Here is a 51434-nt window from a genome sequence, read left to right as displayed (position 1 = left end):
AAGACTCGTTAAGGGTAAATATTCGGAGCGGTTTGGTTCTTTATCATTAGTAGTTTGCATACTAGAATAAAGAGCCGGCCGCTCTGTTTTGTTCCTACTACTATATTTTCAGAATAAGCTTTATTGCTAAAGTCTTTATTCTTTTTGTCTTGATACAAATAACCACCCCGCCTGTGGCATCCTATCTTGAAACAGAATTCCAGGGAATCGTTAGCAAATCCAGCTATCTTTAGCAATCAACAAATACCTACCAGCAATCAAATTCTTCTAATGAATAACGCCTTCCAGAGCGTCTTTAACCAAGGAACAGGTGAGGGATAAACGGGATAAGCTGCCTTGATAATGAATTGGCAATGTAGTGGAGGAGAATTGTTCTCAAATACATCTGGTACTTTAGCTACCTAGATCTGCCTAGGGTGAACCTTAGGTGCGGCAATTATGTAGGAAAGAAGTATAATCTGAACTCAATGCTAATGCCAATAACAATTATAATCTAGGAGTGATTTTTAGTCAATTTCAGCTAATAGTTTGTTGAGCAGTTCTTTTACGCCTTCCTCCGTTTTGATGCAACCGCAATCCAGCAGAAAACCTTTTTTATAAATGTTGAAAAAGGGCATGTCTTTCCCGCCAACTTCTGCTCTGGCTACCGGGTTCTCGCTGGCATCGACCCTTAAAAATGTAATTTTACTGTACTTTCCGTCACGGGAAAATTTTTCGAACGGGGGTGCCAGTAACTTGCAGTATTCGCAGGCTTCGTTCAGGTATTTTACAATTACATAGTTGTGCTCAAAAATCAATTGTCGCAGATCTTCATCGGTGGCATCGTATAAATTCTGTTCTTTTTGCATTGCCAAATTAAGTAAAATCAAAAGGAGGTAGCCTCCGGTGTTTTTAGCATTAAGTGTCCTGTTATTACATCAGGTGTATAAATCCACTTTTACGGGGATTTTAGATTACCTGTTAAAGGCGGCGCTAAAGAATATTAAGAAGACTTACCTTCTTTAACGTGGGAAAAACTCTACCGACCTGGCATTCTGGATTGCAAACCGCACCCGCCCTGTTAGCATATTGGTGTATTTGGCTGGTATGGCAATTCTGTAATCTGGCAGCAGGAGTTCAAAGGTGGCAGCCAACTTTAGCGACCGCTTATCGGGTGTAAACACCACAGGTGCTGTAAGATTAACCGGTATGTTATGAATAAATAAGCCAATGCCTTTCTCTACTCTTTCGGTGTAGAGGTTGCCTGCATTTATTTTTTCTTCAGGAGCCTCAATCTCAATGAGTAACTCTGGGTAGTTAGCTACAAAAAATATATCTTGTGGTATAACAGCAGGGCTATAATTATTGAGGGGCAGAAGTGAGGCTACATTAATAACACATTCTATTTTTTGTGTATTTTGATTGTAGCGTACCAGCATATCGCGAGAGGAGTATTCATAGAGGCTGGTATCTCCTTCTATTGTAATAAATATGCTGTTATCGTTTGTATACGTTACGTTGCGCTGAGCGTTTGTAATAGTAGCTACAAAAAGTAATAAAAGTGTTATAAGTAAATGTCTGAACATATCGGTTATAAGTTTGTTGTACTTGACCTAACGCAAAATCTTACTTTACGGCTGTGAAGCGCCTCTGTAATTCAAGATTTAAAACACAACAAACGATAGGAGGGAAGGTTTTAAATCTAAATGGAAAAACCTGACAATTAGGTGAGTAGCCGACCAGTGTGAAGCAACAGATTTAATGAGTTAGTTGAAAGGGAATTTTTAAGAAGCGCGATAAGGAAGGTCTTACTAATTTAAAACTACAACTTACCGGTCGGAAATACGGCAAGGCAGATTAGAGCAAAATTATTAAAACTGAAGCCAAACTGCCTGATTATTAAGTAAAAAGATATTGAGTATTTTATATTTTTGTTTTATTTAGAGTTGGATTTAAGCTGAAACGGAAACTTTTAAAAGTCCTGATATTTAATGCTTATATATACAACTATCGATAGGCAGAACAGGTATAAAGTAGCAAACGGATAGTAGATTAGTGCATCTTTGGCGGCTTGTTAAAACAAATCATTTCCCGTGTAATCGTAATGGATCAGGATAAAAAAAATAAGGTACACTCGAGACAGCGATCGGCTTTCGGCAAAATCGAGAAAATGCATCCCATCCGGATGCTGCTGTATTTGAGTATGATAGGTATTGGGGTGTTGTTCTTTGTGTTGGTCGTGGCCTTTATCCGAACCGGTGGATTCAGTTTACAGGGCTTTCAGATGCCAAAGTTTTTTACAGTAAGCACCTTGCTCTTACTCTTCAGTAGTTACACCATTAGTAAAGTTTCTCGGTATTATAAGAAAGACAAGCTTCGCAAAATGACCCGCTACCTGGGGCTGACGCTAGCTTTAGGTGTGGCATTTATCGCAACGCAGTTTTTGGGCTGGAGAGAAATGTCGGCTTCTGGTGTTTATTTTACCGGAAAAGCCTCTGGCACCTATCTCTATCTAATTTCTGCGCTTCATATTTTGCACTTGGCTGGAGGTATAATTTTTCTCTCGTATCTTTTCTTTAAAACAGCGCATGTCATTACAGACGATATCAGAAGCCTTATTTTTATTCGCGATCCATACCGTAACCTGCAACTCAGCATGCTTACCACTTATTGGCAGTTCATGGATTTTCTGTGGTTAGGACTTTACCTGGTGTTCCTGTTCCTGATGTAGCTATTTCTTACCGAACTAGTGTTACCGATCCTTTAAATTTGTTTGTTCTGTAATCTATAACATAATAATAAACTCCGGCATTTACATGACTGCCATCCCAGCGGAAATTTTGCTCTGTGCTGGAAAAAACCTCCTTGCCCCACCTGTTAAAAATAGTAATGTTCTGAAAACTGCCCGTGCAGACATTAGTGGGTAAGGTAGGCATTCCAAAATAATCATTTTTGCCATCGCCATTTGGTGTGAAAATATTCGCCGGCAAAAATTCTGTCAGGTCGGGGACTTTTACCTTGAACTCCATTTTAATGGTTTGCAAAGGCGTTGAAACACAAGCGTTTTCGCGAAGGTTAAAGTTTATGATTACACTTCCTTTCTCAAACATTTCGCAGTTTGCCACCATGTTAAATTTGGCTGAGGCATTGCCATTGCCGTTCAAAGCGGAAAAGGTCATGCCATAATCTGCCAGGTTAAAGCCATCGCCTACTGCCTCTAATACAAGCGCATGCAAGTCGATATCTTCTCCCAGAAAATTAGCTTCAAAAGGTTGATTTAGCTCCATTTCAAAAATGCGAGCAACCTGGTCGCTACTCAAAATGGGTGGAGTGTTTGGGTACTTGGTGCGTACTTCCACCAACTCTTTGGTGGTTACAGTTTTACCGCAAGACTGAGAAGTTACTATAAACTCCAACTGGTAACTGCTTTGCTGAAGGGCCTTGCAATCTATTATCCAGTTAAAGGTAGTAGTAAGAGGGCCAACACCGTTTTTGGGGTTAAAGGTAACATTTTGAGCATTAAGGTCGAACCCAACCCCCACTACACTCATGGCAATTACATCCTGATCCGGATCATTGCCTGTTACGTCGAATGAGATTACATCGCCTTCTTCTACTTCAAAAATCCTGTCTGGTGTAGAGAGTGCTACCGTAGGAGGGGAGTTAGGCAATGGGTCTACCCTGAATTTTAACCGAAGTGTGTCCAGTTTAGGCAGACTGCAGCCGTCGTCCTTCACTATAAAATCAAGTTCGTACACTTTACCTCCGGTGTCGTAGCAGAGAGGGAAGCAAAGGGTGGCGGTAAGGGTATCTTCACCACCTCCGGAGTTTACCACGCCGGTTGTTTTGCCTTCTACTGTAAACGAATTGTCAGTAAAGTTTACAGGCCTGGTAAAGAACTGAATTGCCGCTTCGGGGTCCGGATCTGTAAAATAAATATCAATACATCGCTGTCCTGTGGGGCTTATCTCCAGCACCTCGCCGTTGTTGTAGTATTTTTTAGTGCCTCTTTCTGTTGCCATGATTTTGGGAGGTTCGTTGCGGCTACAGTTGAGTACGAGCAGCTGAAAATCGCGCCTGATTTCTCCTATCCGCACGCCATTACGGTACTCCTGGCAACGTATACCAAAAACAAACAGACCTGTGCGGTTGGGCCTTACCACCAGCCTACCGGTTTGCGCATCTATGTTCATGGCAGGAGTTCCGAGAATCTGGTTGGCTGTGTTGTAGCCTGCTTGCCAACTAATGGTGCTATACGGTGCCCGGGAGGGAGCAGGCATGGGGTTGAACGGAGAGCTGTAGCCATTCAGAGGGGTTACCATATCGTATACCAGCGAATCGCCGTCAGGATCTGTGCCCCCAAAGTCGAAGTAGAAAAGATCGTCTTTACAGGCATAGTCGCTCAGAGGCGGAAACAGCACTGGTGACGAATTACGGAAAATGGCTCTGTCGCGCACTACAGGAGGAAACTCCATATAAAACGTCTGGGCAGCCGATTCGGGACCTATAATATTGTTGATGGTTGAGTTTCGGCAGCACCGTTCCCACACCACATAGTAGCCTCCAGGGTGGGTAAACAAGCTGGGGTCCAGTATTATATCTTCGTGGTATACAATCTTTCTGGTAACTAACTCGCCTACTGTACACTCAATGCTGGTATACGGCACCAGCGACTGCCCTTTAATGGTCATTGGCCGAGTCATCATTTGCCTGTTAGTTGCCTTTTCAAAAATACCGACTGTAATGATAGGATCGAGTGCGTTTGGGTTACCGTTTACCTGATCGAAGTAGAGGTTAAGGGTAAGCCTGTAACTGTGTGCAGAAAGGTGCCGCAACTCAAATTCACCACCAACAATATGGGTAGCTGAGGCACCTAAAGCAGTTAAGAGCAGATAAAAAATTATAAGGAAACGCTTTTTCATGGTGACACAGAAAATAGGAAGGGTCGCTATTTTTCGACTCAATATAGCCTAAAATAGTGGAATTTAAAAGGCAGATATTACAACTAAATAGCAACTGCAGGAAAGAATTTACTTACAGTTAAAAATTTATCTGAAGAGGATTTAATGGCTGGCTAAGAAAGCAATTATTAAAGTGGAGGGTTTATAAGGCCTATTCTAAAATTGGTAATTATTGGTTAATATTCAGCCTTTCAATCAAACTAATAGATGTAATTTCCGTTTAATGGCTCTTGAACATCAGGTTTAATTGCAAACATTCTCTGGTTATGTCTGTTTAAATGCCAGTGCAAAGGCATGAGCAGGCTTATAGCAGCTGCCATTTACTATGTAGATGTTGCCCCTGAATTTCTGGTGCCTGTTTATGCCGGAAAGCAATACTTAGTTGAGGGAAAATTGTTTGCTAGACCTATTCGTGCTGTTACTTCTGTGGAATCTTGTTCTGAGGTGCCACATGTATTAATTATAAAGTTTTGCCTTACACCAGGAAACATGCTTACACAAGAACTAGAATTAAAGAAAAGGCTCTTGCAGGAGAGTTCCAAGATTCTTACACTGCAAATTCAGGCCGCAAAAGAGGCCATGGACGATGCCCAGGAAAGCGCTAACGAGCACCAGGGAGCCATGGAAGATCGATTTGAATCATTTAGGGAGGCTTGCCAGATTCAGCGCGATATGTATGCGCGGCAGCTTGATGAACTGATAACCACTATGGGAATGCTTAAACGCGTGAATGCTACAAAGCAAAACAGCGAAATTACCTTAGGTGCTGTCGTGATGACGGAGCTGCAGAATTACTTTATAGGAGTGAGCCTCGGCGAGATAAAAATCGACGGCGAATCCTTTTTCGCAATATCCGGTATGTCGCCTATATATAAGGCAATGGCAGGTAAGACCTCCGGCGATACCTTCAGCTTCCGTGGCAAGGAGTATAAAATCTCGCAGGTTTTTTAAGCAGAAAATAAATTTATTTTTTCAAAAAAAGCTCTTAAAACTATAACCTTTTCATTTTAAAACAGTTAATAAAAAAGTAAAGGGTTGAAAATGGAAAAGGTTAGCAGCATTGCTAACCTTTTCCTGTTATAGTAGGTCTATGTATGGCAGTATTGCTTTATTTAATTCTGGTCCATTTCTGTGACCTGCCAATAAGCGAAACGCCAATATATCCTTTCACTTCCATTTTGTCTTTACTTTCCATTTTCATGTAGCAGCTATACGTTTTTCCGCTTTCAGGATCGTATATCGTGCCATTGTCCCACTTGTTGTTGCCGGTGTGCTCAAATCCTTTCAGAAATTCTAAACCCAGTAAAGGGCGGTTCCGGAGGTTCTTATCTGGGTTATTATCGTCTTGCTTTGGTTTTCCGTTTCGGTTTGGCTCTTTGAGCGTCACAATTTTGCCACATAATTTATCGCCGCACTGGTAAATTTCGAATCGGGCCTTGCCTTCTTCATTTGTCCAGACGCCAATTGGCGAAAGGGATTGCGCCCAAGCATAGCCCGACATAAAGAAGAGAAGTGTTAGCAAAAATAAATTCTTTCTCATGGTACAAATTGTAGTTAAGTTTTTTTATCGTTTTTGCATTATAAGTAAATATAGAGAATGAAGACATATTATTTGCTAATGCTGCTATAATTATGCCGGAAAAAATATTATATAAACTTACAAGTCTTTGTTAGTAAAAGCGACATATGCTTAAACCTGAAGGTTCTTTAGCTTCTGTTGCATACAAACAAAGCAAAGGCAGTAAGCCCTTATAGCCAAGCAGGTGAAATTGCCTCCGGAAGTCCCTTTTTATTAGCATAATTTAGCGGCTAATCATTCACAGCTTTGATAGAAAAGCTTACCTGATCAGATTAATAAGTAGATAAGAGTTTAGATTAATAAAGGAATGATAATACCTAAATTCCTGCTCTTGCACCCACGACCATGCCTCAGTTTAATAACTTTAAGGTTCTTATTCTAAACAAGTTCATGTTTTTAGCCCTTGAGCTTTGTTGCTTCTTTTGGCCTAAGGGAGGCCATTTTTATTAGAATAATTGCGCTTACTGGAAATAGAATATTCCTATAATTATTATGGTGTTGATTTATAGAATCTTAGGAATATTGTGCAATAGCGTTTTTTGTTTTCAAAAGAATGCAGGTAAAAGGGTAAAAATATTTATAAAAAACTTTTGTAACAGTTGTGAACTTATCTGTAATATTTTACCTTTAGTACAATGAAGGTAGCGAGTGCTACAGCTCTGATACGAATGCCTAAAATTTTATAAACGGCAAATCGATCTGAGTTTATGTCGGACTAAAGAGAAAGGAGGTGCTATGTCTAATCCCACACAAGTCTTAGTAAGCCTAGGTAATAGTATTCACTCTAACGGTGATGTGGCTTAATAAGCAGTGTCTGCTGCTTATGCAGTAACTGTTGCCTTTAGTCTTCGGATAGTTCTTTTGTATAACAGAAGAACTGCTTGTTAAGATTAAGTAGGATTCACAAAAGCCTGATGTACTCAAGGGTACATCAGGCTTTTCTTTTTTACCACCGGACATCAACTCTCAATGCACAGAGCTACTACTGTTGGTTATAAAATGTAACCACAGCCATTGTGCTTTAGAGGTCGTCTTTGTAAATAGTTCTGTCTTTTTTTCGTCGCTCGCTCAGGAAGGTACCCGTATAAAAGGCTGCAGCTACAAAGCAGCTTATGCCCATCAGGAGGTACAGCAGGTCGTTTATTCTCCAGGCCTTGCTATCAAAATCAATAAATAAAAGAAAAATAAAGCCAGCAATAAGAGTAAGTGCTGTAACAGTATTGCTCACAAACTGGTTGTGCTTGCGCAGGTTGCGTGTACAGGCCAGCAAAGCTATGCCAAAAGCCGGAGCCAGCAAGGCTGCAGGTGCAGGCGATTGAGTAACAAAATAGGCGGTAATGCCTGCTATCAACAGCACAATAGCATTAATGGTGTTCACTACATAAGGGTGTACCATGGTCGTATGGGTTAGTTGTAACTAAAGCTCTTCCCTGATCCTGAAATCGGGTATACGTAGCAATGCATCCTTGCTTCAACAAAGGATGAATTGTAATTCAACAGCCTCATGTGGTGGCAGTAATATGCATTTACATGGGGCTGCTGCCTGGTTTTATGTACGTGAAATAACTGAATAGTTTTAAAAAGAAGCTACTGAAGTGGGCAAAGGCTACATGACACGCCGAACATCTAAAAAGCGCTCTTCATATGCTGTGCCTTCTACCTGGCTGATTTTTACGCCTCCGTTAGAAGATGAGTGAACAAACGAAACGGTATCGCCTGGAGAAGAAATGACAATCCCTACATGCCCGGGCGTACGATCTGTTTTATCGGTGCCAGTGAAAATTAACAAATCTCCGGGGCGAGCCTCTGTTAGGTTAACGGGGTGACCTTCATCTGCCTGTAAAGAGGAAGAACGGCCGATTTCAAGCCCGGACTGCTCAAATACGTAGGTTGTAAAGCCAGAGCAATCGAAACCGTTTTCCGACATGCCTGCATAAACATAGGGGCTCCCAATCAGGCTGAGCGCGTAATTTACCAGTTCCTGTTTGTCTTTGTCTGATGTATTTGTGGCCTTTTTATTTGTAACGGAAGTCTTTTTCCTGTTAGGTTTAGCTGCGTCTGTTTCTGGAGTTTCCTCAGTGTAAGTGGTTGCGGCCATATGTTCTCCTTCCCATTCACTGTGAGTGGTGCGGGGTTCTGCTACAGCCAGGAAGAAAAAAAGAATCAGAACAGGCGATAATACGACGAGCATCAATTTTTTCATAGGTTCAGGGTTTGGTGGAACGTACAGGCTTTTGCCTGAAAATAGAACACTGCCCGATTTTAGAAAAATCCTCTTTTCGGTACAGGATATGTCTATAACATAAATTGCACCAAAAATGGTTTAATCTACTGCTTAGGGAGGCCTGATGTATTCATTTTGTTGAAATTAATCTATTGATAATCAATGTATTGGTCTTGTTATTTGCGGCGGCTATTTTAGATGTGAACGTAGCTGAAATCCTTATCATGCAACCTTGTTCCGGTAAGGCCGGTTTTGTTAAAAAGGATTTTTTATTGTAAAATGCCTGCTTTCACACACCTTTAACTATTTTAAACACATCTAACTTTACCTCTTTACACATGCTTGCACCTAAGCGCTTTTGGCTCACCTGCTTCCTTTTTTTCTTTATTAGCTTTAGCCAGGCTGTTGCTGCCCTGGCAGCTGACCTCCAGTACACTCTGTCTATGGATCAACCCCACACGCATTATTTCGAAGTAGAGCTGGTTCTTACGGGAACGAGCCGTAAAAACCACATCGATTACAAAATGCCTGTCTGGGCACCAGGTTCCTACCTGATTAGAGAATTCCCTAAACATGTAGAGGGCTTTGTAGCCACCGATAAAACTGGCAAAACATTACGCTCCGAAAAAACAAACAAGAACACCTGGCGGGTTTATTCTCAAAAAGCAGCTGAAGTGCGCGTTAAGTACAAAGTGTATGCCTATGAGCTAACAGTACGAACCAGTTACCTGGATGCCTCGCATGGCTATGTAAACGGCACCAGCGTATTTATGTATCCCGAAGGGTACCAGCAGCAGGAGGGCAAGCTGGTGGTGAAACCCTTTAAAGGCTGGAGCCGCGTTTCTACCGGACTCACGAGCACCGGCACTTTTACCTACAGCTTTCCCAACTACGATATTTTAGCCGACTCTCCACTGGAGATAGGAAACCACGAAGTGCTGACTTTTACAGCTGCAGGTGTGCCGCACGAAGTGGCCATGTACGGCCCAGGTAATTTTGTGCCTGATAAGCTGCTGGCAGATATGAAAAAGATAGTAGAGACTTCTGTGGCGATATTCGGCGAACTGCCTGTTAGCAGGTACGTGTTTATTGTGCATAACCTGGAGCGGGGCGGAGGTGGCCTGGAGCATCTGAACTCCACCACCCTGCAACCAGTGCGTACCAGCTATGGCACCGAAAGCGGATATGCTGGTTTCTTAAATTTAGTGGCACACGAATACTTTCACCTCTGGAACGTGAAGCGCCTTCGCCCAGAGCCGCTAGGGCCGTTTGACTACAGCCAGGAGAATTATACCACTTTGTTATGGGTGGCGGAAGGCTTTACCAGTTATTACAGCAATGTAATCTGTTTAAGGGCTGGTGCCTACACTCCTCAAAAATTTTTAGATGCTATTTCTGGCAGTATACATGCCGTGGAGAATACGCCTGGCAATAAAGTGCAGACGCTAAGCGAAGCCAGCTTCGATGCCTGGATAAAAAGCTACAGGCCAAATGAGAACTCAAGAAACGCAGAAGTGTCTTACTACACAAAAGGCAGCGTAATAGGGCAGCTGCTGAACATGGAGATCATTAAAGCAACTAACGGCGAGAAGAGCCTGGACGATGTGATGCGCTACATGTACAACCGCTATTATAAACAGCTGAACCGCGGCTATACCGAGCAGGAAGTAAAAGAGGCACTGGAGCTGGTAGCAGGCAAAAAGCTGGACGACTTTTTCAGAAATTACATAAACGGCACCAAAACTCCTGACTACAACAGCTATTTTGATGTGGCAGGCTTGCAGCTTGTGAACCTGAACGAAGGAGTAATGCAACTAAACTGGGGAGCTTCTGTTGCACCTGCCGGAGGTAAGTTAATGGTAAACAGTGTTTCCCGTGGCAGCAGCGCCTGGGACGGTGGCCTAAACGTGCACGACGAAATACTTGCTATTGCAGGAACCAGAGTGGCTACAGCAGATGAAGTTTTGACTGCATTGGCTGGCCAATCTATTGGGGAGCGGGTGGAGGTACTTATCAGCAGAAGCGGAAAGCTGCAGACACTAGACGTACTGCTGTTAAAAGACGAAAGTGTGCGTTACCGTTTTGAGCGTGTACCAAACCCAAGCGCGCAACAGCAGAAAATATTTGAGCAATGGTTACATCTTAATTAATTTTCAGGTTCTGCTGGTAAGCAGGTGTGCAGTCGCTCTGAAGAAGCTCCTGTACACCTGCTTTTTTTTATTTGCCATTTCAGAGAAGGAGCCTTACTACTTTTAACCCTTGATTCGTAAACTGGAAAAAAGCTCTGGAAGGCTCAATTCATTTGAATAATTGCTGCTTCTTTTAGAATCCGGTTTAAATAAAAAGGTGTTAGTGCTTATAATGCGTATGATTTTTAGCGGAAGGGGAGGGCGAATGCTTAAAGAGCAACTGCTTTGCTTTGCCTTTATTTAAATGTAGATTATCAATCATAAAAAAAGCCCTGGATATGATCTTGTCACATCCAGGGCTTTTGAATTTGTAAACAGTGTAATAACAAATCAAGGGAAAATTCCGAGCGCCTCGTAGCTTACCCCGATTTTCTCTATTGCAGTTAAGAAAGCAGCAGTACGCAAGCTCTGAATCTTTTGCTGTGCCATCACATCCCTGATTTCGTGGTAGGCATTGATCATGGTGTCTTCCAGACCGGAGCGAACCAGGCTAATCTCATCAGAACCCTGGATAAGCAAGGCTCTTTCCTGCGGCGATAAGCTTTTGCCGGAAGATGACTCTATGGCGTTTACCAGGCGACGATGGCTTGCTTCTTCAGCTCTTTTGCCCATACGCCCGAAACGCACGTTCGACAGGTTTTTAAGCCACTCAAAGTAAGATACCGTTACACCACCCGCATTCAGGTAAAGATCCGGAATAATAACGATGCCGCGCTGCAGTAAGATCTCCTCTGCATTTCGGGTAACAGGACCATTTGCACCTTCTGCTATTATTTTAGCCTTTATGTTGGCCGCATTGTCTTTGTGGATCTGGTTCTCCAAAGCCGCAGGAATCAAAATATCGCAATCCATTTCGAGTAGCTCCAGGGAGTTCTCGAAGTTTTTGGCGTTTTTAAAGTTCAGAATAGAACCCGACTCTGTTCTATGCTGAAACACTTCTTTAATATCGATGCCATTCGGGTCATAAATACCGCCTTCTCTTTCGGCTATACCTGTAATAATGGCACCGTCTTGCTGGCAGAACAAGGCAGCATGGTAACCCACATTACCTAAACCCTGCACAATAATGCGTTTGCCTTCCATAGCTGAACCATCCAGCCCTTTGCCTTTAAGCAGTTCTGTGTCTAGCAGTGTCTCGCGGATGCCGAAATATACACCCAATCCGGTTGCCTCAGATCGGCCTCTGATACCACCTTGCCCAACTGGCTTACCCGTAACGCAGCCAAGCGCGTTCGCGTCGCCGTACTTAAAGGTTTGGTACGTATCGGCAATCCAGGCCATTTCGCGGCTGCCCGTACCATAGTCTGGTGCAGGTACGTCTATCCCTGGCCCGATCAGGTTCTTTTTGATAAGCTCGGTGGCAAACCGGCGGGTAACTTTTTCAAGGGTTTTAGTAGAACTGGTGCGAGGGTTAATTTTAACGCCGCCCTTTGCTCCACCGAAAGGCACATCCACCACGGCGCATTTAAATGTCATGAGGGTGGCAAGTGCTTTAACTTCGTCTTCGTCTACCTGTATGCTGTAGCGAATACCACCTTTTGAGGGCAGTTTATGATGACTGTGCTGTACCCGAATCCCTTCTACTACTTCCACTTTTCCATCAATCTCAACCGGAAAAGAAACTTTGTACACGCTGTTACAGGCTTTTATTTGTGCTAAAATACCTGGATCTAATCTTGAGTAGCTGGCCGCTGAATCAAAAAACTGGTGTACACTGTCTAAGAATCTTTTTCCCTCGTTATGATTGTTTCCCATAAATGTAGTTTTAAGTTAATGTATATTTTAGAACGGTAGAGATGTGTATTTGTTTAATTTTCAGTGAGTGCGTTTATGGTAAGGGTGCCGGCGCCGAGCCAGGAGCCTGACTTTTAAATTATTGTAATGGTTTTGCCCCTCCAGAGGCTTTTCTATTATTTCAACCTTAGGGCATTATTGCCTTGCCTGCAGGGAGTTTTCCGGAACCTCCGTAGCTCTATGGCTATCAGGCAGGCATATTATACTTCTATATAAACGGCAGCAAAGATTTTATATTTCAGAAGAAACGTCTTTAATAAATAAAAGGAGACGTTTCATACGCCTCCTTTTGTCTTTTGCTATTATGTGCTGTTAATTAACGGCTATGAGTTCTACGTCGAAAATAAGGGTGGTGTGCGCGCCTATCACATCGCCTGCTCCCTGTGCACCGTAAGCCAGTTCAGACGGTACATACAAACGCCACTTAGCGCCTTCCTGCATCAGTTGCAGCGCCTCTGTCCAGCCAGCGATTACGCCGTTTACTGGGAAAGTGGCTGGCTGGCCACGCTCGTAAGACGAGTCGAACACTGTTCCGTCTATCAGGGTACCATGGTAATGTGTGGTCACACGGTCAGAAGAAGACGGCGATTTGCCATTACCTTCCTGAAGCACCTGATATTGCAAGCCGCTAGGCAGTGTTTTTACGCCTTCTTTGTTCTTATTTTCTGCCAGAAAAGCTTCCCCGGCTGCTTTGTTTTCGCCACCTTGAGCACCTTGTTTCTGGGCCATTTCCTGTTGCAACGCCATCATAGCCTGTTGCACTTCCGACTGCGAAAGAGTAGATGGTTTACCGGCAAGCACTTCTTTCAGACCTGCTACAAAAGCTTCCGCTTCAATCTCAATTCCTTGTTTAGTAAGGTTGGTTGCCATGTCGCGGCCAATAATGTAGCTGATTTTGTCTTTGATGTTTTTCAATTCCATAATAAATGATTAGTGCACCAACGGGTGCAATTAAACTAATATATGTTAGTTCTGCAACGATATTCTGCAAAGCTACGCATTTTGTTTTGAACGAAAACAGGATGCTTAGGTTTATAGCCTGGAACTGGCTGACTGACTTAGATATACAATTAAATTAATATTTGAGCGCCACTTTGATGCTAAGTTGCATGCAAAAAAGGAAAGGCGGAAGAGAAACTGCGCAAAGAAGCAGAACTTACTATTGGCCAAAATGTTCCACTGCAAGTATTTCTTCTGATAGAACGGCACAAAGAGCTAAAGTAGAAGGCATGGCAAAGCCAGCCACAGCCCGAACTGTAAGTTAGCTTTTAATGTTAACAGAAGCTTTAAATTATTCCGTTGGATTTACCGGCTGGGTATTGATGTAGATAGACCAAGGACGGCTTTTCTTGGTGCTTCGGCTGGTCTTAAACAAATAGAAGAGCGGGACCATACAGAGCTTAGACAGTAGCATGAAAATACCAATGCTTGCCAGGTCGCCGTAAGTGCTAATGTACCAGGGCAGGAACGTCCAGTTCAGGTGAAGCAGCATGAACCCCACCATGCTTGCAATGGCAAGAAAACATTTCTCTTTACTGAAATGCCTGAACCTGGCTTTTAATTGTTTTTCCCATATTAGTAAGCCCAACACTACCAGCATCAGTAGTATGATCAGAAGGCAATAAATGATAATCAGCTTTTCCATCGCGAATGCCAAAAAGGTTCCTTTAAATACAGGAAATATAAAGAGTAATCAAAGCAGGCGTTATAAAGTTCCTTACATTTTAAATAAACTTGCTGTGTTTGTTATTGTTTAAAAATACAAACTAATATTTATTAAATCATAGCTATATATCGGAATTATTTTCAGTTTTTCAGACTTAAATCCTGAAATTTTATTAGTGGAAATCTAAAGGTAATAAATAGCTTACCTATTGATTTAGAAATCAGAGCATCGGCTGCATCAGACAAATTACCACGTTCTTTGGTGAAAAAATAAGGCAAAGCCCTTAGGCAGCAAAAGGCAAAATTACCTCCGGAAGAGGCTTTTCATTTGCAAAATTTAAGGTTTATGAAAGTGGTAACGACATTACCAGTTATTGATAGGAGGTTATAAGGTAGCAACAGAAGGAGTAAAGGGTCTGTGTTTAAGTGAGGCAGAAACAGGCGTACTATTTTCCAGCCACATATATTTTCCATTCAGAAGCGTTTTTCTTCTCCTTCACAGGTATCAGGTTTTTGATCAGGTAAATGGCCGGCACAAGACAGAGCAATACCAATATAGCTATTATAGCCACCGTAGCTATGTCTCCTTTCGATTCTCTAATAAATGGTATTAGTAGCAGGTTCATTTGCAGAATGATAAAACCCATGATGGTGGCACACGCCAGCAACAGGTTGTCCTTTACCGAAACGGAGGGAGCCGCTTCTTCTCTTTTGTTCCAGAGCAGCAGTCCTAACATGGTGAAGATAATGAGGAACAGTAAAATACAATAAGTAATTATCAGATTTTCCATAGCCCAAAGATGAGTATTTAACATTACCTAGGCATAAAGGGCAGGTTAAGCTTAAGTAAACTTAGGTTTAAAGGTTGTACCTGCTGGCAAGCCAATCTGTAAGGTGGAGTTGGTAATAATTATTTAATTTGGATTGTATGTGTCTTAACTGCTTGATAATAAGAGAATAAACTTCTGGTAATAGCTCCCGGATATATTTGTAAAAATATATATAACCCTCAACTCATTTTGCTATTATGAGAAAAAATCTACTTTTGGTTTTGGCGCTCCTGGCGCTCCTGCAGCAGGGGTTGCTGGCCCAGACATTGGTGCATTACTGGAACTTCAATAATTCCGCTAGCCTGGAGACTATCTTAACGCCGACAGCAGCTACAGTGCCTGGAGGAAGTATCAGTCATGTGGCCGGTGGCAATAGTGCGGTGCAGGTAACCAGTAACACCGGGCAGGGTTTCGATGTTGAGAACCTGAATGCCAGGGATAGTGATGCTCCTGCTACCCACCTCCGTTTTAATAATCCGATTGGCGGTATGGTGGATTTTGCCTTGCCTACCACAGGATACAAAGACGTGGTCGTAAAGTATACCACCCGCCGCTCTAGTGCCGGGGCCGGTTCCCAATTAATCGATTACTCCACCGATGGCACCACTTTTCAGCGGCTAACAACTCTGGCGCCTGCAGACGGCAATCCTACGTTGCAAACACTGGACTTTACGGATATAGTGGCGGTAAATAACAACCCGGCATTCAAAATCAGGATTAGCTTTGAACAGGGGAATGGCGGCACCGAAGGCAACAACCGCTTCGATAATTTTACCCTCGATGCCAATACCTTTGGGGCAGACACACAGGCTCCTTTGGTAACTTTTTCTCCTTCCCATGGCGCTACCACGGTGCCGGTGACTGTTCGCCCTACTCTTAGCTTTAGCGAAGACATCAGGTTGTTGAACAACAATGGCATTACCAGCGAACTGGCAGCTGACCTGCTGGAGCTAAGGTTAGACAATGCCAGCGGCGAGGCTGTGGCTTTTACTGCACAAATAGAAGGCCGTACCCTTACTGTTGTGCCAGCTGCCGCCTTGCAGCATAACCAGACATACTATCTTGCCCTGAAGGCCGGTGTGGTAGAAGATCATGCTGACAATGCCATTACAACAGTGCAGTCGGCAATGTTTACCACTATTCCTCTGCAAACTCAATTTGAACCCGGCGATTTACTGGTAGTTGGGTACCGCATGAATGCCACGGCTACCGAAGATGAAATAGCACTGTTGAGCCTGGTGAACATATTGCCTGGTACTAGAGTGCATATCACCGATGCTAAATACACTAACAACGAGCAGGCGCAGTGTGCTGGTGGCTTTACCTGGACAGCACCAGCAACCGGTGTAGCGGCAGGTACTGTCATCCGGATACAAAATGATGCTTTGATTACAAACATAGGCACGCTAACCGGCTCGGGCTTTGGACTAAGTTCAGGCGGCGATCAGGTAATGGTGTATACCGGTTCTACTCAGGAACCAAACTATATTACCGCCCTCAGCTCCAATGCCTGGCTCCCAACTAATACCCTGTGCAACGGCAGCAACTCCATGCTGCCAGCCGGGTTAGTAGAAGGCACTACAGCTTTAAACTTAAGCGCCGCGGCCGGCAATGTAGCCGGTAATACGGCGAATGCTTATTACAACGGGCCTGTAACCGGAACAAAACAAGAGTTGCGGCAAGCTATACTGAACACTGCCAACTGGGTTGGTACGGCCTCCGGAACTGCTGCCCAGGAGTGGCCGGCCTGGGCTTTCCCTGGTCCTCCTTCGGTGGTGAGCGCCGCTACCCTGAGCAGCACCTCCATAAGATTGTTATTCAATAAAGAACTTGATCAGGCAACGGCCACCACACTTAGCCACTTTACTGGCATTCCTGGTTTACAGCTGGCTACCTTAAGCGAAGATAAAAAAGCCATTACGCTCACTTTTGCCAATGCCTTTGCTGCCGGAACAGAATATACACTAGTTGTAAATGGGGTGCAGGATTCGGAGCAGGAGCCAATGTATAGTGCCTACACCTACACCTTCCGCTACAACACCAGCATTGCTTTCGAAAGTAAGTTTATAACGGTAAACGAAGGCGCAGGCATGCTTACGCTGCAGCTCAACCTGCATAACCCGGCAGAAGCGACTGTAGATCTGGTGGTGAAAGGCGTACCTTTTAGCACGGCTGGTCCTGAAGATTTTACCTTTGCCACGCAAAAGCTCACTTTTACCGGCGACAGCCCTATCCAACAAACAATTTCTATTCCTATTTCAGACGACGAAGTAGAGGAGCAGGACGAATACTTTGTGCTTAGTCTGGAGAACCCGGTTGGCCTGACCATTGAAGGCACTCCGTTTGCCACTGTGTATATCAAAGACAACGATCGCCAGGCACCACAACCTACTAAAGAAATTGAACTTGCTCATGTTGGCAGTTTTGCACCGAATAGCGAAGACGGTAGCACAACCGAAATTGTAGTACACGACCCTGCCACGCAAAGGCTGTTTATGACCAGCGCGGTGCAGGGAAGGTTGGATATTGCAGACTTTAGCGATCCTGCCAACATCACGCTAATTAAGTCAGTTGACATGTCGGGCTATGGTGGCATAACTAGTGTGGCGGTGCACAATGGCATTGTAGCTGTTGCCTCTCCTAATGCAAACGAGCAGTTAGATGGCACCGTCGTTTTTCTTGATACCAACGGTGAATTCCTGAAGCAGGTAACAGTGGGGGCGCTGCCCGATATGATTACCTTCACCCCAGATGGAACCAAAGTACTTACTGCCAACGAAGGGCAACCAAGCGCCGATTATGCAGTAGATCCAGAGGGCTCTGTTAGTATAATCGACATGTTGGGAGGGATTGCCAACCTAACGCAGGCGCAGGTTACAAACCTGTTGTTCGATGGGTTCAACAGCCAGGAGGCAGCTCTTACAGCAGCAGGTGTACGGAAGATTAAAGCCAGCAGCACCCTTTCCCAAGATTTGGAGCCGGAGTATATCACTGTGGCTTTGGACTCTAAAAAGGCTTGGGTAACGCTGCAGGAGAACAACGCCATAGGCGAAATAGACCTGGTGAGCAATACCATAACCAGCATCTTTCCGCTGGGTACCAAAAACATGATGGCCATGGGCAATGGTTTCGATGCGTCCGATAACAACAAGGAGGTGTTGATAGCCAACTGGCCTGTAAAAGCATTTTATATTCCGGATGCCATTGCCAGCTACAGCGTAGGTGGCACTACCTACCTGGTTACAGCCAATGAGGGTGACGAAAAGGAGTATGGCGGGTTAAATGAGCGAACCACGGTAGGTGCCGCTCTATTAGATCCAGAAGCTTTTCCGAATGCGGCTATGTTACAGGAAAGTCACAACCTGGGCCGCCTGCGCATTTCCAACCTGCAAGGCGATACCGATAACGATGGCGATTTCGATGAGTTATATGTAGTCGGTGCCCGCTCTTTTTCTATCTGGAATGCCGAGTCTAAAGCATTAGTATACGATAGCGGCGATGATTTTGAGCTTTATACGTCAAAAGATCCGGCCATATCGCCACTCTTTAATGCCGATAACGAAGGTAATGGATTCAAGAGCCGCAGCCGTGCCAAAGGGCCGGAGCCAGAAGGAGTAACGGTGGCTGAGATAAATGAAAAAATGTATGCTTTTATAGCGCTCGAACGGGTAGGTGGGGTCATGGTGTATAACGTAACAGACCCAGCCAGCCCTCAGTTTGTGGACTACAAAAACAGCCGCAGCCTCACCGAGTTTGACGGCGACCACGGTCCGGAAGGCATTATCTTTATAGCTGCGGAAAACAGCCCAAATGGCAGACCTTATCTGGCAGTTTCGAACGAAGTAAGCGGTACGGTGGCTCTATACGAAATTCAGAACACCATTACCTCTTCTCCGGAACTGGCTGCTGACGAGAACCGGTTTTTCGTTTACCCGAATCCTGCCAGAGGTACAACGGTGTATTTCAACAAAAAAGCAGATGTTGAGGTATTAGATGCCTTGGGCAGAAAAGTGTACAGCGGCCGAAATGTGGGGTCGTTGAATGTGACAAGTTACACCAAAGGTCTGTACTTTGTGAGAACCAACCAGGGCCAGGTAAAACGACTGATCATTCATTAATTTTTCCTTATTTACAGGTGCAGAAGCAGCGTCAATTAGGTTTGTCGCTGCTTCTTTTTTGTTGCCACAGCAGAGCTGAATCAGGTAATTCAAGTTTTCTTAACTTAATCATAATCAGCAAGTAACCTGGAGCTAATATACGGTTTGTAATTTAGGGCATAGAATTATTAAAGTTAAGGTTATGAAAAAGCTACAAAAAATAGTGTCGCAGGCTACAGGTAACGTGCTGAGTCTTTTTCTATTTCGACTACATTCTTTTAATTCTCCTTTTAAGTTCAAACGGGCCTAATCCAGACTTGGTGTCGAACTATAGGGCATGAGGTATTTCCGTTTGAAATACCCCCGGAAGTCCATTATCATTAGAATAATTACTTGCCAGCCTGAGTTGCGGCAGCACCTCCTGAAATAATTGTAACTGCCATGCCCAAAAAACGAAAAGTAGAACTGGTCGTGATTTCTGATGTGCACCTGGGTACCTATGGCTGCCATGCAAAGGAGCTGCTTCGGTACCTCAAGAGCGTTAAGCCTAAAACCCTTGTTTTGAACGGCGACATCATAGACATTTGGCAGTTCAGCAAGAGTTATTGGCCAGCGGCTCACATGAAAGTCGTAAAGCATCTGCTGGGGCTCCTGGCCAAAGGCACCAAAATCTACTACATTACCGGCAACCACGACGAGATGCTGCGCAAGTTTGTTGGCTTTAAGCTCAATAATTTCGAGATAGTAAACAAGCTGGTGTTGAACTTGGATGGCCGTCCGGCCTGGATTTTTCATGGCGATGTGTTCGACGTAACCATGCAGCACTCCAAATGGCTGGCCAAGTTAGGAGCCGAAGGCTACGACCTGCTGATCCTGCTCAACCGGGTCGTCAATTTCTTCTGCCGCAAGCTCAACCGCGAGAAAGTGTACCTGTCCCGCAACATCAAAAACAGAGTAAAAAGCGCGGTTAAGTTTATCAATAACTTTGAGAAAACAGCTTCCGATATAGCCATATCCAATAATTTCCAATATGTAGTGTGCGGTCATATTCACCATCCCGAAATAAAGGAGATAGTGAATGCTGAGGGCCGTGTTACCTACCTTAACTCTGGCGACTGGATCGAGAACCTGACGGCGCTGGAGTTCCATGAAGGGGAGTGGCGTCTTTATAAGTTTCAGGAAGACCTGGCACTGCAGGCAGAAGAAGACGACAGTGCCGAAAACAGCATGGAAACTAACCTCGAGCTGTTTGAGCGCCTGATGGTGGAGTTTAAACTGAAGACAGCGTAAACAAATTCTCCATTCTATAACTAAGAGAGCATTAGGCCAATTGAGGTTTGATGCTCTTTTTTGCATTAAATATTTTGTTTTACCTGCGAGTTTGATTTTCGATAGGCGGTCAGGAAAGGGGCCATGTATAGAGTTGGTACCATTACCAGGAGCACTATAGCCGTACCGGCTGGATAGATATAGAAATTATTCGTAATCTGAATAAAGTACAGGCTGTTTAAATTCACAATCAGAGGTTTAAACAACAACACCAGCAAAATGTGTAACGAAAAAACCTGAAGCGAATGCCTACCCAGGTAACACACCGCTTTTGTTTGGAACCAGCTTTTAAAGGAAGTTGCCAGGTGAGCAACTATGGCTACCAAGGCAGCAAAGTTGAGCAGTCTCAGCGGGCGTAGGTGCCCCCTTTCGGTCCAGAATTCTACGTCAAACCCTTCGAACGAAATATAAAAGAAGTTAATGAAAAAGAGTGGAATACAAATCAGTAAGGAAAGGTACAGCAATGCCTTGCTCTCTAAAATAGCACGTGTTTTCTGGTGGTAAACCAGGTAACCGATGTAAAGCCCTGCCACAAATAAGAACTGCCAGCACAACATATTAAAGTACCCGGATAACAGAAACGTTTTGGAGAGAAAGCTGCCAGTTAAAGAAACTAAAACACCGGAAGTACCCGCCAAATAAACCAGGAACGATAAAGCTAAAACCTGCCACTGGTACTGTTTCTTATACAAAAGAATAAGGTAGGGGGTAAGTAACATAAACAGCACATACATCGGCAAAATATCGAGCAATGAAGGCTGGTAAAGCAAGAAACTACCCATAAACAGCATCTCGATAGGATTCTGAAGAATAGCTGCGTATTCTCCCTCCCAGTATTTAAAGATGGCTTGCCCTGAAATAAGGAACACCCAGGTTAGCAGAAACAACAGGAGATGGTACCGGTAAATGTGCCAGGCCTTTTTCCGAGTAGCCGCTGCAATAGAAGCCAGACCAGACTTATTTAGCTTAGAGGTATAAATGAGACCTACTGTTAACCCCGACAAAAACACAAAGCCTTCTGCAGCAGAAACTGGTCCTACAAATTCAAATGTAAATTTTTTAAGGAGATTGTCAGAATCCATGAAATGATCGACTGTGATAAGAATAAGCAACAGCCCTTTGAAAAAATCAATTTGTTGGTTCCGTTTCATTAGTATTGTAATCAAGGTAAATCACCAGTATGAGAGCATACCTGGAAACTAGTAAAACGATCGTGCCACACCTGGGTTGAGCTCAAATCAAGACATAACAATACCTTAACATCCCTGTATGATTTTCTGCCATATTTAAAGTGATACTCGGCGGATCATATAACTTCTCTGCTGCCGCCTATGCCTTATTTTATGGATTTGTTATAATTTTTAATGCAACCAGTATTGTTTTGTCTTACCACTTTACTTGCCTGGTAGTAAATGGCTAATGTGATTTAAAAATGCTTTACCAAATCTTAATGATCTCTTCATGATGAGGTAAAACGAATGTAAGATATTCGCCTCCGGAAGAATGAAAAGGCTGATCTAGAGGTGGAAGCTTGTTTCTCCTCTGGCTGTACCTAAAAATCTTATGGTTTATCAAATCAGGTCTGATCATTGAAAATTCTATATGCCATTCAGGGTACCGGCAACGGACATCTGACCCGCGCCCTCGATATTATTCCGGCTCTTCAAAAACATGGCGAACTAGATTTGCTGGTGAGCGGTTGCCAGGTAGACCTGAGTCTGCCTTACCCGATGAAGTACCGGCTGCGTGGCCTAAGCTTTATTTTTGGCAAAAATGGGGGCGTGGATTTTTACAAAACGTTCGCCCAAGTAAACTCCAGAAGTTTCTTCAGGGAGATGAAGATGCTGCAGGTGCAGGACTACGACCTTGTAATATCAGATTTTGAACCGATATCGGCTTGGGCGTGTACCTGGGCCAAAAAAGCATGTATTGGCTTAAGCAACCAGGTGGCTGTACTCAGCCCGTATGTGCCTCAGCCTGCTGAAAATGACATGCTGGGCAAGCTCATTCTTCGAAATTATGCGCCTACCACAGCTCATTACGGCTTGCATTTCGCTCGCTTCCACGATAGCATTTACACACCCATTATCCGGAAGGAAATACGGGAACTGCAGGTGTCGAACCAAGGCCACTACACCGTATACCTGCCAGCCCACGAAGACTATAAAATTGTGAACAGGCTCACGCAGCTGAAGCAGGTAGAGTGGCAGGTGTTTTCGAAGCACAACAAGCAGGCTTTTCGCTTAGGAAATGTGTGGGTAAGGCCCGTGCAGCAGGATGCTTTTCTGGAAAGCATGGCTGCCTCTGCCGGAGTACTCTGCGCTGCCGGGTTTGGTACGCCCTCCGAGGTGCTCTACCTCCAGAAAAAATTACTGGTGATACCTATGAAGAACCAGTTTGAGCAGGTCTGCAATGCTGCGGTGCTGCAGCACATGGGTGTAAGCACGCTCAAGAATCTTAAAAAGAAGCAATTACCGGCGCTGCACCAATGGGTAGCTGAAGGCCCGACCGTAAAAGTAAATTACCCTGATGAAACCGCTGCCCTAGTGCAGCGTATCGTTCAGGAAAATACATAGTTTTAGCATTACACACCACCAAACCACTATTGGAATCTAATAACCTACCACTAATTAAATCTGCATTTGGTGAAGACTTCTACTGGGGAGTGTCTACGGCAGCTTACCAGATAGAAGGAGCACACGAAGCTGAGGGAAAAGGAGCCTCGATCTGGGATGTATTTTCAGGTACAAAAGGTAAGGTAAAGCTGAACCACAACGGCAACCTGGCCTGCGATTTTTTTAACCGTTACCCCGATGACCTGCAGCTCATGCAAAGCCTGCATATCCCAAATTTCAGGTTTTCGCTTTCCTGGCCCCGGCTGCTGCCTCAGGGGTATGGCAGTGTGAGCCAAACCGGTTTAGCCTACTACAACCGTTTAATCGATCATTGCCTGGAGCTAGGCATTACGCCCTGGGTTACGCTTTACCACTGGGACCTGCCGCACGCCCTGGAAAAACTGGGAGGCTGGACCAACCGCAAAGTAATCGACTGGTTTCAGGAGTATGCCGCCCTTTGTGTAAAGCACTTCGGCGACAGGGTAAAGCATTGGATGGTGCTGAACGAACCAATGGTGTTTACCGGTGCCGGTTATTTTCTGGGCGTGCATGCGCCCGGCCGCCGGGGCTTTGGTTCTTTTGTGCCTGCAGTGCATCATGCCGCTCTTTGCCAGGCAATTGGCGGTCGTACTATTCGGAGTCTGCAACCTGAAGCCACTATTGGTACTACCTTTTCCTGCTCTCACATAGAGCCGCTGCGTTCCACAGAAAAAGATGAACGGGCTGCCCGCAGGGTAGATGCGCTTCTCAACCGTCTGTTTATGGAACCAGCGCTGGGGCTGGGTTATCCGCTTCAAGACCTTAAATTTATGCGCCGCATCGAAAAGTACATGCTCCCCGGCGATGTAGACCTACTGCCTTTTAACTTCGATTTTATAGGGGTGCAGAATTACACGCGCGAAGTGGTAAAACATTCGTTCTGGACTCCATTTCTGCAGGCTAATCTGGTGCCGGCCCGAAAGCGAAACGTACCTTACACGCTCATGAACTGGGAAGTTTACCCGCAAAGTATTTACCACATCCTGCACCAGTTCAGCCAGTACCCCAACATGCCGAAATTGATCGTAACGGAAAACGGAGCTGCCTTCCCTGATCAGCTCCTGGATGGGCAGGTACACGACCCCAAGCGTGTTGCTTTTTTGCAGCAGTACTTGCAGCAGGTGCTGCGGGCTAAAGCAGAGGGAGTGCCCGTAACAGGTTATTTTGTATGGTCATTTGTTGATAATTTTGAGTGGGCAGAAGGCTATGATCCCAGATTCGGCCTCGTGCATGTCGACTATGAAACACAGCAGCGAACTATCAAAAGCTCCGGCTTCTGGTACCGCGATTTTTTGAAAGGGGAGGCTACTGTTGCTGCTGAATAGCGACAGCCTTGTTTGAAAGAAATCGTTGTAAGCTAACTACGGTAATATCCTTTTAACATCCTATAAGGTTTTTGTGGGTGAGAGCCGTCAGCAGCCGCTATTAGCTTTTTGGTTTAAAGTTCTCGCTAGTGCGAGCTTATAGTACTTTCATGCTAACGGTTTCACTTTCTAGCGTGGGCGAGGTCTGACAGCAGTCACTTTTAGCTTTTTAGTCTAAGTTTGCATAGCTGCTTTTACTGCGGTGACCTCTGAGTAAAGTTGTTGCATTGCCTGCTTCCTTGTTCTTTTTGTCTTAATACAAAAAGAACCAAAAAAATCAAGACGATTTTGTCTAAAGGGGGCCCCTGCACCCCCACTCGCTGAACGCTCAAACAAAAAATCGTCTATAGTTGCATTTGGCAAAGCTGTCCTCTTCGTAGCTGACTGCCGCAATACATAGTTTTACATTACTACCCTTAGAATTCTGAAATTCTTCTAATGAAAAGGGCCTGCCGGAGCTAAAAAGGCTTAGTTTAGCCTAGGGCATTCATCAGGCTTCTTCTTGATAGTTGGCATTGGTACTGTAGCGCTCCAGCAGCCGGGCTGTGGTGGCGGGTAAGGTGGTGACATCCATCACAATAAACCCATCCAGTGAATTGGAGAATTGAGGATCAATGTTAAAGCCGATGATACGGGCATTTTGCTGCAGGTATTTTTTTAAGAGTACCGGCAGTGTTTTCTGCTCCGGGTCGAGGTAGGTTACTAGCTTTTCCAATGAATCGAGTGAATTGACATTCTGGTTCAGTACCTGCTCGTAATGCTCCTTAGAAAACCGGTACCTGAACTTTTTGCGTGCCTGTACCAAAGCTGCCAGTTCCAGGTCATAGTAATGCGAGGTAATATAATCGACCATCAGCATTTTGGAAATGGGTGTGAACTGGTTGCTGATGCTGACAGAGCCAATCAGGTAGCGGTAGCTGAGCTTATTTTCCAGGTATGTGGCAATACCCTTCCAAAGCAGGAGCAAGGGCAGGGGCTGTCGCTGGTACTCTTGTCGTACAAAGGCCCGGCCCAGTTCCAGCGATGCTTTTAACGTGGGCACAAATCCTTTCTTCATCTTAAAGAGGGAGTGCAGGTAAAATCCTTTTTTACCGTATTTCTTTAAAATAAATTTGCCTTTGCCCAAACGGTAGGCTCCCACTAACTTACTAGCCTGTCGGTCGAACAGAAAAAGGTGGTGATAATAGGTATCGTATTCATCCAGGTCTGTAGCTTTTTGAGTGCCTTCTCCTGCGGCCCGAAACGTTATTTCCCGAAGCCGCCCTATTTCCTTTACTACATGCGGCACCTCCTGTTCCGATGCCAGGTAAACCTCCAGATGCTTGTACTGCACCAACCTGGCTGAGTTTCGAAGGCTGTCAATTTCCTTTAAGATAAGCTCAGGATCAACTTCAGGTGCAATAGGAGCAGGCATTGATTTTTTGCTCACCAGTTGCAGCAGCGTTTTCTCTTCCTCCTGTAAGGTGGCACCTAGGGCATAGGTTTTAGCCCGAAGGTAAGGGAGGATTTGAGGCTGATCGAGGGCTAGCAGTTCTTTAGGCATTATAGGTTTACCGATGCGTACCTGAATTGTCTGGCCCTGCTTGTTGAGCAATTGAGCCGGCAGCTGCGCGGTTCGGAGCAAGGGGTGCAACAGTCCGGTCAGGTTAAACGAAAGGCTGTTGTGGCCGCTAAAGAAAATAGGAACTACAGGCATTTTGGCCATGGAAACAAGCCGGCCAATAGACGCATGCCAGGCTGGGTCTGTAATACCCGATGATTGCACTTGAAAGCTGGAAACTTCTCCGGCCGGAAAAACTCCTACCGGCATATCATTGTGCAGCTGCCTTAAGGCACCTCTGATGCCGGCATAGCTGCTTTTCTTTGCATCCTGAAATGGGTTTACCGGCAGCACTACTTCCTGCAGGTTCGGTACCTGCGAGAGCAGATGATTGGCTATCAGTTTAAAATCAGGCCTTGCCTTGCCTAGCAGTTTGAGCATGATCAGTCCGTCGAGGGCGCCAAATGGATGGTTGGCTATGGCCATAAAAGCCCCGCTTGCCGGAATATGCTGGAGGTCCTTGGGGTGAATTTCGATGGTAATGTCGAGTCGTTTCAGGATCTCTTCTACAAATTCGAACCCGCTGTAGGTGTGGGCAGAGGCATAGAGTTGGTTCAGGCTTTTAATTCGGAGCACTTGCATGAGCCAGGGAGAAAGAAAGGAGGCCTTGAACTTATCAAGGGCAGCTGCCGCCGAAAACTGATTTTTATTAATAATTTCTATCATGGCCACGAATACCTACATGCTATAGTATGTCCCTAAATTATCAGGCTGATATGATTCGTAGGTTAAGGCTGTGTTATGCTTTGATAAAGCTTTCCAAGTTTTTTGTTAGTACATAGGCTCCAGAGTCACTGCCTCAAGCCAAAGATCGAAAATGGTACCGCATTACGTAAGAATAAGGCAGTGTTGGCAGTCTGCGCTTTGATTTTGGAAATAGGCGGTGGTAAGGATAATTGACGACATTTTATAAAAATACAAAGTGCCACCTGCTCTATTTATTTAAGAACAGGTGGCACTTTGCAGCAAACAAGTACCTTTTATAGGATGATCTACAGGTACAGGTGGTAGTCTTCGTCGTGCAGGTCTATTTGCAAATTAGCTGGCACCATCAGGTTCTTCAACAGGAAGCCAAGGGTGGTACCGAGTACCAGAAAGGAGGAAATGGTAGATATCTTTTTCATGATCAGAACAGCTTAAGGATTCGTTGTATTTTCTTAACGCTGTTATAAAAGAAATGTTGCTAACGTTAGTTAGTTTTTTTAAGAAAAAAATAGTACTTATTTTTTTGGCTTCCTGCGCCTAATTTCCTCTTTTATTAAAAGCTGAAACCGAACGCAGGAAGCTGCTAAATTAGAGCTTACATGTTACGACGGTACTGGCCACCAACGGCAAACAGCGCGTTCGTAATCTGCCCTAGCGAACAGAATTTCACTGTTTCCATTAGCTGTTCGAACACATTGCCATTGTGTACGGCTACCTGTTGCAGTTGCTTTAGTTGCTCCTCCGCTTTCTCCTCGTGCCGGTGATGCANGTTCGTAATCTGCCCTAGCGAACAGAATTTCACTGTTTCCATTAGCTGTTCGAACACATTGCCATTGTGTACGGCTACCTGTTGCAGTTGCTTTAGTTGCTCCTCCGCTTTCTCCTCGTGCCGGTGATGCAGGTCTTGGACCATTTTTATCTGGTATTGCTTCTCTTCTTCGGTAGCCCTAATCACTTCTTTAGGTATAACAGTAGGTGAACCTTCTGAAGAAAGGAAAGTATTAACACCAATAATCGGGTATTCGCCATTGTGTTTCAACGTTTCGTAATACAGGCTTTCTTCCTGAATTTTGCCGCGCTGGTACATGGTTTCCATAGCACCCAACACACCGCCTCGTTCTGTAATCCGGTCGAACTCCAGCAGCACTGCTTCCTCTACCAGATCGGTTAGCTCTTCTATAATAAAGGAGCCTTGAAGCGGGTTCTCGTTTTTTGCTAAACCTAACTCTCTGTTAATGATCAGCTGTATCGCCATGGCCCTGCGCACTGAGGCTTCGGTAGGTGTGGTAATGGCTTCGTCGTAGGCGTTGGTATGAAGCGAGTTGCAGTTATCGTAAATAGCGTAAAGTGCCTGCAGTGTGGTACGGATATCGTTAAAGTCGATTTCCTGAGCGTGCAGCGAGCGGCCTGAAGTCTGGATGTGGTACTTGAGCATCTGAGAGCGTGCATCGGCACCATATTTATGCTTCATGGCCTTGGCCCAGATGCGGCGTGCTACACGCCCGATTACCGCATACTCCGGATCGATGCCGTTGGAGAAGAAGAAGCTCAGGTTAGGAGCAAACTTATTGATGTCCATACCACGGCTCACGTAGTACTCCACAAATGTAAAGCCGTTTGCAAGGGTAAAGGCTAACTGCGAAATTGGGTTAGCACCTGCCTCTGCTATGTGGTAGCCTGAAATTGAAACGGAATAGAAGTTACGCACTTTATGATCGATAAAGTATTGTTGCACGTCGCCCATAAGCCTTAGCGAGAACTCAGTGGAGAATATGCAGGTGTTCTGCGCCTGGTCCTCTTTCAGTATATCGGCCTGCACTGTGCCACGAACTGAGGCAAGCGTGTTTTCTTTTATGGGAGCATATACCTCTGCAGGTAGCACCTGATCGCCGGTTACGCCGAGCAGCATCAGCCCCAAACCGTCGTTGCCTTTGGGTAGCGGCCCCTGGTAGTGAGGACGTTCTTCTCCTTTCTCTTTATAAATGGCATCAATCTTAGCATTGATCTCCTCTTCGAGCCCATGCTCCTTTATATATAGTTCGCACTGCTGGTCTATGGCTGCATTCATAAAGAAACCTGTCAGGATAGCAGCCGGTCCGTTTATGGTCATCGACACCGAGGTCATGGGGTGGGAGAGGTTAAAGCCGGAGTAGAGCTTCTTGGCATCGTCGAGGCAGCAGATGCTTACGCCGGAGTTGCCAATCTTGCCATAAATATCTGGTCTGAAATCCGGGTCTTCGCCATAAAGTGTAACGGAGTCAAAAGCCGTGGAAAGCCGTTTGGCCGGCATTCCTAAACTAACATAGTGGAAGCGGCGGTTGGTTCGCTCCGGACCACCCTCACCGGCAAACATACGGGTTGGGTCTTCCCCTTCTCGTTTAAAAGGAAACACGCCAGCCGTATAAGGGAATTCGCCCGGCACGTTCTCCTGCAGGTTCCACTTCAGCAGGTCGCCCCAGGCCTCGTAACGTGGCAAGGCAATTTTAGGAATATCGAGCTGCGACAGGGATTTACTGTGCGTCTTAATCTTCAGCTCCTTGTCGCGCACTTTAAATACATAAAACTCTTCTTTGTAAGCCTGCACCTTTTGCTTCCAGTTCTCCAGGATTCGCTTGTTCTGACCATCCAGGTGCAGTTCTAATTCAGCGTAGGCCTGCTCCAGTTGCTTAACCAGCCGGTCCTTGTCATCAATTTCGAGCCCCTGCACTGCCTCAATGGACTTGCGAATGCCGTAAAGCTTCTGAGCGGTTTCAGCCTGCTCGCTGCTCCACTTGTCGTAGTTACGGATTGTTTCAGAAATTTCGGAGAGGTAGCGGGTGCGACTTGGCGGTATAATAAATACTTTCTCCGACATCTCTTCCGTTACTTCCATCTTAGATTCAAAAGCAAGACCGGTTTTTTCAGATATTTTGGCCATTACTGCCTTGTAGAGCTGGTTCATGCCGGGGTCGTTGAACTGCGAGGCAATGGTGCCAAACACCGGCAGCTGCTCCTCGCTCACCTCCCAGAGCTGGTGGTTTCGCTTGTACTGTTTTTTTACGTCGCGCAGGGCATCCAAGGCACCTCTTTTATCGAACTTATTAAGGGCTATAATATCGGCAAAGTCCAGCATGTCGATTTTCTCGAGCTGGGTAGCTGCTCCGTATTCCGGAGTCATTACATAAAGGCTGGCATCGGAGTGCTCTACTATTTCGGTGTCGGACTGGCCTATGCCACTTGTTTCGAGTATGATCAGGTTGAAGCGAGCCGCTTTTACAATGTCTACGGCGTCCTGCACATACTTGCTCAGGGCCAGGTTGCTTTGGCGTGTGGCCAAGGAGCGCATGTACACACGGTCGTTCGAGATGGCGTTCATCCGGATTCTGTCGCCCAGCAGGGCACCGCCCGTCTTGCGTTTAGAAGGATCAACGGAGATAATGGCAATTTTCTGGTCGGGGAAGTCGAGCAGGAAGCGGCGCACCAGTTCATCTACTAAAGAAGATTTACCGGCACCTCCCGTACCAGTTATACCCAATACCGGCGTGCTTTTCCTTTCAGGGGCTGTGCCTCCTGCCTCTGCCTTTTGTATGAGCTGCTCTTTTAGTTTAGCAAACTCTTCTGGGTAATTTTCTGCTGCCGAAATAAGGCGGGCAATCGATTTAGCATCTTTCTCTTGCAGGTGCTGCACCTCACCGTTCAGGTTATTGCCTGTAGGAAAGTCGCACTTGCTGAGCATGTCGTTTATCATTCCCTGCAAACCCATGGCGCGGCCATCGTCGGGGGAGTAGATACGGGCAATGCCGTAAGCGTGTAGCTCCTCAATCTCCTCTGGCAGAATAACGCCACCGCCGCCACCAAAAATACGAATGTGTCCGCAGCCTCGCTCCTGCAGGAGATCATGCATGTACTTAAAGTACTCCAGGTGGCCCCCTTGATACGAAGTGATGGCAATAGCCTGCACATCTTCCTGAATGGCACAATCCACGATTTCCTGCACCGATCTGTTGTGGCCCAGGTGAATAACCTCCGCTCCGGAAGATTGGATAATGCGCCGCATAATGTTAATGGAGGCATCGTGGCCATCGAACAGAGAAGCTGCCGTTACGAGGCGGATATGGTGTATCGGTTTATAAACTTCGATTTGATGAGCTTGCATAGTAGGTGTAGGTATGTCCTGATGATGTAACGTGCAAATGTACGTAATATGCACTAAACTAAGGTTTCCCTCTGCAAAATTTGCATTACAAGGTACTTCTGGCGGACTCGTTTTATGAATTTTGCAATTTTAGTGGCAGCTGTTCTCTCAGTAAACATGCTGCTACCTTGGCATACGAAGAATAACCGTGTTACGGCGCCTTAATTGGGTGTGAAAAAGAAGCCGGCAGGGCAGGGAATGCAGGCTAAAGCGGATGGTAAATCCTGCTTGCAGAAACTAAAAGTAGCGTTTGTAGGCGCCTGAGTTAATTGGTGTACTGTTTAAAGGATAAGTGAAACTAAAAAGCGCGTTCAACCTAAACCAGCTTCGCGGGCCAGCACCACCATTTCAGCCACATTACCGGTGCCTAATTTTCGTTGAATGTTTTTGCGGTGAGTTTCTACAGTATGATAGCTTAGAAACAGCTGCTCGGCTATCCCTCTGGTGCTCATACCTTGGCAGATCATATTCAGTATTTGAATTTCCCGATTGCGGAGGTTTTTAATGAGGAGTTTATTTTTGTTCTGCAAATTCGCTTTGAGGGCTGCTACCAATTGCTCTTCTGTATCCATTCGCGAACTGAGGTCGACATCTACACACAGAATATCTTTTACTTCTCCGTTTTCTTTTCTGCGGAATGATTTAGCCCAGCCTGTGTACCATTTGTACTCGCTTTCTTCCTTATGTTTAGCCCGAAAGATGCCTCCGTACTCAGCGCCAGTAAAGTGCTTGTAGTGGACCAGGCTGTTTTCTGGTATAGTATGGTCGTCGGGGTGCACAATTTCCTTTAAGTAATTAAAGCCGCCCATCGCTAAAATCTCAGGCAGGGTATAGCCGAGTGTTTCTTCATTGGTTTTGTTGCACCATACCACGCCCTGGTCAAGATCTGAAATATAGATATTAGCAGGAACCTCATTCACAACTTTTTCCAGAAAAGCGCACCTTTCTTTAACCTGCGCTAATTCTTCTTCTAATTCTTTGATCCTCTGTTGTAAGTTGTTTTCGCTATTGGTATCTGCCATGAGCATTTATAAACTAATATCACTTTTTACTTTGTGTAAATCCATCAAAATAACAGTTTAATGGAAAAGTGGATTCTATTTTTAAAATTAAGCATATTTCTTTTTATGTCAATACATAAATTTTAGATAAAACAATAAATAATCTTAGTAGTTTATAATGCTTCAGAACTTAAATCAAAGATTATGAGTGATTTAACTTTTGGTGACGAAAGGTAGCCTTTACTTGTATAAGATTATGTACAAGATGTTATGGTGGAAGGGTATTCGTACTCAAAACCGCAGTTCCTGCCATAGGAATCTAACATAAGCCTTGCCCCTTTAAATCTGTTTTTGGCTAAGGAAGGGCATTTTGATTAGAATAATCGGCCTAATGCGTGCAGGTAAACTTACCTGGAGATATGGGAGTGTGAGCTTTACCGCATTACAAGCCTATTTAAGTTAAAGTGGCCCCGCGAAATTCTGCTGCTGTTGCATAACTCAAATTTTAACGTTCGCTTAATAAAACGATTTGAGCAGAATATTCTTAACTTTGTTTTCGTATTGATACTATATGAAGAACATCCGTAATTTCTGCATTATTGCCCACATCGACCACGGTAAAAGTACCCTGGCAGACCGATTGCTGGAGTTTACCCAAACTGTAGCAGAGCGTGAAATGCAGCACCAATTGCTCGACAACATGGACCTGGAGCGTGAGCGTGGTATCACGATTAAAAGCCATGCCATCCAGATGAACTACCGCTACAAAGGCGAAGACTATGTACTGAACCTGATCGACACTCCCGGTCACGTCGACTTTTCGTATGAGGTGTCGCGTTCGATTGCCGCCTGTGAGGGCGCGCTTCTGATCGTGGACTCATCGCAGGGTATTGAGGCTCAGACCATTTCGAACCTGTACCTGGCTATTGGCAACGACCTGGAAATTATTCCGGTGCTAAACAAGATTGACCTGCCACACGCTATGCCGGAGGAGGTGTCGGACCAGATTATAGAACTGATTGGCTGTGAAGTAGATGATATTATTCATGCTTCCGGTAAGGCTGGCATTGGCATAGAAGAAATACTGAACGCGATCTGCGAACGTATTCCTGCTCCGAAAGGAGACCCTGCCGCTCCCTTACAGGCGCTTATCTTTGACTCCGTGTTTAACTCTTACCGAGGTATAGAGGTATATTTCCGCATTTTTAACGGCACGCTTAAGAAAGGGGAGAAGGTAAAGTTTATTAACACGGGCAAAACGTACGAAGCCGACGAAATTGGGGTGCTGAAACTGAACCAGGAGGAGCACAAAGAAATGGGTGCTGGTAATGTGGGCTACCTGATTTCGGGCATCAAAAACGCGAAAGAAGTAAAAGTTGGCGATACGATTACGCACGTTGAAAAACCCGGAGAGTCTATTCAGGGGTTTGAGGATGTGAAGCCAATGGTATTTGCCGGTATTTACCCGGTAGAAACAAGTGAGTACGAGGAATTGCGCTCTTCTATGGAGAAACTGCAGTTAAATGATGCCTCTCTTGTGTGGGAGCCAGAGACTTCGGCGGCGCTTGGTTTTGGTTTCCGTTGTGGGTTCCTAGGCATGCTGCACATGGAAATTGTGCAGGAGCGCCTAGAGCGCGAATTCGATATGACGGTTATTACAACCGTGCCATCGGTGCAGTTCCACGCCTACACCACCAAAAGTGATATGATTAAAGTGAACGCTCCTTCCGAAATGCCGGAGCCGAATTACATCGATCATATAGAAGAGCCCTTTATTAAGGCACAGATTATTTCTAAATCTGAATTTGTAGGGCCTATTATTACCCTATGTATGGATAAGCGTGGTATTCTGAAGAACCAGACCTACCTAACGAGCGACCGGGTAGAGATGACCTTTGAGATGCCACTGGCGGAGATCGTGTTCGACTTTTTCGATAAGCTGAAAACCATTTCGCGTGGTTATGCTTCCCTCGATTATGAACTGATCGGATTCCGGGCTTCAAACATGGTGAAGCTCGACGTCATGCTGAACAGCGAGAAGGTGGATGCCCTATCGGCTATTGTTCACCGCGACAAAGCCTACGACTGGGGCAAACGCCTTTGCGAAAAGCTTCGTGAGTTGCTGCCACGCCAGATGTTCGAGATCGCTATTCAGGCCGCTATTGGCCAGAAGATCATTGCCCGCGAAACCGTGAAAGCCATGCGTAAAAACGTATTGGCTAAGTGCTACGGCGGTGACATATCGCGTAAGCGTAAGCTCCTCGAAAAACAGAAGAAAGGTAAGAAGCGCATGCGCCAGGTAGGCAACGTGGAAATTCCACAGGAAGCTTTCCTAGCTGTGCTCAAATTAGACTAAATTCAATACCCAAGCCCCAATATGCCTGCATGTTGGGGCTTGTAATTTATATAGTAGCTTTATTGCTCAGCTAAGGGCAGTATTGAAAGGAAAAATAATACATGTCCTTTAAGCTACTCCTTCTTATCCACTACAACTCATAATTTTTAACTCAAAACTCTTAACTAGTAAAATGACCCTGCTCGACGGTAAAAAAACATCTGAAGCCATACAAAACGAAATTGCTGCTGAGGTAGCCGAGATTAAAGCACAAGGTGGCAAAGTGCCTCATTTGGCAGCTATTCTTGTAGGAAATGATGGCGGTTCTGTAACGTACGTGAATAACAAAGTGCTGGCATGTGAGCGCGTAGGCTTTGAATCTTCGCTGTTTCGCTACGAAGAGACCATTACCGAAGAGGAGCTGTTAAACAAAATAAAAGAGCTGAACGATGACCCGCAGATAGATGGGTTTATTGTGCAGTTGCCCCTGCCAAAGCACATCGATGCGGAGAAGGTGCTGGAGGCTGTTGATCCGATGAAAGATGTAGACGGGTTTCACCCAACGAACGTTGGGCGTATGGTAGCTGGCTTGCCTGCTTACCTGCCAGCCACACCTGCCGGCATCCTGCAGCTGCTGGAGCGTTACCAGATCGAAACATCAGGCAAGCACTGCGTTGTGATTGGCCGCAGCAACATTGTGGGGTCGCCAATGAGCATCCTAATGGCGAAGAGTGCTTACCCTGGAAACTGCACCGTTACGATGTGCCACAGCCGCACTGTAGATCTGCCCTCATTTACCCGTCAGGCGGATATTGTTATCGCTGCCATCGGTAAGCCTGAGTTTGTAACAGCCGACATGGTAAAAGAAGGTGCCGTAGTGATAGACGTAGGAACAACACGCGTTCCGGACGAAAGCCGAAAATCTGGCTTCAGGTTGAAAGGCGATGTGAATTTTGACGAGGTTGCACCGAAATGCAGTTACATTACGCCTGTGCCAGGTGGTGTTGGTCCCTTAACCATTGCCATGCTTCTTAAAAACACTCTGAAAGCTGCTAAGAAAGAGGTATACGCTTAGGTATTAAAGATAATTGAATAGGCCTCACGACTTTGGATTAGTTCGTGAGGCCTTTCTTTTGAGAATTAACCCTAAGCTTCAGAAAGGAGAAAAATGCTCTGGAAGGCTGATTTCATTAGAAGAATTTAAAGAGAATTTAACGTAATTGAAGAAGCTACACCAAATTCTCATCCAGGGCCTTTCGAACTAGTTCTACTGCGTTTTTTACGCTGAGCCGCTTCATCATACTGGCTCGGTGATTGTCTACGGTGCGTACGCTCAGATTCAACTTCTCGGCAATTTCGCGGCTGTTAGAGCCATCTACTATAAACTTAAGAATAACTTTTTCCTGTTTCGATAACTTCGATTTCTTAACTGTACTCTTTTCTGTTTCGTTTACCTTCTGCAGGTAGGAGGCTATGATGATATTTGACACCGAAGGACTGAAGTATTTCTCGCCGCTGGCAACAGTCCGCAAGGCCCGCACCATTTCATCGCGCGTAGTGTCTTTGAGTAAATAGCCAAAAGCGCCCGCCTCCACCGATTTCAGAATGTAATCTTCGTTGTTGTGCATAGAGAGCATCAGGCAGCGGGTGGTAGGATAGAGTTTGCTTACTTGGGCGGCTGCCTCCAAACCGTTCATCACCGGCATGGCTATGTCTATCATCAATACATCAGGGACAAGTTCCTTTACCTTCTCTATAGCCTCTGCACCATCCTGTGCTTCTCCCACAATCTCTACATCTGCCAAGTCCTCCAGCAGCGACCTGATGCCGTTTCTGACAATAGTATGATCATCGGCCAGTAATATTTTTATCTTCTCCATGTTTCTTTTTTAGTTAAGCGGAATTTTCACTTGAATATGAGTGCCTTTACCAGGTTTGGCGAGTATGTCTATTTGCCCGTTCATCATTTCGACCCGGGCCTTCATGTTGCTGATGCCGTGGGCTGGTCCGGTCATGTCTGGTTGAAGAGTTAATTTGTTGTAGTCAAATCCGCGTCCCTTGTCCACTACCTTCAGCTGAATGTATTTCTTGTTGCCCACTAGTTCAACGGCTATCTCTTTGGCTCCGGCATATTTTACGGCATTGTGCATCGCTTCCTGACACACGCGATAAAGCCCTATTTCTACGTTCTTATCGAGGCGCTTGCCATTCCAGTTGGTTTTGAAAGCTACGTGTATGCCTGCACTGCCAGCAACCTGAGACGTGAGTAGCTTTAGGGCTGAGGATATACCAAAGTCGCTGAGCACAGCCGGCATCAGGTTAAATGAGATGGTTCTCGCCTCCGAAATTGTCTGGCTTACCAGGTTACGCAGGTCGGCAAGGTTTTGCTGAGCCGTGGGTATATCGGCAACAGCATCCCCCATTTTTTCGATGCCGAATTTCATGGCGGTCAGCATCTGGCCTAAACCATCGTGTATTTCGCGTGCCACGCGCTTTCTTTCTTCTTCCTGTCCTTCTATCAGGTAAGCCGAGCGCAGTTTCTGTTCATTCATCTCCTGCCTGTATTTCTGACTCGTAGCTTCGAGTAGGGCCTCCTTTGTTTCTTCTAGCGATTGGTTTACCTGCACAAGCTCGTTGTTTACCTGTTGGGTTTGCCTCTCCGATTGTACAAGAAGTTTGATGGTGTGTTGAAGTTGATTCACGGCAGGCCGGAAAACGAAACAGCCTTCGAGCAGCAATACACCCAGCGTGCAGAAGAGCAAGATCAGTTCCATTTGCTGCGAGGCGTACACTCTGCGGGAGGCCTCTGCATCGTACTGGTACACGATCTGGTTCATTGCCTGCAGGTAGGCCCGCTCCTGTTGCAGTATCGTGCGAAGGGAGGAGGTAACGGGGGGTGGGGAGGAAGTTAGGTTTAATTGTTGATGGTAGTCTTTAACAGCGTTTGCATTTGTTATGATTGCCTCATAAAAGGGAGCTATCTGTTCAAACATACTATTTATGGTGTCGCTGTTAATAACAGGTGTGGCAATAGAGTCCAGGTAGCCGCTTTTCAGGCCCTCATGGCTATCTTGCCATAGCTCCAGTGCTTCTTCCAGGTCTGTCAGGTAAGTGCGCTTTTGTGAATTGTCGGACTGGTTGCCAAGCAGGAGTACCGTTTTGCAAATTTTCTGGCTCAGCATACGTTGCCGCCCTGCTATGTTTATAACTCTGGAATCGCTGATTTGACTTTTGAGAGAATGCTGCATGATTATCTGTCCGCCTACAGACAACAGGGCAACCGCAGTAAGTGCCAGTAGGTAAAGGCGGGTTATTTTGCGGGCTATGTTCCGGTCAGCAGATTTGCGCATAGGCGTTTAGTGGATAGTCGATGTTTTTATATGAGGTTTAGGAAGCCAAACAGCAAGTTTCTTTGCAAATAGGGTCCTACTTTATTTTGTTTTGGTATGTATACACTAGCAGGAGAGCTGCTTTAAGTTTCATATAGCTCTGTAGCGCTACTTTACCTGAAGATTCTGGCTGTATCTTTTAGTTGTTGATGATTATTATCTTTTCGGGTAGTTTGCCTTGCGATCAACAATAACTGACTTATCCAGCTGATGCTTAGGAATCTCCTACATACTTTTTTTGGCTTATCTTCTTATATGACTTCAAATCAAAAACTTTAACTGGTGAAGTTATATGCTTCTTCACCAGTTTTAAGTTTATGTTCTTTAGCCGCTTCATTTTTGGGTGCTATTAGTATTTATAAAAACTATAGTTTGTGTTTTATCAAGAATTTTTAATTTATTCATAAATTTAATAAATTTTACATACCTCCTCTGTTTTAAAGGGGGTATATAGAAAAAAAGTAATAAACATAAAAAATGTGCTCGTTATATTTAGGTGTATTAGATAAAAATAAGTAATATTACTCACATAAGGGTAGGGAGTTTTGCTATTAAGGTTTTAAGTGAAATATCTCCTTAATTTTAACTAATAGCAGGATAGGTGAGATTGTAAACTAGGTGGATAGATTTACGCTGATAAAAAAAGCCCTGGAAGATCGGCCAATCCCCAGGGCTATTAATAAATGCTCATTTTAAATTATTTCTAACCTAAAACTATTTCAAATTTATGAAGAAAAAGCTACTAAGCCAACTACTTGGCGGGTTAGTGCTGGGAATGGTGTGCAGTAACCTTGCTCATGCCCAATTCTCTCTTTCCGGCCAGCTTCGCACCAGGTCTGAGGTACGGGACGGGCAGGGCTCTTTATCTGCGCAGGAGGCAAAGCCAGCCTTTTTTACCTCTCAACGCACCCGGCTACAGATGAACTATACAGGACACAGATTTAAGTTATTTTCTGCTGTTCAGGATGTGCGGGTGTGGGGGCAGGATGCTTCCAGCATAAACAGAATTACGCTAGATGCTAACAACGGGCTGATGGTGCATGAGGCTTGGGGCGAAATTATGCTCCTCGATACCAGCTCCACCATAGATAACTTCTCTTTAAAAATAGGAAGACAGGAGCTCGTTTACGATGACTCGCGCTTGCTTGGTAACCTCGACTGGTTGCAGCAGGGCCGCCGCCACGACCTGGCTTTGCTCAAACTGGAGCATCAGGGCTGGATAGGGCACCTGGGACTTGCTTTTAACCAAAACCAGGAGCGTAAGACAGGTACTCCTTACAACGGCATACCGGCCGCTTATGGTGCAGGAACAAATGGAATTGGCACCATGTATAAGTCTATGCAGTTCTTGTATGCAGGGCGCAAATTCCAGAAAGGGAGTGCCTCGCTGTTGTTTCTAAAAGATGATTTTAACAAATATCAACTAGAGAGCGGTGCTCGCGTTTGGGGGCAGGGGAGCTGGAGTCGCCTGACTACTGGTGCTTTTGTTACTGCCACACCCTTTCAGAATTTAGGTATTACAGCCAGCGCCTATTTGCAGCAAGGAAAAGACAAAGATGGCAACAAATTATCGGCCAGTCTTCTTTCTGCTGTAGCCACCTATACTGTTTCGCCAAAGTTCATTATTGGCCCTGGCATAGACTACACCTCTGGCAATAACCCATCCGTAACAGATGGTGTAAACCGACAGTTCGATCCGCTATATGGTACCCCACATAAGTTCTGGGGCAATATGGACTATTTCTATGTGGCTGATGGCTTCGGGAAAAGCGGCCTCGTGAATTACTACCTTAAAAGCCGTTATAAGGTAACAGATAAGCTAAGTGTTGCTCTTGATGCACATCAGTTTGTCTCGCCAAACAATGTGCTAAATCCAGAAAGTGTGAGCCTTAACCGTAACTTTGGCACAGAGCTGGATCTGGTGCTGAGCTCTACTATTACAAATGCCATAGGTTTAGAAGCAGGGTACTCCACCTTGTTTGCCTCTTCCACACTCGCTTCTCCGGCAGTAAAAAATGTAGCCAACGCTGATAAACAAGCAAATTGGGCTTATCTGATGATTAACATTAAGCCAAATTTTCTGCCAAAATAAGCCTGTTCTCTATCTCTTACTTATTAATTGCTGCAGGTGAGGGCGCATTACTGGCAGCCTTTCTTCTCCCCAATTAATCCTGAACAAAAACGAAAAAGTATGCAACGTCCACTTTCCATTATATCCTCGATGCTGGCGGTTCTGCTGGTGTTGGGTTTGGTTGCCATCCTTAACTCATGCAGCTACAATACAACCACAGTTGCAGATGGCACTGATTTGCCGGATGATATACCGGATTATTAAGCCATTACTGATAAATAAAAGCCCCAGGACGATAGATCATCCTAAGGCTTTTATTTACTTCTTAAGGAGAAAAATCAGGCCTTTACTCTGTGTTGCTCTTTTAACACCGAAGCCATTTCGCTAAAGTCGTTGTTGATGCTGATAGATTGCTTTGGCTTGTTCAGGAACGCCTGCAGCTGCTCTGGCAATGCTAATTTAGTACCAATAATGTCTTCAATTGTCTGTTTAAATTTGGCAGGGTGTGCTGTTTCCAGGAAAATGCCTGCTGTTTTTTGCTCTGGCAGATACTTTTTCAGCGCCATATACCCAATGGCTCCGTGTGGGTCCATCAGGTAGTTTTGCTCCTGGTTTACCTCCCGGATCACTTCTCTAACAGGTTCATCCTCTGTCCAGAATCCTTTGACTACCTGGAGCAGGGAATCATAATCGTTGCCGAATAGCTCCAGTATGCGCGGGAAATTGTTAGGAGCTCCAACATCCATGGCGTTAGCGATGGTGGCTACTGATGGAGCAGGCGTGTAAACACCACTCTCAAGGTATTCTGGAACAATTTTGTTACGGTTAGTGGCAGCCACAAAGCGGGCTATTGGTAAACCCATTTGTCTGGCTAATAAGCCGGCAGCCAGGTTACCAAAGTTGCCGCTTGGAACAGCAAATGTAATATCCGTTGCATCTGGGTTTTGTCTTTTCCATTGGCCCCATGCATGGAAATAATAAACCATTTGCGGCAACCAACGTGCCACGTTAATAGAGTTGGCAGAAGACAGTTGCATCTCCTTCGATAGTTCCTCATCAGAAAAAGCCCGCTTTACCAGACTCTGGCAATCGTCGAAGGTACCTCTAACCGCAATAGCCGTAATGTTCTGACCGAGCGTGGTAAACTGCATTTCCTGGATGTCGCTTACTCCGCCTTCTGGGTATAGAATAACCACTTCAATGTTAGCTACTCCCAAAAAGCCGTTGGCAACAGCACTGCCCGTATCACCAGATGTAGCAACAAGTACAGTTACCGGGCTACCGCTTTTGGAGAAGGCCTGCAGGCAACGGGACATAAAACGGGCTCCAACATCCTTAAACGCGCAGGTCGGACCATGGAAAAGCTCCAGGGCAGCAATACCATCCTGTAACGGCACCAGCGGAATAGGAAAAGTAAATACTTCCTCACAGATTGTTTTAAGTTGTTCCACTTCCAAATCCGGCGCTGTATAGGGGCTTAACACCTCATAAGCAATCTCAGGAAGACTCAAGTTTGGTAGTGCTTCAAAAAAGGAAGCAGGTAAAACTGGAATCTGTTTCGGAAAAAACAATCCTTTGTCTTGTGGTAAACCTTTGATCACAGCCTGACTGAAGCTCATGTCCGGCGACTGGCGATTGGTACTATAGAATATCATGCTTGTGCGGGTTGTAATATGGTTTGTTCTATAAGGCGTGCTCCCTGCTCGGGCACCTGCGTTACATAAGATTTCAGTTCGATGCCACTGCTACCGTACACTTGCTCCAGGGCCTGTTGCACGGCCAAAGCTTGTTGTTCAGTAGCCGAAAGAGCGAAGATAGAAGGACCTGATCCGGAAATACCGCAGCCTAAGGCGCCTGCACTTATGGCGGCAGCTTTAGCCTGGTTAAAAAGTGGTATCAGCACAGAGCGCTCCGGCTCAAATATCTCGTCGTGTAAGCTTCTGCCAATCAGGCTATAATCTCCTTTCAGAAGCCCGGTAATCAGGCCGGCCAAGTTACCCCATTGCCGTATACCTTTCTGCAAAGGAATATCTTTTTTGAGGATGCTGCGGGCAAGGGAAGTTTTTAGCTCCACCTGCGGGTGAACCACAGTGCAGTAGAGCTCCACCGGCACACCCAATGGTACAATGTCGAGCGGCTCGTAGCTGCGCACCAACACAAATCCACCTAATAAAGAGGGTGCTACATTATCGGCATGCGCTGACCCGGAGGCCTTGCGTTCGCCTTCCATAGCGTAAATTACCAGTTCCTGCGTAGTGAATGGTTTGCCTAATAGCTCATTCATTGCGTAGGCGGCCGCAGCCGAACTGGCCGCGCTACTGCCCAGTCCACTGCCCACTGGCAAACCTTTGTGGAGTTGCAATTCCACTCCATAAGGCACCTGCAGGTCGTTGAGCATTTTTTGCGCCACTACCCCAATAACATTATCAGTTGGATCGAGAGAGAGGCCTGTTACACCAGTTATCGAGGTGATAATTACGCCCGGAGTTTCTTTTTTTCGTGCCCAAACTTCATCGCCCGGATGCTCCATGGCAAAGCCTAATACATCGAACCCGCAGCAAACATTGGCTACAGTGGCAGGTGCGTACGCTTTTATAAATTCTGAATTATTCATGATTCTACTTGTTGTGCCATCTCAAATGCAGACATGTCTGGTTTGGCAAGAAAAAAACTGTCGTGCAGCAGGTTTACTGCTTTTTGGGCATCTTCGGCCTGCACCACAAACGAAATGTTACGTTCTGTGGCTCCCTGTGCTATAGCCCGTATGTTTATGCCGTTGCTGCCCAGCAAAGAGAAAGTTGTTCCTGCAATACCTGGCTGCTTTATCATACCATTGCCTACTAAAGCTATAATACTCATGGGCGCCTCTAAGTTCAACGGATCCAGAATTCCTGTTCGGATATCTTCTGCAAACTCATGTTCCAGTGCCTGCAAAGCATGTGTTCCTTCGCCTTGAGTAAGGCCAATGGTGATGCTGTGCTCCGAAGAAGACTGCGTGATAAAGTAAATATTAATACTCTCGGTTGCCACAGCCTTAAACATACGCATGGCAATACCCGGTACACCTACCATGCCACTGCCTGTTAAGGTAAGCATGGCAATATGATCGATGCAGGATACACCTTTAATGATCTGGTTTCCTGGCGTCGCTTTTTCGGTAATCAAAGTGCCCTTGTGAGTCGGGTTAAAAGTGTTCTTCAGCTGCAACGGAATTTTAGCTGCCACCAAAGGGTAAATGGTGGGCGGGTACAAAACTTTAGCCCCAAAATAAGCCAGCTCCATAGCCTCCTCATAACTCAGCTCCGGAATAGAGTAGGCCGATTTAGCCTTGCGGGGGTCTGTGGTATACATGCCGTCTACATCAGACCAGATTTCCAGCTTTTCTGCGTTCATGGCAGCCGCATAAAGAGAGGCGCTGTAGTCGGAGCCGCCACGGCCCAGCACCGTGGTTTTGCCGGTGGTGGAGCTGGAAATAAAACCAGGCGCTATAATAAGCGCAGCCTCAGGCAGGTGCTGCTGTATCTGCTCATAGGTTTTTTTCAGGTCTACCTTTGCATTCAGGTAGTTGTTGTCCGTAAATATAAAATGGCGACTGTCTATTAGGATATTCGGTAAACCCTGGTATTGAAAAGCCTCCGAAACAATGGCCGAAGAAAGCAGCTCTCCATAGCTCATCACGCGGGCTTTAATGCTGTCGCTGATTTCGTCTAACAGGTAAACACCTTTGCACATATCCTCCAGTTCGCGTAAGCGCAATTTTATTTTGCCCTTAATGTTAATCTGAAGGTTAATCGGTACCAGTTGCTCAATAGCTTCCATGTGTTTAGTTTCCAGCAACTGCAGCACCTCCTGGTAAGAGTCGTCGTGTGCTGCCGCTTTCTGGAAACAGTTAATCAGCATGTCTGTTACGCCGGACATGGCCGATAACACCACCAGCATACGGGTAGCATCTTTCTTTTCGGTAAGAATAGAAGCGATTTGTGAGATTGCCTTGGCGTTGGCGACAGATGTTCCACCAAATTTTAAAACCAGCATAGTTTATGGTTCTGATGTTTTAAAGAATATATAATTAGGCCCTGAGATCGGCTAAAGAGGCCCCGAAAGGCGATAAGGCTGGATGAAAATTTTACGTGAACCCCCTAATGGGTAATAATCCCCGGATTAATTCCAGCGTGGCTAATCGCCTCTGAAAGAATAGGCCCGGAGGGGGTGCCAATGGCAGGTGTGGCACGGGAAATAGGTATGTTCCGAAAATTTTTCATTTTTTTTGAGGAGCCAATATCTACATTAATTTAAACAATTGCAAAAATATAGCCCCTGTTGGTTGTAAATATCCCAATTGATGGGGCAAACTCTTTAATATAATCGCAAAAAACAGGAACAGAACCACCTTCACGGTATGTTGCATATTTATGCTAAATTGCAGGTTCTGCCTTTTGGGCAAACATTATTTCCTTTAGTTACTGAATAAAAAAGGTGCTGTAACCTATGTTTTGTGCCTTAAAATGAATATGTTAGATATAATTAAACCAATAAAAACAGCCTCTATTCACCAGGTTCCCAAAGATGGGAGCAGACTGCCCTTGATGGAGGCTTTTTATACGATACAAGGAGAGGGTGCCAACACAGGTTGCGCCGCCTATTTTATTCGGCTGGGCGGCTGCGATGTGGGCTGCCACTGGTGCGATGTAAAGGAGTCGTGGGATGCGGAACTGCACCCTTTAACAGAGATCGAAGAAATTGTAAAAACAGCCGAACAGTTTCCGGGAAAGGCGGTTGTAATTACTGGAGGTGAGCCCCTGCTCTATAACCTGAACCCGCTTACCTCGCAGCTGCAGGAAAAGGGTATTCAAACATTTATAGAAACATCGGGTGCTTACCCTATCAGCGGTTTTTGGGATTGGGTGTGCCTGTCTCCAAAAAAGTTTAAAGCACCGGATGCTTCTGTTTATCCGTATGCCGATGAGCTGAAGGTAATTATCTTTAACAAAAGTGATTTTGCCTGGGCTGAGGAACATGCTGCCAAGGTAGGAGCCAAAACAAGGCTTTATCTGCAGCCAGAATGGAGCAAGGCAGAGCAACTGATGCCTCAGATAGTGGAGTACGTTAAAAATAACCCAAAATGGCGCGTGTCTTTGCAGACACATAAATACATGGACATACCATAAGACTCCCTATGTACAAAATACTGCTCATCGTTTTTTTGTTATTTACCTGCATCAGTAACAGCACCTATGCCCAAACAAGTACGCTTAGCACTACTTCCAAAAAGGCGCAAAGTCTGTACTATAAAGCCGATGAGTATGCCAAGGCGCGTAATTTTAAAAAAGCCCTCGATGCCTTGGACGAGGCTACCGCTAAAGACCCTGGTTTTGCCGAGGCTTATTTAAAAGCCGCCGGCCTTACCAGGTCTATGGGCGATAAAGCAGCCACCTTTGTGTACCTTGAAAAAGGACTTACCCTCTTGTCGTTTAACCCGGCTCTGCAGAATAGTTATTTCGACCTGGCAGAGCTTTATTTTGAAAAGGGAAACTACGAAAAAGCAAAGAACAACTACGATGCTTTTCTTAAATCTAAGCCCCGAAACCCTAAGCTGGTAGAGCTGGCCCGACAGCAAATCAAAACCAGCGAGTATGCCATACAAGCCATGCTCAGCCCAGTGCCGTTTAATCCCGTGCAGCTGCCGGGGGTGGTAAACCGCTTTGGCCTGCAGTATTTTCCGTCAACCACAGCCGATCAGCGGCACCTTATCTACACAGGTCGCCTGAGCGCCCGGCCGGATCAGGACGAGAATATTTATATAAGCAAGTGGCAGGAAGGGGAGTGGCAAGCACCTGTTTCTATTTCCGATGCTATTAACTCCACAGCCAACGAGGGGGCGGCTACCATTTCCGGCGATGGCAAAACATTGGTGTTTACTTCCTGTAACCGACCCGATAGCCAGGGCGATTGCGACCTCTACATCTCCTTCCGGACCGGAAATGAATGGAGTAGGCCGAAGAACATGGGCTATACCGTGAATTCCAAAGCGTGGGAATCGCAGCCCAGCCTCTCAGCCGATGGCAGAACCTTGTATTTTACTTCCAACAGAAGCGGGGGTAAAGGGAAAGAAGATATTTGGGTAACGCACATGCGCGAGGACGGCAGCTGGGAAAAACCAACTAACCTTGGGGCGCCCATTAACACACCTGGTCGCGACATGGCTCCTTTTATTCATGCCAGCGGCTCTACGCTTTACTTTGTGAGCGATGGCCACCAGGGCATGGGAGGCCTTGATGTGTTCAAAACTGCGCTCAAACCAGACCGTAAGTGGGAGGAGCCGCAGAATATGGGCTACCCGCTCAATACACATGCCGACGAAGGCTCCGTGTTTATTACCCCCGACAATACCACCGGTTATTACTCCAGAAGAGTAACGGCAGATACGGGCTCTCCTTCTATTCTGATGTACAGTTTTGAAGTGCCCGAAGCCTGGAAGAGCAGCGAGAAAAGTACCTATGCACAAGGCCGTGTGTTCGATAACCGAACTAAAAAGCCATTGAAAGCGACTATTCAGCTTTACGATGTGAAGGCAGACTCGCTGGTGCAGCAGGTAAGCTCCGATCAGGTTTCGGGAGAGTATACCGTGGTGCTGGCCGAGGGGAAAAAATATGCTTTGTATGTGAGTGCGCCCTCTTATATGATGAACAGCCTCAGCTTTGACTATACCTCTGCCAAGGCGCTAAAGCCACTTGCCCTAAATGTATACCTTGACCCAATAAGCACCGGAGCAGCAGTAGTGTTAAACAACATATTTTTTAATACAGGAGAATATGCCCTGGTGCAGGATTCTAAAACAGAGCTGAATAAGGTAATCGGGTTTCTGGAGCAAAATAAAGAGATGAAGATCGAGATTGCCGGCCATACCGATGATGTTGGCTCAGACGATGCCAACCAGGTATTATCTGAGCGAAGAGCCAAATCTGTAGCCGATTATCTGGCGGGCAAAGGCATCAGTAAAGATCGTCTCCGTGCCAAGGGCTACGGTGAAACAAAACCGAAACAACCTAACACATCCGAAGAAAACCGCAGCCTGAACCGCAGAATAGAAATGCGGGTGTTGTAAGGTAGCAGGCAAACTTTTACACCGTCTCACCAAATTATTCTAATGAATTTGGCCTTCCAGAGGCTTTTAAGAGATATAAGACAATAGGTGTTAGATATTAGATTTTCTCAGGCCGCTCTCAGCTTTCTACTTTGCGCATAAGACACTCGCAGGAACTGCACATACTGCCAGGCATTACTGCTCCTCATCAGATCAGCCATCTAACCATCTAGCAAACAACAAATAGCAATCCATTATTCAATTAAAAAAGCAATTCCGGAGGCGTTTTGCTCTTTGGAAGAGTTAGGTAGAGAAGCTTCTGAACAGGGTGCTGCAAAAGCCACAAAGCCCGGAAAGTACTTCCTGCTACAGAAGAACTTCACGGGCTTTGCGTGTATCAAAGTTGCCTTTCGGCAGTTAATTTCTAAAATACTATCTTTCCTCGATCGGAACGTATTGGCGGGTGTTCTCACCAATATAGATCTGACGCGGACGGCCAATCGGCTCTTTCTGCTCACGCATTTCTTTCCACTGTGCAATCCATCCTGGAAGACGGCCAAGGGCGAACATCACGGTAAACATTTCGGTAGGAATGCCTAAAGCTCTGTATATAATGCCAGAGTAGAAGTCAACGTTCGGGTACAGCTTACGCTCTATAAAATAAGGATCGGTGAGGGCAGCCTCCTCCAGTTCCTTGGCAATGTTCAAGATCGGATCTTGAATGCCTAAAGCAGACAACACGTCATCAGCTGTTTTCTTAATGATTTTGGCACGCGGATCAAAGTTTTTGTACACTCTGTGTCCGAAGCCCATCAATCGGAAAGGATCGTTTTTATCTTTAGCCTTGGCTATAAATTTCTGTGAATCGCCTCCGTCGGCTTTAATTTGCTCCAGCATCTCAATTACGGCTTGGTTGGCACCACCATGCAGCGGGCCCCACAGTGCACTGATACCGGCAGATACAGAAGAGTAAAGGCTGGCGTGTGCCGAACCTACCAGACGAACCGTAGAAGTAGAGCAGTTTTGCTCGTGGTCGGCGTGCAGGATCAGGAGTTTGTTCAGCGCATCCACTACAACCGGGTTCACCACATAATCTTCTGTTGGGTAAGAGAACATCATGTGTAGGAAGTTGGAGCAATAGTCGAGGCTGTTTTTAGGGTAATTTATTCGGTGCCCAACAGAGTTCTTATAAGACCAGGCCGCGATGGTAGAAAGTTTAGCCATCAGACGAATAATAGAAAGATCCATCTCCTCTTTTGTCTGGTTAGACTTAAGCGACTCTGGATAAAAAGCAGTTAGCGAGCTAACGAGTGCTGATAAAATACCCATTGGGTGTGCCGCAGACGGAAAACCATCCAGAATTTTACGCATGTCTTCGTTCACCAGCGTGTGTCGCTTAATCCGATTGCTGAAAGCATCAAGCTCCTGAGCAGTTGGAAGTGAACCGTAGATGAGTAAATAAGATACTTCAATAAAGCTTGATTTTTCTGCCAGCTCCTCTATCGGATAGCCTCTGTAGCTGAGGATTCCCTCTTCGCCATCCAGAAAGGTGATGGCACTGGTGGTGGCACCTGTATTCTTATAGCCCGAATCCAGGGTAACATATCCGGATTCTGCCCTTAAAGAAGAAATATCGATTGCTTTTTCATCTTCAGTACCTACTACTACCGGTAGCTTGTAGGATTTACCTTCAAGTATTAGTTCAGCGAAATCTGACATGAGTGAGTTTTTTATGTGTCCGTGGTTGTATCTCTAGTAAGAGCGAAATTATGTAAAAATGTATTAAAATGAAATTAACCCGGTATTTATCTGGTAAAATATATACATGAGAACAGTGCAACGGAAAAGTGCCTTTAGAAAACAAGGGCGAATTGAGCTGGAATGCGAGGTTTTTAATATTAAACCGGGTAAAGCAGCAGGGTATTAATTATTTTTCTGATAACCCAAAAGATAACACTACTTAATGTTTGATACAAAGGTGGTATGAATGTAAGTTTTGTGTTATGTTAGTGTAGGTGAGGTTGTTGCGTATTGTAATTTCAAAAATAATGTACTTTGGTTATAAGTAATTTTACTCAGTAAGCGTGTATATCTATTTTATTAAAAAAATCCGCTGGAAGATTAGGTGTAGGTTTTTAATTATAATTTAAAAAGAAGCCGCTAACAAACAAACAGATGTTAGATAATGTGCATGAATTGAAGCTCTGAAGCATCAGGAGAAGAAGAAAACCCGCAAGGAGTAGTGTTTTGGGAGGAGCAGTACCATAGTTTTAAGAGCAGTACTCTGCCTTAGCTTATTTGCCAATGCCAACGATAGTAAATGAAAATAATAATGCGCATGCAGTAATATTTAGGTACATGATTTGGGAGTTATAGCAGAACTAACTTAATTAGTTGTTTGGATTAGTTAACTAAACTTTTTCGGATCTCCAATTAAAAGAAATAGATGAAATCAGACATAAAAATAGAGCGTTTCGGCTCATTGCCCGGTGGGCAGGAGGTAAATCTCTATACGCTGTTGAACGAGGCAGGCATGGTGGTGAAAATCACAAATTACGGCGCTATTATCACTTCCATTGTTACCCCCGATAAGAATGGCGAAGCAGGAGAAATAGCCTTGGGTTTTGAGGAGCTGGAAGGATACCTGCAGAAGCAGCCTTACTTTGGCTCTGTTGTAGGACGTTTCGCCAACCGTATAAAAAATGCAAAGTTTACGATAGATGGTCAGGAATATAAACTGGCTGCGAATAAAGGAGCTAACCACATACACGGTGGTTTGTCTGGTTTCGATAAAAAAGTGTGGCAGGCAGAGGAGTTACCGGAGCAAAATGGTATAAAGTTAACCTATACCAGTCCTGATGGAGAAGAAGGCTACCCTGGTAATCTGGAAACATCGATTACCTATACTCTGTCAGAGAACAACGAATTTATAATTCACTACCAGGCACAGACAGATAAGGCTACACCAGTTAATTTAACTAATCATAGCTATTTTAACCTGACGGCTGGTAAATCGGAGCTAATCCTGGATCATGTGGTGGAGATCACCTCTGATGCCTATACACTCGTAGACGATACCCAGGTGCCAACCGGCGAGATCCAACAAGTAGAAGGTACTCCAATGGATTTTAGGACACAGCATGTGATAGGAGAGAGTATAGACCAAGTGCCTGGCGGCTACGACCATAATTACATCGTACCAAGCGCCGACGGCTCACTTAAATTTATCGCCTCTGTGCTGGATCCGGAAAGTGAGCGCTTTATGGAAGTGTTCACGACAATGCCCGGCGTGCAGTTCTATACCGGTAATGCCTTGGATGGCACCGTGAAGGACAAGCACGGTAAAGCTTTTATAAAGCAATGCGGCCTTTGCCTGGAAACGCAACATTTTCCTGATGCACCAAATCATCCGGAATTCCCTTCTGCAATTCTTCACCCCGGCGAAATATACGACCACACCACTATCTACAAGTTTTCAGTAAAAGCTGGCGCTTGATTTAACACAAAGCCTGTTTTCTTACACCTAATTTTTTAGATAGAATGGAGGCGTTAACTCCTTTAATGGATTAGAAATGGCTTCATAAAAGAGTCCGTTACATAAGAGCCTTACGTTCCAAATTAAATTAAAGCCTCTGGAAGGTCATTTTCATTAGAATAATTTAGGAGGAGTAAATAACCTGACCGTAAAACTTTTATCTGAAAACGTATCAGTATAAAAAACGCATTGGCAGCCCACAAAGCAACCATTATGATAGATCAAATTAAAGAGAAATTTATTTCGCTATACCAGCAGGAACCTGCATTGTTCCGCTCTCCTGGCCGCGTAAACCTGATAGGCGAGCACACTGATTACAACGAAGGCTTTGTGCTTCCGGCTGCCATTAACAAAGAAATTTACTTTGCGGTGGCTTCCAACGGTACCCAAACCTTCCAGGCCTACTCCTTCGACATGGACCAGAGCGCTACCTTCGACCTGACCCAGGTGGAACCGAGCCAGCTTGGTTGGGCTAACTACCTGCTTGGGGTGGTGGCGCAGTTCCAGAAGGCCGGCCACGAGATCAAAGGCTTTGACCTGGTGTTTGGCGGCAACATTCCGATAGGGGCGGGCTTGTCTTCTTCGGCGGCGGTAGAGTGCGGACTGGCCTTTGCCCTGAACCAGATGTACCAGCTAGGGGTGGAGAAGTTCGACCTCGTGAAGATGGCGCAGAAGGCCGAGCACGAGTACGCCGGGGTGATGTGCGGCATCATGGACCAGTTCGCCAGCATGTTCGGCAAGCGCGGGCACGTGGTCAAGCTCGACTGCCGCTCCCTGGCCTACGAGTACTACCCCTCCGACCTCGACGACTACCGCATCGTGCTGCTCGACACCCAGGTCAAGCACTCGCTGGCCTCCTCGGAGTACAACACCCG

37 protein-coding genes are annotated in these 51434 nt (G+C 45.4%); 15 read left to right on the top strand and 22 right to left on the bottom strand.

The features are described from left to right. Positions 1 to 506: 506 nt before the first annotated feature. On the bottom strand, positions 507 to 848 hold the full coding sequence (locus ACMA1I_RS21360) for a thioredoxin family protein (RefSeq protein ID WP_337070516.1): 342 nt from the start codon (positions 846 to 848) through the stop codon (positions 507 to 509). Positions 849 to 1001: 153 nt separating this feature from the next. Next, complete coding sequence (locus ACMA1I_RS21355; RefSeq protein ID WP_337070515.1) at positions 1002 to 1565, bottom strand: hypothetical protein; 564 nt, start codon at positions 1563 to 1565, stop codon at positions 1002 to 1004. A gap of 518 nt (positions 1566 to 2083) precedes the next feature. On the opposite strand from ACMA1I_RS21355, the gene ACMA1I_RS21350 reads away from it, so the two are divergent. Then, on the top strand, positions 2084 to 2710 hold the full coding sequence (locus ACMA1I_RS21350; RefSeq protein ID WP_337070514.1) for a cytochrome c oxidase subunit III: 627 nt from the start codon (positions 2084 to 2086) through the stop codon (positions 2708 to 2710). A 7-nt stretch (positions 2711 to 2717) separates the two neighbouring features. Here ACMA1I_RS21350 and ACMA1I_RS21345 read toward each other — a convergent pair whose 3' ends face one another. Continuing rightward, positions 2718 to 4901 carry a gliding motility-associated C-terminal domain-containing protein gene (locus ACMA1I_RS21345; RefSeq protein ID WP_337070513.1) on the bottom strand — a complete coding sequence of 728 codons (2184 nt, stop codon included), beginning with the start codon at positions 4899 to 4901 and terminating at the stop codon, positions 2718 to 2720. Positions 4902 to 5234: 333 nt separating this feature from the next. Between ACMA1I_RS21345 and ACMA1I_RS21340 the strand changes: the two genes are divergently transcribed. After that, positions 5235 to 5891: a hypothetical protein gene (locus ACMA1I_RS21340; RefSeq protein ID WP_337070512.1), complete on the top strand. Its 657-nt coding sequence runs from the start codon at positions 5235 to 5237 to the stop codon at positions 5889 to 5891. A gap of 157 nt (positions 5892 to 6048) precedes the next feature. On the opposite strand, the gene ACMA1I_RS21335 is transcribed toward ACMA1I_RS21340, so the two are convergent. The 3 genes from ACMA1I_RS21335 to ACMA1I_RS21325 all read right to left on the bottom strand — a co-directional run bounded on the left by ACMA1I_RS21335 (position 6049) and on the right by ACMA1I_RS21325 (position 8722). Beyond that, entirely contained in the window at positions 6049 to 6480 is a 432-nt protein-coding gene (locus ACMA1I_RS21335) for a DUF2147 domain-containing protein (RefSeq protein ID WP_337070511.1), read from the bottom strand. A gap of 1060 nt (positions 6481 to 7540) precedes the next feature. Next, positions 7541 to 7915, bottom strand: a complete 375-nt coding sequence (locus tag ACMA1I_RS21330; protein WP_337070510.1) for a hypothetical protein — start codon at positions 7913 to 7915, stop codon at positions 7541 to 7543. Positions 7916 to 8125: 210 nt separating this feature from the next. Next, on the bottom strand, positions 8126 to 8722 hold the full coding sequence (locus ACMA1I_RS21325; RefSeq protein WP_337070509.1) for a C40 family peptidase: 597 nt from the start codon (positions 8720 to 8722) through the stop codon (positions 8126 to 8128). Positions 8723 to 9081: 359 nt separating this feature from the next. Between ACMA1I_RS21325 and ACMA1I_RS21320 the strand changes: the two genes are divergently transcribed. After that, a complete protein-coding gene (locus ACMA1I_RS21320; protein WP_337070508.1) occupies positions 9082 to 10893 on the top strand; it encodes a M61 family metallopeptidase in 1812 nt (603 codons plus the stop codon). A gap of 369 nt (positions 10894 to 11262) precedes the next feature. On the opposite strand, the gene ACMA1I_RS21315 is transcribed toward ACMA1I_RS21320, so the two are convergent. The 4 genes from ACMA1I_RS21315 to ACMA1I_RS21300 all read right to left on the bottom strand — a co-directional run bounded on the left by ACMA1I_RS21315 (position 11263) and on the right by ACMA1I_RS21300 (position 15182). Then, positions 11263 to 12687 (bottom strand): Glu/Leu/Phe/Val dehydrogenase, encoded by a 1425-nt coding sequence (locus tag ACMA1I_RS21315; RefSeq protein WP_337070507.1) that lies wholly within the window; start codon positions 12685 to 12687, stop codon positions 11263 to 11265. Positions 12688 to 13038: 351 nt separating this feature from the next. Further along, positions 13039 to 13647, bottom strand: a complete 609-nt coding sequence (locus ACMA1I_RS21310) for an FKBP-type peptidyl-prolyl cis-trans isomerase (RefSeq protein ID WP_337070506.1) — start codon at positions 13645 to 13647, stop codon at positions 13039 to 13041. Between the two features lie 370 nt (positions 13648 to 14017). Further along, the gene (locus ACMA1I_RS21305; RefSeq protein ID WP_337070505.1) at positions 14018 to 14371 is read right to left on the bottom strand and encodes a hypothetical protein; all 354 of its coding nucleotides are present in this window, start codon (positions 14369 to 14371) and stop codon (positions 14018 to 14020) included. Positions 14372 to 14837: 466 nt separating this feature from the next. After that, positions 14838 to 15182 (bottom strand): hypothetical protein, encoded by a 345-nt coding sequence (locus tag ACMA1I_RS21300; protein WP_337070504.1) that lies wholly within the window; start codon positions 15180 to 15182, stop codon positions 14838 to 14840. 236 nt (positions 15183 to 15418) lie between these two features. On the opposite strand from ACMA1I_RS21300, the gene ACMA1I_RS21295 reads away from it, so the two are divergent. Beyond that, positions 15419 to 19339: a choice-of-anchor I family protein gene (locus tag ACMA1I_RS21295; RefSeq protein ID WP_337070503.1), complete on the top strand. Its 3921-nt coding sequence runs from the start codon at positions 15419 to 15421 to the stop codon at positions 19337 to 19339. Positions 19340 to 19759: 420 nt separating this feature from the next. Next, positions 19760 to 20608, top strand: coding sequence for a UDP-2,3-diacylglucosamine diphosphatase (locus ACMA1I_RS21290; RefSeq protein WP_337070502.1), 849 nt, complete (start codon positions 19760 to 19762; stop codon positions 20606 to 20608). A gap of 65 nt (positions 20609 to 20673) precedes the next feature. On the opposite strand, the gene opgC is transcribed toward ACMA1I_RS21290, so the two are convergent. Next, on the bottom strand, positions 20674 to 21798 hold the full coding sequence (opgC, locus tag ACMA1I_RS21285) for an OpgC domain-containing protein (RefSeq protein WP_337070501.1): 1125 nt from the start codon (positions 21796 to 21798) through the stop codon (positions 20674 to 20676). Positions 21799 to 22236: 438 nt separating this feature from the next. Between opgC and ACMA1I_RS21280 the strand changes: the two genes are divergently transcribed. Both ACMA1I_RS21280 and ACMA1I_RS21275 read left to right on the top strand, forming a co-directional pair. Next, a complete protein-coding gene (locus tag ACMA1I_RS21280; RefSeq protein ID WP_337070500.1) occupies positions 22237 to 23223 on the top strand; it encodes a glycosyltransferase family protein in 987 nt (328 codons plus the stop codon). Between the two features lie 29 nt (positions 23224 to 23252). Then, positions 23253 to 24626, top strand: coding sequence for a GH1 family beta-glucosidase (locus tag ACMA1I_RS21275; RefSeq protein WP_337070499.1), 1374 nt, complete (start codon positions 23253 to 23255; stop codon positions 24624 to 24626). 529 nt (positions 24627 to 25155) lie between these two features. On the opposite strand, the gene ACMA1I_RS21270 is transcribed toward ACMA1I_RS21275, so the two are convergent. The 4 genes from ACMA1I_RS21270 to ACMA1I_RS21255 all read right to left on the bottom strand — a co-directional run bounded on the left by ACMA1I_RS21270 (position 25156) and on the right by ACMA1I_RS21255 (position 32166). Then, on the bottom strand, positions 25156 to 26931 hold the full coding sequence (locus ACMA1I_RS21270) for a lysophospholipid acyltransferase family protein (RefSeq protein ID WP_337070498.1): 1776 nt from the start codon (positions 26929 to 26931) through the stop codon (positions 25156 to 25158). A gap of 326 nt (positions 26932 to 27257) precedes the next feature. Continuing rightward, positions 27258 to 27389 (bottom strand): hypothetical protein, encoded by a 132-nt coding sequence (locus tag ACMA1I_RS21265; protein WP_337070497.1) that lies wholly within the window; start codon positions 27387 to 27389, stop codon positions 27258 to 27260. 176 nt (positions 27390 to 27565) lie between these two features. Beyond that, positions 27566 to 31105 (bottom strand): methylmalonyl-CoA mutase family protein, encoded by a 3540-nt coding sequence (locus ACMA1I_RS21260; RefSeq protein ID WP_414703962.1) that lies wholly within the window; start codon positions 31103 to 31105, stop codon positions 27566 to 27568. A gap of 350 nt (positions 31106 to 31455) precedes the next feature. Beyond that, positions 31456 to 32166, bottom strand: coding sequence for a LuxR C-terminal-related transcriptional regulator (locus ACMA1I_RS21255; protein WP_337070494.1), 711 nt, complete (start codon positions 32164 to 32166; stop codon positions 31456 to 31458). Positions 32167 to 32716: 550 nt separating this feature from the next. Here ACMA1I_RS21255 and lepA point away from each other — a divergent pair. After that, the gene (lepA, locus tag ACMA1I_RS21250; protein ID WP_337070493.1) at positions 32717 to 34501 is read left to right on the top strand and encodes a translation elongation factor 4; all 1785 of its coding nucleotides are present in this window, start codon (positions 32717 to 32719) and stop codon (positions 34499 to 34501) included. A gap of 172 nt (positions 34502 to 34673) precedes the next feature. Then, positions 34674 to 35555 carry a bifunctional methylenetetrahydrofolate dehydrogenase/methenyltetrahydrofolate cyclohydrolase FolD gene (gene folD, locus ACMA1I_RS21245; RefSeq protein ID WP_337070492.1) on the top strand — a complete coding sequence of 294 codons (882 nt, stop codon included), beginning with the start codon at positions 34674 to 34676 and terminating at the stop codon, positions 35553 to 35555. A gap of 154 nt (positions 35556 to 35709) precedes the next feature. Here the strand turns inward: folD and ACMA1I_RS21240 are convergent, their stop codons facing one another. Beyond that, positions 35710 to 36360, bottom strand: coding sequence for a response regulator transcription factor (locus ACMA1I_RS21240; protein WP_337070491.1), 651 nt, complete (start codon positions 36358 to 36360; stop codon positions 35710 to 35712). Positions 36361 to 36369: 9 nt separating this feature from the next. After that, positions 36370 to 37830, bottom strand: a complete 1461-nt coding sequence (locus tag ACMA1I_RS21235; protein ID WP_337070490.1) for an ATP-binding protein — start codon at positions 37828 to 37830, stop codon at positions 36370 to 36372. Positions 37831 to 38596: 766 nt separating this feature from the next. Here ACMA1I_RS21235 and ACMA1I_RS21230 point away from each other — a divergent pair. Beyond that, complete coding sequence (locus ACMA1I_RS21230; protein WP_337070489.1) at positions 38597 to 39961, top strand: alginate export family protein; 1365 nt, start codon at positions 38597 to 38599, stop codon at positions 39959 to 39961. Between the two features lie 99 nt (positions 39962 to 40060). Then, positions 40061 to 40204 (top strand): hypothetical protein, encoded by a 144-nt coding sequence (locus ACMA1I_RS21225; protein ID WP_337070488.1) that lies wholly within the window; start codon positions 40061 to 40063, stop codon positions 40202 to 40204. Positions 40205 to 40278: 74 nt separating this feature from the next. On the opposite strand, the gene thrC is transcribed toward ACMA1I_RS21225, so the two are convergent. From thrC to ACMA1I_RS21205, 4 genes are all read right to left on the bottom strand, one after another. After that, positions 40279 to 41595, bottom strand: coding sequence for a threonine synthase (thrC, locus tag ACMA1I_RS21220; RefSeq protein WP_337070487.1), 1317 nt, complete (start codon positions 41593 to 41595; stop codon positions 40279 to 40281). Beyond that, a complete protein-coding gene (locus tag ACMA1I_RS21215) occupies positions 41592 to 42554 on the bottom strand; it encodes a homoserine kinase (RefSeq protein WP_337070486.1) in 963 nt (320 codons plus the stop codon). Before ACMA1I_RS21215 ends, thrC begins: the two co-directional genes overlap by 4 nt. After that, positions 42551 to 43975, bottom strand: a complete 1425-nt coding sequence (locus ACMA1I_RS21210) for an aspartate kinase (RefSeq protein WP_337070485.1) — start codon at positions 43973 to 43975, stop codon at positions 42551 to 42553. Before ACMA1I_RS21210 ends, ACMA1I_RS21215 begins: the two co-directional genes overlap by 4 nt. A 104-nt stretch (positions 43976 to 44079) precedes the next feature. Then, a complete protein-coding gene (locus ACMA1I_RS21205) occupies positions 44080 to 44202 on the bottom strand; it encodes a hypothetical protein (RefSeq protein WP_337070484.1) in 123 nt (40 codons plus the stop codon). 249 nt (positions 44203 to 44451) lie between these two features. Here ACMA1I_RS21205 and ACMA1I_RS21200 point away from each other — a divergent pair, with 249 nt between their 5' ends. Both ACMA1I_RS21200 and ACMA1I_RS21195 read left to right on the top strand, forming a co-directional pair. Further along, complete coding sequence (locus tag ACMA1I_RS21200; RefSeq protein ID WP_414703961.1) at positions 44452 to 45108, top strand: 7-carboxy-7-deazaguanine synthase QueE; 657 nt, start codon at positions 44452 to 44454, stop codon at positions 45106 to 45108. Between the two features lie 8 nt (positions 45109 to 45116). After that, entirely contained in the window at positions 45117 to 47045 is a 1929-nt protein-coding gene (locus ACMA1I_RS21195; protein WP_337070483.1) for an OmpA family protein, read from the top strand. Positions 47046 to 47456: 411 nt separating this feature from the next. Here ACMA1I_RS21195 and ACMA1I_RS21190 read toward each other — a convergent pair whose 3' ends face one another. Further along, positions 47457 to 48743, bottom strand: a complete 1287-nt coding sequence (locus ACMA1I_RS21190; RefSeq protein WP_337070482.1) for a citrate synthase — start codon at positions 48741 to 48743, stop codon at positions 47457 to 47459. A gap of 727 nt (positions 48744 to 49470) precedes the next feature. On the opposite strand from ACMA1I_RS21190, the gene ACMA1I_RS21185 reads away from it, so the two are divergent. Together ACMA1I_RS21185 and ACMA1I_RS21180 are read left to right on the top strand one after the other, a co-directional pair. Next, a complete protein-coding gene (locus ACMA1I_RS21185; RefSeq protein WP_337070481.1) occupies positions 49471 to 50520 on the top strand; it encodes an aldose epimerase family protein in 1050 nt (349 codons plus the stop codon). Between the two features lie 252 nt (positions 50521 to 50772). Beyond that, positions 50773 to 51434: galactokinase (locus ACMA1I_RS21180; RefSeq protein ID WP_337070480.1), on the top strand; the 662-nt coding region annotated here is incomplete at its 3' end.

It is taken from the genome of Pontibacter sp. 13R65, from assembly GCF_047525655.1.
Classification (GTDB): Bacteria; Bacteroidota; Bacteroidia; order Cytophagales; family Hymenobacteraceae; genus Pontibacter.
The sequence above is the reverse complement of the archived record's forward strand: the minus strand, read 5'-3'. Positions and strand labels throughout refer to the sequence as shown.

Excerpts from the sequence above, each read along its gene's own strand:
- ACMA1I_RS21215 (WP_337070486.1), bottom strand. The coding sequence starts at position 42,554 with ATGAATAATTCAGAATTTATAAAAGCGTACGCACCTGCCACTGTAGCC.
- ACMA1I_RS21265 (WP_337070497.1), bottom strand. The coding sequence starts at position 27,389 with ATGAAAAAGATATCTACCATTTCCTCCTTTCTGGTACTCGGTACCACC.
- ACMA1I_RS21210 (WP_337070485.1), bottom strand. The coding sequence starts at position 43,975 with ATGCTGGTTTTAAAATTTGGTGGAACATCTGTCGCCAACGCCAAGGCA.
- ACMA1I_RS21355 (WP_337070515.1), bottom strand. The coding sequence starts at position 1,565 with ATGTTCAGACATTTACTTATAACACTTTTATTACTTTTTGTAGCTACT.
- ACMA1I_RS21315 (WP_337070507.1), bottom strand. The coding sequence starts at position 12,687 with ATGGGAAACAATCATAACGAGGGAAAAAGATTCTTAGACAGTGTACAC.
- ACMA1I_RS21350 (WP_337070514.1), top strand. The coding sequence starts at position 2,084 with ATGGATCAGGATAAAAAAAATAAGGTACACTCGAGACAGCGATCGGCT.
- ACMA1I_RS21200 (WP_414703961.1), top strand. The coding sequence starts at position 44,452 with ATGTTAGATATAATTAAACCAATAAAAACAGCCTCTATTCACCAGGTT.
- ACMA1I_RS21190 (WP_337070482.1), bottom strand. The coding sequence starts at position 48,743 with ATGTCAGATTTCGCTGAACTAATACTTGAAGGTAAATCCTACAAGCTA.
- ACMA1I_RS21185 (WP_337070481.1), top strand. The coding sequence starts at position 49,471 with ATGAAATCAGACATAAAAATAGAGCGTTTCGGCTCATTGCCCGGTGGG.
- ACMA1I_RS21345 (WP_337070513.1), bottom strand. The coding sequence starts at position 4,901 with ATGAAAAAGCGTTTCCTTATAATTTTTTATCTGCTCTTAACTGCTTTA.
- ACMA1I_RS21360 (WP_337070516.1), bottom strand. The coding sequence starts at position 848 with ATGCAAAAAGAACAGAATTTATACGATGCCACCGATGAAGATCTGCGA.
- opgC (WP_337070501.1), bottom strand. The coding sequence starts at position 21,798 with ATGAAACGGAACCAACAAATTGATTTTTTCAAAGGGCTGTTGCTTATT.
- folD (WP_337070492.1), top strand. The coding sequence starts at position 34,674 with ATGACCCTGCTCGACGGTAAAAAAACATCTGAAGCCATACAAAACGAA.
- ACMA1I_RS21335 (WP_337070511.1), bottom strand. The coding sequence starts at position 6,480 with ATGAGAAAGAATTTATTTTTGCTAACACTTCTCTTCTTTATGTCGGGC.
- lepA (WP_337070493.1), top strand. The coding sequence starts at position 32,717 with ATGAAGAACATCCGTAATTTCTGCATTATTGCCCACATCGACCACGGT.
- ACMA1I_RS21340 (WP_337070512.1), top strand. The coding sequence starts at position 5,235 with ATGAGCAGGCTTATAGCAGCTGCCATTTACTATGTAGATGTTGCCCCT.
- ACMA1I_RS21195 (WP_337070483.1), top strand. The coding sequence starts at position 45,117 with ATGTACAAAATACTGCTCATCGTTTTTTTGTTATTTACCTGCATCAGT.
- ACMA1I_RS21255 (WP_337070494.1), bottom strand. The coding sequence starts at position 32,166 with ATGGCAGATACCAATAGCGAAAACAACTTACAACAGAGGATCAAAGAA.
- ACMA1I_RS21225 (WP_337070488.1), top strand. The coding sequence starts at position 40,061 with ATGCAACGTCCACTTTCCATTATATCCTCGATGCTGGCGGTTCTGCTG.
- ACMA1I_RS21230 (WP_337070489.1), top strand. The coding sequence starts at position 38,597 with ATGAAGAAAAAGCTACTAAGCCAACTACTTGGCGGGTTAGTGCTGGGA.
- ACMA1I_RS21290 (WP_337070502.1), top strand. The coding sequence starts at position 19,760 with ATGCCCAAAAAACGAAAAGTAGAACTGGTCGTGATTTCTGATGTGCAC.
- ACMA1I_RS21235 (WP_337070490.1), bottom strand. The coding sequence starts at position 37,830 with ATGCGCAAATCTGCTGACCGGAACATAGCCCGCAAAATAACCCGCCTT.
- ACMA1I_RS21205 (WP_337070484.1), bottom strand. The coding sequence starts at position 44,202 with ATGAAAAATTTTCGGAACATACCTATTTCCCGTGCCACACCTGCCATT.
- ACMA1I_RS21270 (WP_337070498.1), bottom strand. The coding sequence starts at position 26,931 with ATGATAGAAATTATTAATAAAAATCAGTTTTCGGCGGCAGCTGCCCTT.
- ACMA1I_RS21310 (WP_337070506.1), bottom strand. The coding sequence starts at position 13,647 with ATGGAATTGAAAAACATCAAAGACAAAATCAGCTACATTATTGGCCGC.
- ACMA1I_RS21330 (WP_337070510.1), bottom strand. The coding sequence starts at position 7,915 with ATGGTACACCCTTATGTAGTGAACACCATTAATGCTATTGTGCTGTTG.
- ACMA1I_RS21240 (WP_337070491.1), bottom strand. The coding sequence starts at position 36,360 with ATGGAGAAGATAAAAATATTACTGGCCGATGATCATACTATTGTCAGA.
- ACMA1I_RS21305 (WP_337070505.1), bottom strand. The coding sequence starts at position 14,371 with ATGGAAAAGCTGATTATCATTTATTGCCTTCTGATCATACTACTGATG.
- ACMA1I_RS21325 (WP_337070509.1), bottom strand. The coding sequence starts at position 8,722 with ATGAAAAAATTGATGCTCGTCGTATTATCGCCTGTTCTGATTCTTTTT.
- ACMA1I_RS21320 (WP_337070508.1), top strand. The coding sequence starts at position 9,082 with ATGCTTGCACCTAAGCGCTTTTGGCTCACCTGCTTCCTTTTTTTCTTT.
- ACMA1I_RS21295 (WP_337070503.1), top strand. The coding sequence starts at position 15,419 with ATGAGAAAAAATCTACTTTTGGTTTTGGCGCTCCTGGCGCTCCTGCAG.
- thrC (WP_337070487.1), bottom strand. The coding sequence starts at position 41,595 with ATGATATTCTATAGTACCAATCGCCAGTCGCCGGACATGAGCTTCAGT.
- ACMA1I_RS21300 (WP_337070504.1), bottom strand. The coding sequence starts at position 15,182 with ATGGAAAATCTGATAATTACTTATTGTATTTTACTGTTCCTCATTATC.